Consider the following 57,671-nt stretch of genomic DNA (forward strand, 5'->3'; position numbering starts at 1 on the left):
TGAATCCTGATCAGTTGTATTATGATGTAAGAATTGGAGAGTTTTCTTCCAATGCCAAAACTATTTTCAATCTTGTTCCAAAAAATACAATCCCATCCAATATTGCTCTTCCATCCAATTTCAGTATAAAAGGAAATGCAAAGGGAACCACTAAAATGGTTACTACTGACCTCAACCTCTACTCTACCCTTGGAAATGCCGCAATCATTGCCAATGTTGATATGCGTAGAAAAAATCATGAACTGTATGATATAAAAGCTAATCTTCAGGGAGTTCAGGTTGGAAAAATTATTCAGAATAAAGATATAGGACCTGTTACTGCTCAAATTGCAGCAAAAGGAGAAAGCTTTGATTTTAAAAATGCCAATGCAGATTTAAAAGGACATGTTGCCTCTGCAGTGTATAAAGGCTATCGTTATCAAAATATGAACTTAACAGGTAAGATCAATAAAGGTGCTTATCATGTTATTTTAAATTCAAAAGATCCGAATGCAGACTTACAATTAACTGCCTCCGGAATTTATGATGAAAAAAATCCTACCGTAAAAATAAATGGTGAAGTCATCAAACTGGATGTGAATAAACTTGGCTTCTATGAAAAACCAATGATTCTGGCGGGAAAAATTGATGGAGACTTTACAAGCCTTGATCCTAATAATCTGAATGGTTATTTAAACCTTAAGGACTTTGCATTTTCTGACACCAAGGAGGTTTACCCTGTACAGGAAGTTTATCTGAAAGCATCTTCAACGGCTGACTCTACACATATTCTTTTCAATTCTCAGATTGCAGATGTTGAGCTGAAAGGAAAATATAAACTTACACAGATCTTTGGTTCTTTAACCCAAACGATTAATCAATACTATCAGTTCCAGAAACCGGATAAAACACAGAAAATAGATCCGGGACAGCATTTCACATTGAATGCAAAGGTGAAAAATGATGATTTGATTAGAAAATTCGTTCCGGATCTGAAAAGTTTTGAAACAATTAATCTAACCGGAAATTATGATGCCGATTCTCAAAAAATTGAAATCGACGGACAAATTCCACAGTTATTATATGGTGAAAATACTATTGAAAAAGGTGTTTTAAAAGTAACCAATGAAAATCAGGCTTTACAGTACAGTCTTAACGTTGCTGCTTTAAAAAGTTCAAGCTTTTCCATAAACAAGATTGATATCAATGGAGATGTTGCAGATAATACGATCAACTATAATGTCACAACAAAGGATGATAAGGACGCTACCCGCTTCCTCATTGCAGGAAGTGCAAAATCCATGAATGACATTACAGAGGTTTCCCTGAATCCTAATGGTTTAAAACTAAACTATACGGATTGGAATATTGCAGAAAACAATAAAATTCAAATCAGTAGCAAAGGAATACTGGCAGATAACTTCACACTAACGAATGGGGCCAGCCAAATCTCTATACAATCAGAAAGCGACCGCCCAAGTAGCCCTTTAAACATAGCATTGAAGGACTTTAAAATTGAAACTATCACAGAACTGATTAAAAAAGATACGATTCTGGCAAGGGGAACCATCAACGGAACGGCTCAGCTTAGAGATGTAACAAAGGATATGACTTTCACCTCAGACTTGAATATTTCTGATCTGATTGTCTATGGAAGTGCTATTGGAAATCTGGCCATTAAAGTGAACAATTCTTCACCGAAACTTTTAAATGCTGACATTACCCTTTCCGGAAACAATAATGATGTGAGAATTCTGGGCGACTATAATACTTCTTCAAGCACTTTTGACCTGAACATGGCCATCAACCAGCTTCAAATGAAAAGTATTCAAGGTTTTTCAATGAATGCTCTTACCAATACGGAAGGGTATCTTTCAGGAAATTTAAAAATTACAGGAACCACTGATAAACCCAATGTTTTAGGAAAAGTAAAGTTCAATGATGCTGGGCTGGAAATTGCCAAAACAGGAAGTGATTTCAGAAAGCTGAATGATGAAATAGATTTTACCAGCCGTGGAATTGAATTCAATAAATTTAAAATTAACGATAAAGACGGAAATGCTTTGGTTGTAGACGGGCAGGTGCTTACACAAACCTACAGGGATTTCGCGTTTAATCTTAATGTAAATGCCAAGGATTTCAAGGTTGTCAACTCTCAAAAATCAAATGACGCTATGATGTACGGTGTTCTTGCCATTGATGCAGGACTTCGTATCCGTGGAAATCTGGATTTACCAAAGGTAGACGGAAAATTAAGTATTGCTGACAATACAGACTTCACATTTGTTCTTCCACAGTCTACTCCATCTTTACAAGAGAGAGATGGTATTGTAGAATTTGTAGATCAGGATCAGGTCGTTTTAAATAAAACAGTGAAAGCGGATTCCCTTAATGCCCAAAGCCGTATTAAAGGAATGGATGTAAGCGTCAATATTGAGGTAAGCAAGGAAGCAAAACTTTCCATTGTTATCGACAAGGCGAATGGCGATTTTGTACAGTTACAAGGAGAGGCAGAACTTACAGGAGGAATTGATCCTTCAGGAAAAACCACATTGGTAGGAGTATACCAAGTAGAGAAAGGAAGTTATGATCTTTCTGTAAGCTTCCTGAAACGTAAATTTGATATTCAGAAAGGAAGTACCATCACCTGGACAGGTGAACCTACGATGGCTATCATGGACATTACGGCTGTTTATAAAACGGAAGCAGCCCCTATTGATCTTGTAGAACAGCAGATAGGTACTGAAGGCGGAGCATCCCTGATGAATCAGTTTAAGCAGAGAATACCATTCAATGCTTTATTGAAAATGAAAGGAGAGCTCTTGAAACCTCAACTTAGCTTTGACGTTACCACAGACGAAAAAAATAATTCTGTATCTACAAATGTAAAGGATGTTGTTGATCAAAAATTGGCCCAGCTCAGAACACAGGAGTCTGAATTGAATAAACAGGTATTTGCATTACTGCTTCTGAATCGCTTTATCGGAGAAAACCCGTTTGAAAGTGGTGCCGGAATGTCTGCAGAAACCATGGCAAGACAAAGTGTGAGTAAAATTTTATCTCAACAGCTTAATAATCTTGCTTCCGGTTTAATAAAAGGGGTAGACCTTAACTTTGGTCTGGATTCTTCGGAGGATTATTCTACGGGACAAAAAAATACAAGAACCGACCTTAATGTAGATATCAGTAAAAAACTATTAAATGACCGATTGAAAGTAACGGTAGGAAGTAACTTCGGACTGGAAGGCCAAGCCCGCCAGAATGAAAACATGACCAATATTGCAGGTAACGTTTCTGTAGATTACAGTCTTTCCAAAGATGGAAGATATATGCTGCGTGCTTACCGTAAGGATGAATATCAGGTAGCTCTTCAGGGGCAGATCATAGAAACCGGAGTTGGATTTATCATTACGTTAGATTATGACAAATTCCGGGAAATCTTCCAAAAAACAAGAGAAAAGAAGCCTAAAAAGAATCAAAACAATCAAGTGGTAGAATTTAAATAATGAGTAACACATTTCATACATATTGTAAATATCTGTTAGTTTCCGGGCTGGCATCGTCTGTGGTCTCCTGCAGCAACACAAGGTTTTTGAAAGAAAATCAGATGCTCTACACCGGGGCAACCGTAAAGATTGAAAACGATACCATTTCAAAAAAAGAAAAAAAAGAACTTCAGTCTGCACTGGAAGCAAATCTTACCCCAAAACCCAATTCTACTTTCTTAGGAATGCGTCCTAAACTCTATTTCTATAATATTGCCAAGGAACCTAAAAAAGATAAAGGGTTTAATTATTGGCTTAAATATAAAATGGGTGAGAAACCTGTATTATTAGGAGATGTAGACCGTGAGTTCAACAAGGATATTATTGAGAATTATTCTGAAAACAAGGGATATTTTAATGCAAAAGCAACCTATGATACAGTTTCCAAGAACAAAAAAGCACAGGTTATCTATACGGTAAGACCTGGTGCTAGATATCTTGTTGACGGAGTAAAGTTTCAGAAAGATTCTACCCTCATTAATCAGGAAATTCAGAATTTAGCCAATAAAACTATTCTTAAAAATGGAAGACCATTTGATCTTGATGTGATTAAAGCAGAAAGAGAAAGAATTGATAATAGCTTAAAGGAAAGAGGGTTTTATTATTTTCACCCCGATAATATCATTGTGCAAGCAGACAGCACTGTGAACAAAAATCACAAAGTAGAGCTGAATGTAAAGCTTAAAGAAAATACTCCCAATTTAGCAACCCAACAGTTTAGTATTGATAAGGTTGTTGTATTTCCCAACTATAATATTCAGGATGTAAAAGATGGGAAGTACTCTATTCCTATGGACAAGGATTCCCTTGGTAAATATGCATTTGATGATATTTATGTCATTGATCCGCAGCATAAGTTCAAACCAAAGATCTTTGACAGGGCTTTATACTTTAAGAAAGGGGATCTTTACAACCGATCAAACCATAACCTTACCCTGAATCGATTGATCAGTCTGGGAGTATTTAAGTTTGTAAAAAATGAATTTGTAACATCTGATTCTTTGAGTCATAAATTTGATGCTTATTATTTATTAACCCCAAGGCAAATCCAGTCATTACGTCTGGAAGCATTAGGAAGAACAAACTCGGCAAGCTACGCAGGTAGTGAACTTAACCTAAACTGGACTCACCGAAATTTCTTTCGTGGTGCAGAACAATTTAAAGCGTCCATATACGGAGCTTTTGATTTCCAGATGGGAGGTGCTCAGGATGCCAATAATATTTTCCGGGCGGGAACGAATGTACAGCTTTCCATCCCGAGAATTGTTGCACCATTCCGTTTTCATTCTTCCAGCGAATTTGTTCCTAGAACAAATATCACTTTGGGATATGAATTCCAAAACAGAACAAAATACTATACCCTTAATAATTTTACAGGTTCATTTGGATATTTATGGAAAGAAAATGCCAGAAAAGAACATGAGCTGAAAGTAATTGACATTACATTGGTTTCTCCAGCAAAGGTTACAGCAGCATATGAAACGATGTCCGAAGGCAACCCTGCAATGAAGCGAATTGTAGAAAGGCAACTTATTTTTGGGCCTACCTACTCTTATACGTATACCAATACTATGCAGCCAAAGACCAATACCATTTATTATAAAGGGACACTTGATCTGGCAGGAAATATCACAGGATTGGCTACAGGAGCCGATGTAAAAAAAGATAAGGAAAGAAAGATTTTTGGAATCCCTTTCAGTCAGTATGTAAAGATTGAAAACGATTTCAGGTTCTATCATAAGTTTACAGAGAAATCTTCATTGGCCACAAGATTCATTGGAGGAATTGCTTATCCTTATGGGAATTCAGAATTTGTTCCTTTTTCGAAACAGTTTTTCTCAGGGGGAAGTAATAGCATTAGGGCGTTCAGAGCAAGAACGCTGGGTCCCGGAAGTTTTGATCCAAGAACAATAGATCCAGGAACTTATTTTGACCAGTCCGGAGATATTAAACTGGAATTAAATGCAGAGTACCGAGCTAACCTTTATAAGTTTTTAAATGCCGCAGTCTTTGTAGATGCCGGAAATATCTGGTTGCTTAATGATGATAAAAATAGACCCGGAGCAAAATTTACGAAAGACTTTTTGAACGAAATTGCCGTAGGTGCCGGAGTTGGCCTAAGACTTGATTTTTCTATTCTAATTTTAAGATTAGACTTAGCAATGCCTTTGAGAGTACCTTACTATGAAAAAGGAAACAGATGGGCTTTCGATAAAATTAATTTCGGAGATTCAAACTGGAGAAAAGATAATCTTGTTTTCAATATTGCCATCGGATATCCTTTTTAATATGATCAATAACATTAAATTTTTCTGGGAAGTCCTCAAGGACACCTTTACAGAATGGAACAGCTCTTCCGCGTCAAAAGATTCGGCAAGTCTGGCTTATTATGCTATATTTTCCATCCCGGGATTATTAATCATTATCATATGGGTTCTTGGAAATTTCTTTGGTGAGGAGGCTATTCGAGGCCAAATCAGTACTCAGATTAGTGGTATTATGGGACCTGATGTAGCCAAAAGTATTGAAGGAATGCTTGCCGGTGCCCTGATCGACAAACAAAATATTTTTATGAAAGCTGTTGGAGTTGGAGCCTTAGTTTTTGGTTCTACTACTCTATTCTTTCAACTTCAACATACTTTGAATTCCCTTTGGGATGTAGAGTCTGCTCCTAAAAAAGCCTTAATTAAATTTTTACTGGATAGAGCCAATTCGCTTGGTATGATCCTTATTCTTGGTTTTCTACTGATGATTACCATGATCTTATCTTCACTCATCAGCCTTTTTAACACAATCATTACCCAATACTTTGGATTTGAAACCTATCTGCTTGTTGAGGTTGTCAATTTTTCCATTGGATTTGGTCTTGTAATGCTGTTATTTGCCTTAATGTTTAAAGTTCTTCCGGATATTCAGATCACCTGGAAATCTGTTTGGAGAGGAGCCTTTCTAACCACAGCCTTATTCACCTTAGGTAAGTTTTTATTGAGTCTTTATTTCAGTCAGGTAAAACCGACTTCAGCTTTTGGAGCTGCCGGAACAGTGATTCTGATCATGATGTGGATTAATTATTCATGTATGTTGATTTTTTTCGGAGCCAAATTCACCAAAGTGTATACCTACAAGAAAGGCTATAAGGTCACTCTTTCGAAACACGCCCGATGGAGCGCTGCCAAATTGTATGCAGATAGCCTGAAGCAGACGCAAAGTGAGAATAATTAATGATGAAAGAGTTAAAATTTTAAGATTATTAACACATCTTATATTAATAAAAAAAGCCTCCTGAAAATTCAAGAGGCTTTTTTATTACATTCTGTTTACTGTTCCGATTCCCAGTAGTTCCAACGATTTTTTGATCGTTTTCGCTGTAAGGTCAGATACATTCAAACGGAATTGCTTTATGTTTTCATCATCCTGATTCAGAATTGGATTATTCTGATAGAATGAATTATATGATTTTACAAGGTCATATACATAGTTTGCTACTAAAGCAGGGCTTAATGTTTCTGCTGATTTTGCTACTATCGTTTTAAAATTAGCTAACTGCATAATCAATTCTTTTTCAAACTGATTTAAAGTTACATCTGCTGTTTCTTTATATGCAAATTCAGCCTTAGATAATAATGACTGGATACGAGCAAAAGTGTATTGAATAAATGGTCCTGTATTTCCATTAAAGTCAATACTTTCTGCAGGGTTGAAAAGCATCTTTTTCTTCGGATCAACTTTTAGCATGAAGTATTTCAATGCACCAAGCCCTACCGTTTCATAGGATACTTCTTTATCTTCATCAGAAAGAGTTTCCAGCTTTCCTAGTTCCTGAGCTTTAGATTTTGCAGTCTCATACATTTCCTGCATCAGGTCATCAGCATCTACTACAGTACCTTCACGGGATTTCATTTTTCCTTCAGGAAGCTCTACCATTCCATAAGAAAGGTGATACAATTGATCTGCCCACTCATATCCTAATTTTTTCAGGATCTTAAACAATACCTGGAAGTGATAATCCTGCTCATTTCCTACAGTATAAATCAATTTTTGGATATTATTTTGTTTAAAACGTTCTACGGCAGTTCCTAAATCCTGTGTCATATAAACAGAAGTTCCGTCAGAACGTAATAAGAGTTTTTGATCAAGTCCCTCGTCAGTTAGATCACACCAAACGGAACCGTCTTCTTTCTGATATAGAACCCCGTTTTCTAAACCTGTCTGGATAAGATCTTTTCCTAAAATATAAGTATTACTTTCATATTGAACCTGATCGAAATCAACACCTAATCTTTTATATGTTTCATTAAAACCTTTATAAACCCAAGAGTTCATTTCTGCCCAAAGATTTCTTACTGTTTCATCTCCATTCTCCCAATCTAAAAGCATTTTTTGAGCCTCCTTAATCATTGGAGCATCTTTTTTAGCCTGTTCCTCAGTAATCCCTTTGCTTACAAGATCTGCAATTTCTATCTTGTAGTTTTTATCAAATTCTACATAGTAGTTTCCTACAAACTTATCTCCTTTTGTATTTGTAGTTTCAGGAGTTTCTCCCTTTCCGAATTTCTCCCAAGCTAACATTGACTTACAGATATGAATCCCTCTGTCATTGATAATCTGTGTTTTGATCACATCATATCCGGCTTCTTTTAAAATCTGTGCTACAGAGAATCCCAACAGGTTATTTCTAATATGTCCTAAGTGAAGCGGCTTATTGGTATTGGGTGAAGAATATTCCACCATTACAGTAGCATTTTTCTTTTCTATTGTTGAGAAACCACTGTGTACAGATCTGAAATTATCTACAAATAATTGATTTTTCACTTTAACATTAAGGAAGCCTTTTACCACGTTGAAGCTTTCGAAAATATCCGTCTGCTCTGTCAAAGCCTCTCCTAATTCAACCCCAATGCTTTCAGGGTTTTTCTTTAATTGTTTAACCAACGGGAAAGTAACAATGGTAAAGTCACCCTCAAACTCGGTTTTATTTTCCTGAATTTCCAGCTTGATGTCTTTTAATTGGTATACATTTAAAATAACCTCTGAAAGCTTTTGTTCTATAATATCTTTAATATTCATGTCTCTAAGTTCTCTTTTTAGTGGTCAAGATGATATACCTTTATAGAGGTGTTTCATCTTCAATTTTGAAGTACAAATATACGGAAATAAAAAAACCGCTTTCAGGCGGTTTTTTTATGAATTTTATTCTTTTCTAAAATTAATGTCCTTTCATCATTTCCAGGCACATTATTTAAAATTGTTTTAAGGACAATCTACTGCATAACATCTTTTTTTAACAGGATCCCAGCAGCCTCCATTAATTGTACACCATTCCGGTGCAGAACCACCTTGAATATTTTTCAAATTTTGGATTGATAATTTTTTCAAATTTTTCATATTATTATTTTTTTTGTGTGATATTAAATATAATAAATAATTATGAAATAGAGATAAATTTTTAGCTCGACATATACCTAATATCTTTTTTAATATTCTGGAATAAAAACCTTTGTAAACAAAAAAACCGCCCGAAGGCGGTTTTAATTTATTATAGATAAAATATTATTTAAAGTTTATCCCAGAACACTTTTGCTCCTTGTACATCTCCATTTACAGAACCCCATTGTTTTACACATGCATTTGCTCTGTTAACACCATTTACACTTCCTTCATTAATTGGATAATAAAGTCTTGTAGGTACATCTCTCGTTTCTGGTTTTACAAATACTCTGAAATCTAATCTTCTTGAGAATTCCCATGATTCAAACCCTCTATTATGAGTTGCAATCCAAGCTTCATTTCCGATTTTCTGCTTCCATGTTCCTGGCAATGTAGCATAACTATGAGCTAAAACATAAGCATCACGATCACTAGCTGATACTCCCCAGAAATCCATTGAAGCTTTAATACCATTGGTGAAATAAGTTGCTGCTGCACCTCCAACACTATAGCCTCTTTCAGCAGCTTCAGCTAACATAAAATTAACTTCTGCAGCATCAAATAGATAAGCATAATTATCTGGCTTCAAAATTTCAGGATTAACATGTGAAAATGTTCCATATACGTTTTCAGAACCATATACCCCACCTACATATTGCCCTGACGGAGCTTTTGTAAAATAGCTAGCACGTCTTGGGTCTGATTCTGCGTTCATCGCATCTAAGTATACATCAGATGGAATAAAGTCATTTCTACCACTAGATACCATTTCTATAAAAATAGGATTAACAAATGGACCTGCGGCTGCAAATTTTAATCCGATATTTTCACCATTTGTAAGTACTACACCACTAGATACGGCACTTTCAACGGTTGATTTTGCCAAAGCATTATCTACGTCTGCTAAATTTAAGCCCAATCTCAGTTTTGTACTGTTTATAAATGCTTTAATTTTATTCTTATCACCTCCAAAAATGGCATCACTTGTACCAAAACCTGCAGCAGAAGTACTTGCCAGTAAAGCAAGAGCTGCATCAGCTCTTTTGATTAGATCAACATAAATTGCTTTCCCATCATCATAAGCAGGGTTTGGATATTGATCAACTTTGATAGACTGAGAATATGGAATATCTCCATAAGAATCTACCAATATACTGTATGTATATATTTCTAAGGCTTCAATAGTTGCTATTCTACTTGCTTTTAAAGAGGCATCTGCAATGGTATTAGTTGCTGCTTTTACCTGCTCCAATTTTAATAATTGTGCATACAGAATATTCCAATGATTGTCTGGAACTCTTCTCTTTGGAAGGTTATATACTGATTCATCGGTATATTGAGTTTCAGACCATTGCTGTGTAAAGAATCTGAAGATGTTAATATTTACACTTGGGCTGGTCATCTGTGTTACTAATCCCAATTCTGCCGATGCAAATGTAAATTCCGGGTTTACAGTTGCCGGATTTTTAGTATCGTCATTTAATGTGGTAATGTCCCTTTCGCATGATATTAAAGCCATGCTCGCTATAAAAAGGCTTAATATTGTTTTTTTCATTTTGACTTCTTTTAAAAATTAACAGTAAAGTTAGCACCAATGGTTCTTGTTGTTGGCATTGCACCAATAGAGTAACCTCTTGAAAGGTTCGCTCCTTGTACACCTGTAGCTGAACCTCCTGTATATCCTGCTTCAGGATCTGCATAAGGTAAATTCTTGTGAATAATCCATAGGTTTCTACCAAAGACTCCAAACTTCATCCCTTTGATAAAGGTATTGGCATATAAGCTCTTTGGAACATCAAAATATATCGCAGCTTCTCTTAGCTTAATAAATGAAGCATCATATACAAATTCTTTTGCTGCATAATTTCCTGTACGTAGTAATGATCCAGACATCGTCTTAATTGGAACATTATTCTGAACATACTGCCCGTTTTGCATTACTACCCCTGGTAATATTGCTCCCGGTTCTCTGATAGCCAATGTTTCTGGATAAATACCTGTATCTGTTCCATACAACATATCTCCGGAGAATACGCTTCCTCCCTGTTGTCCATCAATAAGGAAAGTAAATGTAAATGCCTTATAAGTGATACTGTTTCTTACACTCCAAGTATATTGTGGCATGATATTCCCAAGTACATTAGTTTTTGAGGTTGTAATCATGTATTTCCCTGTATTTGGATCAATGATTCTTTCTCCTTCAGGAGAATATACATAATCAGTTCCCCAAATCTGTCCATAAGCTTCACCTGCAGGTGCATTGAAAGTTACATCATTAACCGCTCTTCCTAGCTGTAAGTTTGTCATCCCTTCATTAAGGCTTAGGACCTTATTCTTATTGATAGCCCAGTTCCAGTTCATATCCCATCTGAAGTTTTCATTCTTCACAGGAACTAAATTTAATTGAACTTCTATCCCTTTATTTTCCAACTCACCGGCATTATACCACTTAGCTGTATAACCAGAGGCTCCCGATATTGGTACTAATAGAATCTGATCTTTTGAATTTGTTTTGTATAAACTCACATCAAACCCTACTCTGTTGTTAAGGAATCTTGCTTCCATACCCACTTCCACCTCAGTAGACCTTTCAGGCTTTAGGGTAGGATTATTTTTAAAGCTGTTTGGGTCTACAATTGGGATACCATTGTATAGGTTTTTGATATTTTGAGTATCTATCAATCTGAAGTTATCCGCAGTTTTACCAACCTGAGCCCAGTTTCCTCTTACTTTTAAGAAAGAAAGCCAATCTTGATTGATAAGGTTAGATAATACTACAGATCCTGAGATAGATGGATAAAAATATATATTATTACCACTTGGTAAATTTGAAGACTTATCAACACTTCCGGTACCTTCCAAGAAATAAGTATCTTTATATCCTAGGGAAATCTGACCATAAGCTCTAGGTAGTGTAGAAGTGGCAGTATATTCCTGAGTAGGAACAACCTGTCCCGCAGAATTTCTAAGAGCATATAGCCCCGGAACAATTAATCCTGCTCCAGATGGGTCTGGTTGAGTAGAAGCATCTGTTGTTTCAATAGTATTTCGTCTCAGGGAAGTACCTAGTACACCTCCTAAGTTGATACCATTATCAAATTTCTTATTATAATTAGCAAATAAATCAAAATTGATTTCATTAGTATACATATTACCTAAGTAATATCCAGAAGATGCATTGGCCTGTGGATTTAACGTTGATGGTAAGCCAGGAACAATTCCAAAAGATTCCGGGTGACTACCTACCGCTTTTCTAACCTCTGTTTTTTGATATGCAAAATCAGATGATAACCTTCCTGTTATACTAACTGCATTGGAAACTTTATAATTTAACATCCCATACCCAAAGAACCTGGTTCTGTAATCACTTTGGTAATTTTGATAACGATCAAAATAAGGATTGTTCCAATAGGCTGGTGCCTGGAAATTATCTGGGTCATCATACCCATAAGGGTTCCATGTTATGTTTTGTCCACCTGTTCCAAAATAGGCATCCTTAAGTTGTAAAATATCAACATTGGTTTGCCACCATTGTCTGAAACCTGTAAGAATATTATCATTATACCCTGTACTATTTCTACCTACTGTATTCTGCATGGTTAAAGAGGAATAAACTGTTGCAGTAAGTTTATCCGTTACTTTATAATCAAATTTTGCAGAAATTGTATTCTTCTTTTGTTCAGAATTTGGAAGAACCCCTGTAGTGATAAAGTTATTATAGTTTAGTAAAATACCTCCGTTTTCATTTCCTTTTTCAATAGTAACTGAATTTGAAGTAGTTTGTGCACTTTCAAAGAAATCAACTGGTGTATGTTTTGCTGCTACCCAAGGAGTTGCTTTATGGTATCCTGATAACTGTGGATACAATGAATACCATTGATAAACCATCAGGTTCGGATCAAAAGCAGCACCTACAGAAGCATCATTACTTGTTCCTACTACCAGATCAAGAACTCCATCTCCATCAACATCTCTTTTCAAGAAAGTAGAAGCGGGTCCATATCCTGCCCCATATTTATTTTGATATTTTGCAAATGTTGATCTATCAATTTCTCCGTATTGATACTCTGTAGAAAGGGTAACTCCCCATTCGTCATTTTTTCGAGATTTTCCTTTTTTGGTTGTAATTACCACAACCCCTGAAGATGCTCTTTCTCCATATAGAGCAGAAGCGGCCGCACCTTTTAGTACGTTAACACTTTCAATATCATTGGGGTTTAAGTCAGAGATTGAGTTACCTCCGTCAAAAATAGTATAAGCGCCAGAAATAGTGCTGTTATTGTTATTGATTGGAACACCATCCACCACGAAAAGAGCCTGGTTATTTCCTCCAATGGACTTCATCCCTCTAATCACAACACTGGAAGCTCCACCGAAGTTTGTGCTTGTGACAACCTGAACACCTGCTGCCTTACCAGCCATTTGACTGGAAATGTTACCAGTATTCGCTCCTTCTCTCAAAACATCTCCTTTAATTTCCTGAGATGCATATCCAAGTGCTTTTTTCTCTCTTTTAATTCCGAGTGCAGTTACTACCACGCCCTCGATTTCTTTTGTTTTAAGTGTATCCTTCTTTTCTTGAGCATTGGCTACTGCAATAGAAGAAGACAATACTAAAACAAGAAGACCTGTTGTTAGTTTCTTCATATCAAATTAATTTTGTACCCTACAAATTTGTAAAACTTTCTTAACAACACAAAGGAATTTTTAAAAAAAATATAAACTATTCAATAATTATCAATAAAAACAGTAAATAAATTATTAAATTAAGTTAAAAAAACTCTTTTTAACAAAAACGGAAAAAGTTAATCGATATTTTTTTTCATAAACATCAACAACATCAATTATCGATATTATCTATAAAGATTCGTTCTAAATAATGCAATAACAATTTGGTTTACAGCAATATAAATCACATTTATTAGAATAAAATACAGCATTTACGAAAACATACGATGCAACACATAGCTTTCACCAACAACAAAAAGAGAAAGAAAAAGCTCTATAGACGGTGAGAAACAAATTATAATCGCAAGAAAAAAACAGAAAATATATGAATACCTTAATATAGTAAAACCATCAATATGACCTCTGCAAAAAAACCTATTTATATTTAATATTCTTAATAATTACTAATCATAAAAAGTAGAATTATTAATAAAATTCAACAATATGGCGATTCAATAATCTTTCTTATTTATAGATTTATAAAGCAAAAAAAGATAGGGTAATTGCATTTGTTTTTCTTTAATTTTACCCTTTTATATTACGCATAAACATGGAATTATTACAAAAGTGGACAGATACCTACATTGAAGCAGGGTGTGATGAAGTAGGAAGAGGCTGTTTAAGTGGACCAGTTGTAGCAGCAGCCGTTATTTTAGATGATAATTTTCAACAGAATCTGGTGAATGATTCAAAAAAATTAAACTTTAAAACCAGGATGGAACTGGATAGCTATATCAAGGATAATGTAAAATGCTATGCCATTGCTGAATTACCTCCGGCATTCATTGATGAACATAATATCCTTAATGCCAGCATTCACGCTATGCATCGTGCACTGGACCAGTTAACAATAATACCTGAACTTATCTTAGTAGACGGGAATAAATTCCATCCTTACAATTATATTCCTCATCAATGCATCATTAAAGGAGATTCAAAGGTTTTATCCATAGCTGCAGCATCCATTCTTGCAAAAAATTATAGGGATAAGCTCATGATTGAACTTCATGAAAAACACCCTGAATATGGATGGGATACCAATTTTGGTTATGCTACAAAAAAACATCAGGAAGCCCTTATTAAGCATGGTCCCACAATACATCACAGGCAGTCTTTCAGACTTAAATATGATTAAGAAATCAACAATACACTTAGAGTTTTTACGGTAATTCAAATAAAAAAAGAGAAGCAAAATTGCTTCTCTTTTTTGTATGATAGATTATTTCTTTCTATTTTTTTGTTGCTCTTGAGTCTGTTGTTGCTGTTGAGCTTTTTCCATCATTTCTCTCATTCGTTTCTGGAACTTACCCTCTGTCTTAGGTTTTTCCTTATTACTCTGAATCTGTGCATGGATTTTCTTTTCATCCAGAATCACATATTTAATAACAAGGATAATTAAGATGTTAATCGCGTTCGAAACAAAATAGTACCAAGAAAGACCAGATGCCGAAGTATTCAGGAAGAATAAGAATGTAATCGGGAAGATGTACATTAATACTTTCATGTTTGGCATTCCCTCTTGTTGTGGCTGCTGCATATTTCCTGAAGTCATTACTGTATAAATCAAGATAACAATGGTACATGCCAGAGCAAAAATACTCAAATGATCTCCAAGGAAAGGAACTTTAAACGGTAGTTTGATCAAATCGTCATAAGCTGTTAAGTCTTTTGCAAACCAGAATCCTTGCCCTCTTAAATCTATAAAGTTCGGGAAGAAACGGAACAATGCATAGAAGATCGGAATCTGAACCAATGCAGGGAAACATCCCGCCAACTGATTAACACCGGCCTTTCTGTAAACTTCCATGGTTGCCTGTTGCTTTTTCATTGGATCAGCATCCTTGAACTTAGCGTTTACCTCATCAATTTCCGGACGAATTACTTTCATCATAGCACTCAGCTTATGCTGCTTGTACATAATTGGTGAAAGAATCAATTTCACAATAATTGTCATTAGGAAAATTACCCAACCTGCAGTTAATCCCCAGTCAGCAATAAGGTTATACATTGGCATAAAGAAACCACGGTTCATCCACCCGATAAATGACCATCCTAATGGAAGAATCTCATCAAAGTTTTTATCGTAAGATTTCAATAGCTTCAAGTCTAGCGGCATAAAGTACCAAGTAAAGTCTTGATTCAGCTCACTTCCTGTCATCTGAACAAAACCTTCGTAGTTTAATTTTTTCAGATACTCACCCTCTTCAACATTTTCCTGATTTCCTTTACTTTGGGTAAATCCGTTCTTCGCTTCAATAACAGAAGTAAAGAACTGCTGTTTTACTCCAATCCAGTTCAATGTCTCTTTTTCTTCCTCCATTGTTGTTCTTCCATCATAATCATAATCTTTATAATTATTGAAAGCATAAGAGAATTCTGAGTGAGACTGCTCCTGGGCTCTACCTTTTTCTAGGTTTCTTACACTGTAATCCCAGATAAAATCTGCTTTGTTATCAGAAGTAATATTGGCTAAACCTTGCGTTCTTACTTTAAAATCTAATGTATATTTATCCAATAAAGTATAAATAAACTGGATAACAGCACCATTATAATTTGCTGTCATGGTTACAGCGTTTCCGTTAACAGCAGGTGAGAAAACTAAGTTTTTAGTATTGATAACCTTTCCTGTTTTGTCCTTAAATTGGAAACCGTAGTTTGAATTATTTTTATTGATTAGATAAAGCGGAAGATCTGCCTGATCTGTTTTGTGGTCATATGCTTTATATTCAGAAAGCTGAACTTTAGAAACCTGCCCTCCTAAACTAGAGAATTCAATATTCAATTCTTTATTTGACAGATTCGCTGTCTGAATGGCGCTAGGAGTTACATTTGGATTGATATTATTTGCCTGAGTTTGTTTTACGACATTTTTTACCTGTTCCGTTTTTTGCTGCTGAGCTTTCAACTCCTCTTCTTTTGCCTGCTTGTTCTGGAAATAGAACATAAAGCCAAAGAGAACCAGGCATAAAACCGCGAAACTAATCATCTGCTTCTTATCGATTCCGTTGTTTTGTTGCATTTTATTTTATATTAAAATTTTAAATTTAATTAAGTACTACAATGACGTACTTTTTGAGCTGACAAAAATACTGTTTTTTTATCAAAACTCTATGCTTTACTATGTTACTATATAACAAACTCAAGCTGAGAATAATCAGCCTGAGTTTATTAGTAGACGTTTATGATAAAAAATTACCTTATTTCTTTTCGCAAGCCTTAATGAAAGCTCTGAATAAAGGATGCGGCGTAGCTACCGTACTCTTATATTCCGGGTGATACTGAACACCTACATAGAACGGATGATCAGGTAGTTCTAAAGCCTCTACCAATCCTGTTTCAGGGTTTGTACCTGTAGCATGGAAACCATTCTTTTCAAATTCCTGAAGATAATCACTGTTGAATTCATAACGGTGACGGTGTCTTTCAGAAATATTTTTGCTTCCGTAGATATCAAATAATTTAGAACCGTTTTTCAAAGTACACTTCCAAGCACCAAGACGCATCGTTCCTCCTTTATCAACTACATTTTTCTGCTCTTCCATTAATGAAATTACAGGATCAGGAGTTGCTGTATCAAATTCTACTGAGTTTGCTTTTGTATGCCCTAAAACATTTCTGGCAAATTCAATGGTCATGATCTGCATTCCTAAACAGATTCCTAACATTGGAATTTTATTCTCTCTAGCATATTTTGCAGTAAGAACTTTTCCTTCAATACCTCTGTCTCCAAAACCAGGAGCTACAAGGATACCATTCACACCTTTCAGTACATCCTTAATGTTGTCTTCTGTAATATCTCCACTGTATACCCATCTTACCTTTACTTCAGTTTCAAGGTCTGCTCCAGCATGTTTAAATGCTTCAGCAATAGAAATATACGAATCCTGAAGAGAAATATATTTCCCAACCAATGCAATTTCAACGGTTTTCTTAGGGTTCTGGAATTTTTTAAGGAAACTCTTCCAGTCTTTAAGATCAGCAACTTTATCGCTTTTCAGATCCAGTTCTTTCAATACTACATCATCAAAGTTTTGCTTCTGAAGATACATTGGAACTTCATAGATCGTTTCAAGATCTTTACATTCAATAACGTTTTCTAAAGCAACGTTACAGAACTGAGCCAGTTTTGCTCTCTGATCTTTTGGAATTTTATGTTCTGTTCTACAAACCAATACATCAGCCATAATTCCGCTTTCCATCAATTGACGAACGGAATGCTGTGATGGTTTTGTTTTTAATTCTCCACTTGAAGCCAAATATGGCAATAATGTTAGATGAATAACCATAGAATTTTTCTCTCCTAACTCCCATTTCAACTGACGAACAGTTTCAATATAAGGTAAAGATTCAATATCTCCGACAGTTCCTCCGATCTCAGTAATAATGATATCGTAGTTCTGCTTGGAAAGCATTTTAATTCTACGTTTGATTTCGTTAGTAATATGAGGAATTACCTGAACTGTTTTTCCAAGGAAATCTCCTTTTCTTTCTTTTTCAATTACAGTCTGGTAGATTTTTCCTGTAGTAACGTTGTTGTTTTGGGATGTAGGAGCATCAAGATAACGCTCATAGTGGCCTAAATCCAGATCCGTCTCCGCACCATCTTCAGTTACATAGCACTCTCCGTGCTCATAAGGATTCAATGTTCCCGGGTCGATATTGATATAAGGATCAAGTTTTTGGATCGTTACGTTAAAACCGCGTGATTTTAGCAATAGTCCCAGAGAAGCAGACACGATTCCTTTTCCCAAAGATGAAGTTACACCTCCTGTCACAAAGATGTACTTTGTATTCTTTTTACTCATTAGATTAGGTTTGTGCAAAGTTATGGGAAAAAGAAACACAAAGCAATCTTTTAGGTTTTGAAAATGAGAAAACATGCTTCAAACAATTATAAAACCTGATTAAAATTTTTATCTATATTTGATACAAGCAAATGAAAAAAAGTAAAAACAACCATGATTTCGGTATATAAATTAAAACCAAAATTCCAGCAGCTGCTCACGCCTGTTTTATTATTTTTAAATAAAAATGCGATCACAGCTAATCAGATTACCATCAGCTCAATCCTACTATCTGTGGTAATTGGAGTATTATTTTGGAATGCAGATATTTCAAAATGGTTCTTCCTTAGCCTTCCCATCGGGCTTCTTTTGCGAATGGCCCTGAATGCACTGGATGGAATGATGGCCAGAAGATTTAATCAAACCAGTAAATTAGGGGAAGTTTTGAATGAAGTAGGTGATATCGTTTCAGATGTCATTATATTTTTTCCTTTGCTTAAGTTTCAGCCTGAAAGTTTATACCTAATTGTCATTTTCATTGTTTTAAGTATCATTAATGAATTTGCAGGGTTGATGGGAAAAATTGTAGGGAGAGAGCGTCGTTACGATGGACCTATGGGAAAAAGTGATCGTGCCCTTATGCTAGGATTGTATGGTTTATTGATATTTTTTGGAGTCAGTATCACAACTATTTCAAGCTATATTTTTGGTGCCATTATTCTTCTTCTCTTTATCAGTACTTACACTAGACTCAAGAAATCTCTGAATGAAGCCTGAAGAAAATAAATTTGCAGATGTTCCTTTAAGAGTAAAAACGTGGATCTACATCATCATTGTTTTTGCCCTCGGAATTTCGCATCCTCTTGCCACTACTATCTTTGTTTCATGGATAGGCGCGCAATCTTTCTTTGAGTTTTCAAGAATGTTTAAAGTTCATGAAAAACCTATTATTCCATCTTTGTTCATTGGAGTTTCACAGTTTTTCCTGCTCCAATTTTTAAGTATTGAAAATTACTTTTTGTACAGCTCTATCTTAGTAATTGTTGTGCTACTCTATTTTTTCATGTTAAAATCATCCACCCGGCAATTGATGGGTGTTTTCATTGCTTTAATGGTCTGTCTTTTTGCTTTTCCTCATCTGTTGTGGATAAGAAGTAGCTCCAATGGTCTTAACTCCATCATTTTCATTGTTGTAGTGACAGAATTGAATGACGTTTTTCAGTATTTAATGGGGAAATTCTTTGGAAAACATAAAATAGCCCCTAAAATCAGTCCTAATAAAACACTTGAAGGATTTATCGGCGGAGTTTTACTTACCATGATTCTAAGCAATATTTTAGGATTCTTTTTACTTAAAACAGATATTGTAACCAATAGCATTATAGGAATAGTACTTGGAGTTTCCGGATTTTGTGGAGATATCTTTATGTCCTATTTAAAACGAAAAACTGATGTAAAGGATACGGGTAATCTGCTTCCCGGACATGGAGGACTTTTGGACAGAATGGACAGCCTGATCTTTAATGCTCCTTTATTTTTCTGGATATTATCGTTTCTGATTAAGAATTAAAATCATGGATGAAAAATTTAAAAGAGCAGTAATTTTTTCAGGAGGTGGGACAAGGTTAATGATCTACCTTGGAATTTTTGCAGCCCTGGATGAATTGAATATGAAGCCTGATATTCTTATTGCATCATGTGGTGGATCATTTGCGGCAACTGTTATCAATGCTTTTCCGGATCATTTTTCAAGAAAAGAGTATCTAAAATCTGAGGAATATTTCCAGTTTGTATCGCAAACTACATTAACAAGGCACAAAAAACTTTCTGAAATAGGATTTTTTTCATTAAAAAAATGTTTTGACAAGAGGAAAGCTCCTTTTATTGAAGATATTTTCAACAGATATCTTGTTGAAATGCCTCAGGATCTGACTGAATGTTTTCCATCCATAAAAAACGCCTCATTTTCCAAAGAAATCTCAACCGTTATTATAGGTTCTGAACTTCTTTTCACTCCCCAGAATTCTCAGCAGTTAAGAAACGGAAAAAAACTATTTCAAAAAGTGATATTCACAGATGCTGAAACTGCTAAAAAAATTGGTAAGGAATATATTTCCACCCATCCCAAAAGCTTTAAGAATAGTGCCGTTGAAGAAACCTCAAAAATTATCACCAATTTTTCAATGCTTGAAAGTACCAGAGCTTCTGTTTCTGATATGTTTTATGTAAAACCGCTCGCTCTTCATAACAGATATTTCATGGGCGGGGTGATAGATCTGGTTCCCATTGAATTGGCAAGATATCTTTCCAGAGAAGTGATTACAGAAAAAAAGCAATCCTATACTTCAATAGAAGAAGCACTTATTCGTTCTGTTTTTGGCTTCAGCGCTAACGAGAGGTTAATGGAAACGCAAAATATTATCTCAGAATTTCAAATTGACACTACCAGTATAAAGAAAGATCTTCAAGGACATTATCTGGAAAAAAAGATCAACTGGAAAAAAATGGAGCTCGATTTTTCGTTCCCGAAAACCTATCCACAATTTGTGGAGGATATGGAAATGCAGTGGCAATATGGCTTTGATCAAACAATAAAGACGATAAAAAACAGATAACAAATATTTCAATGAAGACACGATAACTCTACTCATCCGGAGGGGTGACAAATTGAAAATTTGACGGTGTGGTTTGAATACTATTTTCAAGTTTTGGCTAAAGCCAGCGGCACCATATCTATTGTAATCACAGGCTTTAGCCCGTGTCTACTGATTAGTCAATCTTTATTTCTATTTAATATTACAAACATTAATCCAACTTTCACTTTTAAAATTTATTTTTACATACAATTGAAAATCACAGAATACCCATGAATGTTTTTATTGCAGGCGGAACCTCAGGAATTGGCTACTCACTAGCCAAGCATTATCTTTCAAAAGGATATTGTGTGGGAATCTGTGGAAGGAACCTTTCAAAAATACCTGAGAGCAGCTTTAAGAACTTACAGGCACTTCAGGCAGATGTTTCTGATATGAATTCGATTTCATCCGTATTAGAATCTTTTCTGGTGGATAAACAAGAACTGGATATTTTTATTAACTGCGCAGGAAGCTATGCTGAGGATGTGGCAGGAAATATTTCCTATGAAGAAGCAGAAGAAATGCTTCAAACCAATATTTTAGGAACTGTTAATTGCTTTGAGGCTGCCAGAAAAGCCATGAAAAATCAAAAAAAAGGAAGTATCGTGGTTGTAGCATCAGTTTCTGGAATATTAGAGTATGAAAACTCCAGTCTTTATACCAAGACAAAAAGATCTGTGATACAGATTGCACAAGCCTACCGTAGGGCATTGAAGCCTTTTGGAATTTCTGTGACCACTATTGCTCCCGGATATATAGATACCGAAAAATTAAGACAGCTAAATCAAAATGATTTAAGCAAAAAACCTTTCCTTACCAATCTGGAAACAGCGACTCATATTATTTCCGAAGCTATTGAAAATAAAGAGAAATTAATTATTTTTCCTACAAAAATGAAGTGGATGATGAGATCCTTATCGCTACTTCCCTCTTCTCTATTAAATATGATCATGTTCAGAAAAGCCAAATGGATGAAAAACAATTAAAAATAAAACAGAAGCTTTATGCCCTTATTCTTTGTTCCATTGTATTCATGATGGTTTACAATGGTGCAGCATGGTATATTTCAACATTAGCAGAGGTTCCCTCATTTATTTTTGATTTTGAAAAATATATACCGTTCATTTCATGGACGATTATTCCTTATATGACGAGTGGATTATTCTTCTGTCTGGTATTTTTTCTCTGCAATAGTAAGGAACAGCTTAAGGTTTTAGCCCAAAGAATGCTTTTTGTAACCATTGTTGCAGGAATTTGCTTTCTTTTATTTCCTTTACAATTTTCTTTTCCGAAACCTGAAACTGAAAATCTTTTTTTGGGATATTCTTTTCAGTTTTTAAAGACTTTTGATTCTCCTTTTAACCAGGCCCCGTCATTACATATTGCCTATGCATTTATTTTCTGGTCTGTTTTCAGAAATATAGAAAAAGGAAAGATCTTTATAATGCTTTGGCTCATTCTTTTGGGGATTTCTACATTAACGACTTATCAGCACCATTTCATTGATGTTATAACAGGAACTTTGGTTGCCCATATCAGTTTCATTCTCTTTCCTTATCGAAAAAGAGATTTCAGGTATAGAAATTTTCAAGTTGCCAATTATTATTTTTTACTGGGCTGGATACTTATTCTGATTGCCTTATTATTGAATCAATTTTCAGGGTATCCCGGATTACTTTTTCTGTGGCTGGCTTTAATGATGCTTTTCATTGGATATCATTATCAAAAGAATAATATTTACTTTTTAAAGGATAGAAACGGAAACATTCCGTGGATAAGGAAAATATTTTATTCTCCATATCTTTTAATGTATCAAGGGCTTTGGAAATTTTTAAGGAAAAATAAAACCCCGATTGAGCCTATTCCCCATCTTTATATTTCATCAAGACCGAATCATGATATTGTAGAACAGTTTACAATCAACAAAAGCACTTTCATCTATGATTTATCCCCTGAAATTGAGGAAATATCATTCTTAAAAGAACAATCTTCCTATCATTTCCATCCTATTCTGGATATTGGCAGTTTTGATATTGAGGACACCCAAAAACTTATTACTGAAATTTCTGACCAATATAAACATCTTCCGAAAGGCGGAAAGATTCTTATTCATTGTACTATGGGCTTTACCAGAAGTTCTGTAATTGGAATTTTAGTAATCAAAAATATTTTATCTTTACCTTTAGAGGAAGCAATAACCACAATGAAAATCAGCAACAAGAATATGATCATTCATTCTTATCTGCAGGATTTTTTGAAAAAAATTTAAACTATGAACAGCGGACATTTTACAAGTTTTGATAACCACGAGATTTTTTATCGTGAATGGAATTATCAGCCACAACAGAAGAGTATCATCATGATCCATCGTGGCCATGAGCATTCTGAAAGGCTTAATGATATTGCACAATCCGCACAGTTTTCAAAATACAATATTTTCGCATTTGATCTTCGCGGACATGGACTTACAAAAACCAAAACTTCATCTGTTTTTATGGATTATACTCGGGATCTTGATTCATTTTCTAAGTTTCTTTATTCAAAATATGATGTAAATATTTCGGATATTTTTGTAGTTGCCAACAGTATAGGCGGAGTCGTTGCTTCTGCCTGGGCCCATGATTTTGCTCCCAAAATTGCAGGAATGGCTCTTCTAGCTCCGGCATTCAGAATCAATCTTATTGTTCCTTTGGCCAATGAAATGATTACTCTGGGAACCAAGCTAAAAAAAGGATTGATTATCAAAAGCTATGTAAAATCTAAAATGCTTACCCATGATCCTGAACAGCAAAAAGCTTACGATACGGATCCATTGATCTCAAGATCCATTGATGCAGAGCTTCTGATTGACCTCGCCAAAGCCGGAAAGCGTTTAGTAGAAGATGCTGAGGCTGTAGATACTCCAACCTTGATCTTAGCTGCTGAAAAAGATCATGTTGTTTTCAACAAGGATCAGAAAATCTTCCATGATAAATTGGATACAGATTTAAAAAACTACGAAGTTCTGCCAGATTTTTTCCATGGAATTTTATTTGACTCCGGAAGAGAAAAGGTATATGATAAAATTGTAGATTTTGCAGAAAAATGCTTCAACAGGTCTCCCAAGCAGCCCAATCTTTCCCCGGACCCATTTTCTGTAAAAGAATATCAGGACCTTCAAAATAATATTGGAAATAATCTGAATTTTAAGCTTCAGAAACTTTCATTGGGAAACATCGGAAAAATAAGTGACGGGATGGCCATTGGATTAAAATATGGCTTTGACTCCGGTGCTTCATTAGATTATGTTTATCAGAATAAACCAAGTGGAAAATTTGGTTTTGGAAAAATGATGGATAAGAATTACCTCAACGCTATAGGTTGGAAAGGAATACGTATCAGAAAACAACACTTACTTCAACTTTTGGAGCAAAATATTCAAATTCTGAAACAGCAAGGCAGGCCGATTAAAATTCTGGATGTTGCAGGCGGCACAGGAAATTATTTATTTGACATTAAAAAGAAGTATCCGGAAGCTGATATTGTCATCAATGAATTTGTAAAATCCAATATTGAAATTGGAGAAAAAGTAATTAAGGAAAATAATTATCAACATATCAGATTTACCAATTTTGACTGCTTTGATCCTGAAACGTATAAAAAATTGGATTTTGAACCGAATATTACAATCGTATCAGGTATTCTTGAACTTTTTGGAGATAATGAAATGGCCAGTAAAGCTATTCTTGGGGTGACTTCCATCTCAGAAAAGAATTCCTACATTGTTTACACCGGCCAGCCTTGGCACCCACAATTAAAAATGATCGCCTATGTTCTGAATAATCATCAAAACAAAGATTGGATCATGAGAAGACGTTCACAAAAAGAACTGGATAGAGTTATGTCTTTCAACTCTGTTCAAAAGGACAACATGCTGATTGATGATTTTGGAATCTTCACTGTTTCCTCCGGAAAAATAAATGTTCTGAACTGATTTATTTATCCAAGATCATAAAAAGATTAAAAATAAAAGAGGCTTTTCAATTTGTTTGAAAAGCCTCTTTTATTATTTATATAGAAATTATTTCTTAACCAATTCAAGATAAACATTGATATCAACATCTTTGGCAATACCAGTTCCTGTTGGATCATAACTGATATCATAATCCAGACGATTGATCGTAAATTTTCCCTGAAGTCCCATTACCTCTTTTCCGTCTTTATTTTTCGCTACCCCGCCCATTGTTACAGGTATACTGATATCTTTCGTCGTTTCCTTAATGGTCAGCTTTCCATTTAATACATAAGAACCTTTATCCTTAGCAACAGAAGTACCTACAAATTTCATATCAGGATATTTTCCGGCTGCAAAAAAGTCTTTGCTTTTAAGATGATTATCCCTCATCTCTACTCCAGTATTAATGGTTTCTGTAGAAATATTTATATCAAATGCCGCATTGTCCAGATTAGCACTTTTCGATGCAACTGTTCCTCCAAATTTATCAAATCGGCCCTGCACAAAGCTGATTCCCATGTGTTTTATGGTAAAGTTGACGGAAGAATGCATAGGATCTATTTCCCAATTATTCTGGGCGAAAGAGAAAACACTTAAAAATGCGAATACAAAGGATAAGAATAGTTTTTTCATTGTAATTATATTTTACATTAATATTTTAATTTTAGCAAAGCTAAGATATGAAAGATATTCCTACCGTTGATCTATGTTATTTTTTTGACATTTAAATCCACTTAAATCTCGGAAGAAAAATGCTTTTTTTATAACTTCGCAGTATGGCAAAACTGAAAACGGCATATTTCTGTCAAAACTGCGGAACACAATATTCTCAATGGATGGGACAATGCAAAAATTGTGGAGAATGGAATACCTTGGTGGAAGAAGTCGTAGAAAAGACCTCTCATAAGGCTGTACCATTCTCAAAAACAAAGCAGCATGTCATCAATATCATTGAGGTAGAAACCAGTGAGGAACCGAGAATAAAAACTCCATCCGAAGAGCTAAACCGTGTTCTAGGAGGCGGAATTGTATTGGGTTCCGTGACCTTAATCGGTGGTGAACCCGGAATTGGAAAATCTACTCTTCTATTGCAGCTTGCCTTAAAAATGAAGAAAAAAGTTTTCTATGTTTCAGGGGAAGAAAGTGCTTCTCAGATTAAAATGAGAGCTGACAGGCTAACGGATATTCAAAACCCAAACTGTTTTCTTTTCACAGAAACTTCACTTGAAAAAATTCTTCACGAAGCCAAAAAACTGGAACCGGATTTCATGATTATCGACTCCATCCAGACGCTTCAGTCACAACTTATAGAAAGTTCTCCGGGAACTGTATCTCAAATTAGAGAATGTTCCAATGAGATTATTAAATATGCCAAAGAAAACAGTATTCCTGTATTTTTGGTAGGTCATATTACCAAAGACGGTCAAATTGCGGGACCAAAAGTATTGGAACACATGGTAGATGTAGTTTTGAACTTTGACGGAGACCGAAATCACCTTTTTAGATTGCTGAGAGCTAATAAAAACCGTTTTGGATCCACTTCTGAAATCGGAATCTACGAAATGATTTCCCAGGGATTAAAGGAAATTAAAAATCCATCTGAAATTCTTATCACAAAGAAATTTGAAGAACTTTCGGGAAATTCAGTGGCAGTAACTCTGGAGGGAAACAGACCTATGCTTTTGGAAATCCAGGCGCTGGTAAGTACGGCTGTTTATGGTACTCCACAAAGGAGTTCTACCGGATTTGATTCAAAAAGGCTGAATATGCTGTTGGCAGTACTGGAAAAAAGAGCAGGTTTTCAACTGGGAGCAAAGGATGTTTTCCTTAATATTACGGGAGGGATAAAAACAGATGATCCAGCTTTGGATTTAGCGGTCATTGCATCTGTTCTTTCGTCTAGTGAAGACATTGCCATTTCTGAACATTACTGTTTTGCAGGAGAAATTGGATTAAGTGGAGAAATTCGTCCGGTTGCCCAAGTTGAACAGAGAATTACCGAAGCTGAAAAATTAGGGTATGAAAAGATATTCGTTTCCAATCTTAATAAAATTCCGAAAAGAAAATTTGGGATTAAGATTGAAGAAGTAAGCAAAATTGAGGATTTCCATGAAAGACTTTTTTAGAAAAAAATAAAAGATGCCACTCGAAAATATTCAGAAGTTTGTGCTTGTACTGCTTTATGGAGGATTAACATTGCTTTCATTTGCCGTACTGATTAATCCAATGCGCGTTAATAGAAAGGCCAACTTCTTTTTCGGGATGTTTACTTTGTTGTGGTCTAGCTACTGGACTCTGGATGTTTTCCATTTTTGTGGACTTTCGCCCAACCCATTGTTTTCCTATTTTCTTTATTCTATACAGATTTTCACCCCAATTTTGTTATTTTTCAGTGTTGTGTTTTTTATCAATCCTGATTACAAATTTAAAAGGAGAGATTTGGTTTGTCTGATTACTCCTGTAATCTACTGGATATTACTTTTCAATATAGAAAATAATCCTGTCATCCGGAGTATTGTAATGCTTATTGATGTTTCTCACAATCTCCCTTATATTGCTCTTATTTATTTTAAAATCAGAAAACATCAAAAAAGAATAGAAACAATCTCAGCCAATACAGAAAATATCGACCTGCAATGGTTGATCAAGTTAAGTTTTCTTCTTTTTGTAACAATTGTTATAACGGTTGGATATGAGCTGTTCAATACCTTTGTATATAAAATGCATCAGCATCTGGTGATGGATTTGCTCTTTTTATTTATTGTTTACAGTACGCTATACTATGTTCTTCGGCAAAAGGAAATTTATCCGATAGATAAAAGCCAGCGTGAAGAACTTTTTTCCATCGAGCTGGAAAGTGAAACAGAGGAAGCATCAAGAAAAAAACTTATTTCTGATTCTGAGTTTGAGCCTTTAAAGCAAAGACTAATCACTTTAATGGAAACAGAAAAACCTTATCTGGACGGAGATCTCAATCTATTGAAGCTCTCTGATAGGGTTCAGATTAACGCGCATCAGCTTTCTTATCTTCTCAATAATGGCTTTCAGGAGAATTTCTTTTATTTTGTAAATAAATACAGGATAGAACATGCAAAGAAAATGCTTACTGATGGTTCTTTTCAAAGACTTTCTATATTAGGTATTGCGTTTGAATCCGGATTCAATTCAAAAACGGCTTTTAATACTATTTTTAAAAAGATGACGAACATGACGCCATCTGAATTTAGAAAAAATCAATGTAGCAGATCTGTTTAGGCTAAAAGATCAATAAACCTGAATAAAAATTGTAGAAGTCAGTAAAATTAAAGATCTTAACAGAAGATTTTTTTTAATGATGAAAACAAATATCCGGGAATATTACAGCAACCTCGCAGAATCCTACGATGACAATCGTTTCGGGAATTCCTATGGAAAATATATTGATCAACAGGAAAGATCCTTTTTAACCTCATTTTTTCAGAATAAAAAATATACAAAGATTCTGGATTTGGGGTGTGGAACAGGCCGACTGCTCAACTTTGCTACTCATGGAACAGATTTCAGTGAGAACATGCTGAACGTTGCACGACAAAAATATCCTGAAAAAATTCTGGCTGTGGGAGAAATTTCAGAAATTCCTTTTCACGGCGAGTTTGAGTGTATTTTTTGTTTTCATGTGATTATGCATCAAAATCAGGAAGAGACAAAAGCATTTTTTAATGAATGTCATCAGAAATTAAGTAAAAACGGAACTTTAATTTTCGATTATCCATTGAAAACCAGAAAGAAAGTTGTTTCTCCACAGGCAGACTGGCATGCAGGAAATAGTTTTTCACCCTCAGAAATTTCACAAATATCAAAAGACAGATGGGAAGTTAAAAACACAACAGGAATTCTCTTTTTTCCAATTCACAGATTTCCAAAAGCGGTAAGAAAATTCTTTCTGCCTCTGGATATTCTACTTTGCAGGACTTTCCTGAAAAACTGGGCGTCTTATCATATTATTGTTTTGGAAAAGATATGAAACAACAACTAAAAAACTGGATTCCTCATTCATGGAAACTACAGATAAAGCTTCTGCAACGCTATGTTGATGAAAGGAAAAATAACCATTCTTATCCTAAGAAATATCTTTCGGAAAATATTGGTGAACATTCCATTAAACTCCAGCAAATCATTAAAAAGGGAGCGTTTCATCATAACAAAATTCATAATTTAAAAGTTGTAGGAAATAAGATCAATAATCTGGTGATTTATCCCGGTGAAGTATTTTCTTTTTGGAAAATGATTGGAAAACCCAGTGAAAAAAATAATTTTAAAGAGGGAAGAAATTTAATCAAAAATAATATTTCAAGTGATGTTGGAGGTGGGATCTGCCAGTTTTCTTCAATTTTATATTTTCTGTCTCTTCAGTCAGGGTTGAAAATTTTGGAAAGATTTCCCCATTCTATGGATATTTATAAGGATGAAGAACGTTTTACTCCTTTAGGCTCAGACTGTACGGTTGTTTATGGCTACAAGGATCTGCAGATTCAAAATATTTTCCCATTTCCTGTTCAGCTTAAATGCATGATTAATGATGAAGAGCTTCACCTCAGCCTGGTTTCGCCCAAAGAATTAAGGGTACAGGAAATTCAATTTAAATATATGGAAACAGAAAAAGGGGTTTGGGTAGAAACCTTAAGCAATAGCAAAACTTTGTTTAAAAATTTCTATATTCGTTTATGAATTATTTGGCTCATTCCTTTCTCACTTTTACTGACGGACAAATTGTTGGTCAGTTTTTGGAAGACTTCATCCGAAACAAGGACCGATTTTCTTTCCCTAAGGATATTCAGGATGGAATTACCCTTCACAGAGCTATTGACACATTTACAGACTCCCACCCTGCTATTCATGAGGCTAAAAAGGTTTTTGCACCTTTGGTAAGACTCTATGCAGGAGCATTTGTAGATGTCTCTATGGATTATTTTGTAGCCAATGATCTTTCTCTTAATTCTCTTACTGAATGGAAAGCGCATTCTCTTCGCGTTTACAAAGTACTCAATACGAATGAGGAATGGCTGCCTGAGAATTTCAAGAAGATGCTTGTTAAAATGGAACATGATGACTGGTTATATAACTATCGTGAAGACTGGGGCATTAAGTTCAGTATTCAAAATGTTCTGAACAAAGCCAAATATCTGGATAAAGACATTCCTGTTTTTGAAGCGTTTTTAGAAAACAAAACATATCTTCAACAGTGCTATGATGATTTTTTTCCTGATCTTTTAGCCCATGCTAAAGGGATTAATTCCTTGATTCAACTGGAAAACTAAAACTGCTTATAAAGATAACGATTAGGATAAGATAATTTTTCACTTTTTCTCTCTCCGTTCACAATAATATGGACAATATTAATCTGATCATCAAATAGATTATACAGAAAACTTACTGCTGCTTCTACTTTTTTAGGATACGCAACAGGTTCAGACTCAAGAAAAACATTTACAGATTCCTGATCTTCTTCGTATCCGATATAATTTACTTTCAAAAATTTATTATCCGACTTTAGCTTAAAGTATTCCTGACAATATTTTTGCAGGGATTCATTGAGTTTGGCTTTATATTTTTCATCATTAAAGTGAAAAGATCCACCGTATTTTTTACTCAGCCCATTTTCCATATCATCCAGAAAAAAACGACCTGTAATTTCAAAAGTTTTGGACTTTGAATTATAGTTGATCTCCACAGACCCTACATGGTAGGGATGAACAGCTTCACTCTCTACAAAGCTTTGAAAGATAACCGTAAGGCATAAAAAAAATGAGAAAAAAACTTTATTAAGCATTCATTTTATTTTATGACAAATATAGAAAAAGCAGCAGTTATGGAAACTGCTGCCTTTATTTATTATTTAAGTGAATTGAAACTTATTCTTTAACTACCTTTTTAGTAATTGTAGTATTGTCATTCAACATAATTGTAAACAAGTATGTTCCTTTCACTAATTCTGAAACATTAATTCTGTTTGAGTTTGTATTAACACCCACAGTTTTAATCAATTTCCCTGAAGCATCATAAATGGTTACTGTACCTTTAGAATGTCTTCCTAACATAACATTTACAAAGTCTTTAGCTGGATTTGGAGTGATATTCACTTCTGAATTCAATTTTACTTCTGTTGTACCTAAAGTTGGACTTGTTTTCACAAAATACCCACCAAAACCAACTGACTGGAAGCTTACTTCCCAATATTGGTAAGTTTCATTCCAAACAATATCAGCAATATTAGGATTAATGGTTGCCGCAGGACTTCCATATGAAGCTACAGTACCTGTTACACTTGTTCCTGCATATTTTTCAATAATAAGATTGGCTTTATTGCCATTATCGCTAGCAGAAGTAGGAAGTTTTATTACACTTGTCTGGTTGTATGCATCAAAATCTGCCTGCTTAAAGTAAAGAGTTACTTTTCCTGTAGCTGTTGTAGCATTTGCTGCAGGGCTTATTTCATATCTTCTTGAAACATAATCCGGCTGTACATTATCAACCCATACTTTTGAAGTTACATTTCCAGTTATTGTACTTGCTGTCTCTTTTTCCACTCTTGAAATTAACTGACATGCATTCGTAAAATAATTATATCCGGCTGCTGCTGAAGCAGTTTTAGTCTGATTAGATGTTGCCATATTTTTTACCTCAGCTACATTTTCATACACTGTCGCTCTCATTTTAAGATCAAAAGTTCTTGTAATCCAGCTTGTACCATCTGTTGATGTTTTGCTACGACCACTTACGGCAGTAGTTTCATTTTTGATTGCTACTCTTCCTGCCAGACCGTTGATTACAATATAGAAATCTTTTCCCGTCACCATTTGAACGTTTAGGCTAGCCAAATCAACATAATTCCAGGTAAATCTTTGCACATCATTAACCCATGAAGAAACCGTTTTTGTAGCAATAATATCTCCCGGATCACCATTGGCATTTACTTTTCTTATTTGAATATCTACTGCCAAATCAGTAGGAATTGCACCAGATCCGGATGTAAATGAAAAGCCACCCAATTTACCGGTTAAGGTTGGTGTATATCGAACAGCTAGTGCCATATTATCAAAATTGCTGGCAGCACTGTTACTTTCTGTATTGGCAATAATATAAGGTTCGTCATAAGTAACCACTTCAAAATTGGATTTTACACATCCTAATTCATCGGTAACTGCTTTGTAGATGTCTAACTTTCCGTATCCCCATCTTGTATTGGGAATATTTCCTGTTGCACCATCTTTTCTTGCATTGGAAGTAAGACGCGCCTTAACCTGTGCGGCAGTTAATGTAGGATTTGCCTGAAGCAATAACCCCACAGCTCCGGCAACACCAGGAGACGACATACTAGTTCCCTGATTTTTCACATAATAATTGGTATTTGCAATAATATCAGTAGGGGCCGGTGCAGAATTACCGGATCTTGAAGAAATAACAACCTGCCCGGAACCTGTGATATCCGGTTTCTGAAAATTATCAACTCTTGGTCCCTGTGCACTAAATGGAGAGATGGATTCTTGTGGAGTTGTATACAAATATCCTCCTGCCGGCGCATACCAACTTGCTCTTCCCATATAAGACGCTACTGTGATTGCACTCGATGCATTTCCAGGAGTTCCTACAATATACTCGTTGTCACCATTTTGTAAGGTAGTTGCCACTCCTTGGCTGTAAAGCCAACCGTGTGTATTAATTGTTTGTGCTCCATTATTTGTGATTTCCAGCGTATAATTTCCCTGACAATTGGCAGTGGATCCTGTAACTCTGTTGACCACTAACTGAACATAGCGTTTGTTATTATCTGTACCCCAATAGTTATACATAGCAGCAGTAAATCCTCCTCCTAATATACTATGGGTGGTATTTGTACTTATATTTTGTACGTATTGCTGGCCATCAGGGGCTGTTAATTTTGCGGTAACAGCTGTATCATTATTAGCATACATGATAAAGCTAAATACGGTAGCTGCAGAAGTACTGCTTCCGACTGTAAAAACGTAAGATTGTGCACCACTTGGCTCTATATCTACTTTTCTATGAAGATTGGCACCATAGTCATTTCCTGCAGAGATCACCACTACTCTTCCTGGTCCTGAAGATGTAAAACTATCAACCGCTACTTCATGGGAGGAAGTTCCATCATGTGCACTTGCCTGTCCTCCAATACTCATATTGACAACAATTGGCTTATTTAAAGCTGTTGCTACATTTTGGAAGTACGTCAAAGCGTTAATGGTATTGGTTACAGGAAAAGATCCATTCCCACCTTTTACAAAAACAATATCTGCATCTGTTGAAAATCCTTTATGTCTTTTATCTGCAAAAGCAGCTCCATTTCCTGCTGCCGTTCCAGTTACATGGGTTCCATGTCCATTGGTATCATTTTCACGAACAAATCCTGGAGGAGTACCATCCAATTCATCTTCAATCTGAGCTCTTGTATACTCTACCCCTGTTGAAAATCCTGTAGGAGAAACCTCAGCACCCTGGGCTGTTAAAGTTTGATCCCAAATAGAAACAATTCTACTTTTTGTTTGATCGTCTGCTTTTCTAAAATCCGGATGTTTCCAGTCTATACCCGTATCATAGACTCCAACCAAGATACCAGTCCCATTATAAGCGGTATTATTAAAAGCTCCAGATTGCAAAAGACTAGCTCCTGACTGAGCTCTACTCACATCATTATGCAGCTCATCAAATGTTGGAGCCATCACCGATGTTACGTAAGGTAGATTCATCAGTCTTTCAATATCCTGGATAGTAACCAACGCTGTAGAGAAAGTTGGCAACTGGCTCTGAACTAAAAATCCATCAGACTTTAGTTTTTCAGGTTCTTTAGTATAAATAATACATGAGTACATTGTTTGTGCTCCTTTCGAAGTCACTACCAAGTGCTGATCCAATTTCATATCAGCAGATTCCAACCCTTTTATGGTTTTTCCATTGGCGAGGTTCTCTTTATTTTTTAACAAAATATCAAATCGAGAATCCAGTTTTTGTACCTGTCCGTAAAAACCATAGGAATATAACCCTAAAAAAGCAACTGTAGCATTCTTGAGAAGCTTCGCTCCACCATAGGAAATGCTTACTTTTGTAAAAAATAATTTCTTTAAATTCATGTTGTTTTTTTTAACAATACAATAATACAAATTTTATTTCATTGTTTATTTGATTAAATATTAACAAATATTACATATCAAAAACCATCAATTTTAAGAATTTAACACAATCAACAAAACTAACAATCTATTACTAAATGCAGGATTTTCTATTTTATTTAAACCTTGGATGGGAACATATTATTTCTTTGGATGCCTTGGATCATCAGCTGTTTGTATTGGCGCTCATTGCTGTTTATTCTTACAGTGACTGGAAAAAAATATTGATCCTTGTGACAGCATTCACCATCGGACATTCCATCACCCTAGCTCTAAGTATTCTGGATGTATTTAGGGTTCCCTCTGATTGGGTTGAATTTTTAATTCCGTTAACCATTGTTCTTACTTCTTTGGATAACATTATCATGAAAAATCAAAAACAGACCTTAATGCGGGCTAATTACTATCTTGCTTTAATCTTCGGGCTTGTTCATGGGATGGGTTTTGCCAATACAGCAAGGGTTATGATTGCAAAAAGCCAAGGTATAGCCATTCCTCTGCTGGGTTTCAATATCGGATTGGAACTTGGCCAGATCGTTATTGTTTTTGCTATTTTAGTGGTCTTATTTATTCTTCTCAATATTTTTAAAGTAAATAAAAAGGATTGGATTCTCTTTGTCTCATCCGGAGTACTCGCTTTATCTTTAAAAATGGCATTGGAAAGAATTCCTTTCTAAACGTGAAATATTTGCAATATTTCAACAGCTTATTACTATCTTTGATAATTATTAAATCTTTTCGGTTATGAAACTAAAAGTTGCTATACTTTCACTTTCTGTATTCTCATATACAGGTTTCACCGCACAAAATATTCAGAATAACCCGGGCAGCAATCATGGAAACAGGTTTGAGCAGCTGGGAACTATTCTACCAACACCCAATATTTACAGAACAGCTTCTGGTGCTCCGGGACATGGATACTGGCAAAACAGAGCTGATTACAACATTACTGCTTACCTTGATGAGGACAAAAGAAATCTGAAAGGTTCAGAAACTGTTACTTATTATAATAATTCTCCGGATGAACTGGATTATATTTGGCTTCAGCTTGATGAAAATGAACATTCAAGTATAAGAAATGCCGGATATGATACCCCCACAAAGCTCCCTGCTTCCACTAATGATACCCAATTAAAGGTAACGGAACTTCCTGTAAAGGATAATGGCTATGGGGTAAGTCTTGAAAAAGTAACGGATGCTTCAGGAAATCCTCTAAAGTTTACGGTCAACAAAACCATGATGCGTATTGATCTTCCAAAAGCTTTAAAAAAGGGAGAAAAGTTTGTTTTTAAGGTAGACTGGAACTACAATATCTCCAACAGAATGAAGATGGGCGGCCGTGGCGGTTATGAAAACTTCCCTGAAGATGGTAATGATCTTTACACTATGGCGCAATGGTATCCGAGAATGTGTGTGTATAGTGACTTTCAGGGCTGGCAAAACCATCAGTTTACCGGAAGAGGTGAATTTGCTTTGGTTTTCGGAGATTTTAAAGTTTCAATGAATGTACCCGCAGATCATATTGTAGGCGGAACAGGTGAATGTAAAAACTATGATCAGGTATTAACTTCTGATCAGCTGTCAAGATACAGAAAGGCTGAAAATGCTTCTGAACCTATTGAAATTGTAACATTGGATGAGGCTAAAAAAGCTGAGAAAAATCATTCAAAACAAAGAAAAACCTGGGTTTTTGAGGCTAAAGATGTCAGAGATTTTGCATGGACCTCTTCCAGAAAATTTGTTTGGGACGGAATGCGTGTAACAATTCCCGAAAACAATAATAAAGTAATGGCTATGAGCTTCTACCCTAAAGAATCTTACGGTCTTTACAGAAAGTTTTCCACAAAGGCAGTAGCGCATACTATTAAAACATATTCGGAATTTACTATTCCTTATCCATACCCTGTTGCACAGTCTGTAGAAGCTGCCAGTGGAATGGAATATCCTATGATTTGTTTCAACTTCGGAAGAACTGAAAAAGACGGAACCTATTCTGAAGGAACTAAAAATGGAATGATAGGAGTAGTTATCCATGAAGTGGGACACAACTTCTTCCCTATGATCATTAACTCAGATGAGAGACAGTGGGCATGGATGGATGAAGGGTTGAATACATTCACAGAATATCTTACGGAGGAAAAATGGGACAACAAGTTCCCTTCCAAAAGAGGTCCGGCATGGACGATCGTAGATTATATGAAACTTCCGAAAGACCAGTTGGAACCTATCATGAGTAATTCTGAAAACATTGTTCAGTATGGTCCAAATGCGTATTCAAAACCTGCTACAGGATTGAATATTCTTCGTGAAACAATTATGGGAAGAGAACTTTTTGATAAAGCTTTCAAAACCTATGCAAAAAGATGGGCTTTCAAACACCCTGAACCTGCAGATCTTTTCCGTACACTGGAGGATGCGAGTGGTGAAGATCTTGACTGGTTCTGGAGAGGATGGTTCTACGGAACAGATCCTGTAGATATTGCCATTGATAAGGTAACAATAGCAACTCCTAATCTGGATACTAATCCAAAGGCCGTTGAAGAAATAAAATATCAGGCTGAAAAACCATTGGTAAGCAGTTTTGAAGATATCTCAAAAATCAGAAATAGAGAAGACAAGAATATCAAATTCTATGTAGACGGAGATAAAGATGCTCAGGATTTCTATTATCGATATGACAGAGGTCAGGAAAAACCAAGTACAAAGGAATATACTTCTAAAACAGAGGCTACCCTGCCTTTGGATGCTAAGGATAAGGAGAAATTCAAAAATATTACAGCCTATCAAATTGACTTTGTGAATAAGGGCGGACTGGTAATGCCTATCATCCTTGAATTCACATTTGAAGATGGTACAAAATTGTATGATAAGTCATCTGCACAGATCTGGAGATTGAATGAGCAGAAAGTTTCCAAGACTTATTATTTTGATAAAAAACTAAAGTCGATTCAGCTTGATCCAATGAGAGAAACAGCTGATATTGATACTAATAATAATCTTTGGAGCAATAATGGTTCTGGTACAGAAACTTCAAAGTTCCAGCTCTTTAAACAAAAACAGGAAGGAGGCCCTGTGAGAGGAAGCTCAAATGGAAAAGTAAATCCAATGCAGGCTGCAGGAAAAAGCTAATACAATCATTAACAATAACCATGAAAAAACTTACGATCTTATTACTGTCCTTTGTGACAGCCTCTACCCTATGTGCCCAATCTCTGCAGTTCTATACAGGCAAAAGAGATTTTCTTCCGATCGAAATCCTTATGGAAGACGGAAGCACGAAAAAAGGAGTTGCTCAGGATTTTACACTGCCCGATGTTGCAACATTCCAGTTTATAGGAGGAAATAGTGAGAAAAGTGCTCATTTAGATAGGAAAGAAGTGAAGTTCAAATCTTCAAAAGAAGATAAAGACATACAACTGATTCCTGTATCTGATATCAAAAGTCTTATCTATACCAACGAGGACACCAATGAGGTTTTTCAACTGGATAAAAGAATTGTAAAGGAGATCAATAACGACTTGAAAATGGAATCAGAAGGAAGAGTATTGATGCTTCCTTTGATGGAAAAAGGGCCAATCAATCTGTACGGGTACAGAAGCATGATGTGCAAAGCAAACTATGGAAATAATTTTGCAACAGGATTTGACGGAAATGAAGACACCTGCCAGCTGACATATGTCATGATTTACCTCAGCAAGCCTGGTGAGACGGTTGCCGTTGCCCCGGTAGATTACAGTTCATTAACTCCTTTGGCATTATTCAATATGAAAGCGCTCTATAAGAAGTTTTATACAGCTTATGAAATCGTAGGTGCCGACTGTCCTGAATTTCTGAAAAAAGTAGATGAAGCCAGAAAGAATGATTATTTCTCCAATAAAACCTTTAAGGAAAATAAAAAAGAATCCGATGTGGAAAGAAAGGCAATGGTAAAGGGAAAAAAGGGAGCAGAAGCCGCAAGAATCAATATGCATTACAAAACTGAGTTATACACCAAAATGTACAAAAAACTCCTTGACGATTATAAGCAGTCATGCCCTTGAAATATATTACAAAAGCTCACTGATACAGTGAGCTTTTGTATTTTTCAATAAGATTATCTACAAAAAGTAAAACTATATTTTTCAGCTTTTTATCCAAAATATTCTTTCAAGTGTTTTTTATAGGTTCTTCCCAATGGAAGCTGCTCACCACCTTTCAGATAAATTGTATTAGAATCGTATGAACTGATATGTGAAAAGAGAACAATATATGATTTATGAACTCTGATAAATCCCAGATTTTGAAAATTCTCTTCAAAATTAGACATCCTTTCCAGAATCATATACTTTTTCAAATGAGTGATCAAAATAATATATTCTCCAAAGCCCTGTATCCATTTTATGTCCTGCAACAGGACTTTATTCATAATATAGTTAGACTTAAACATGATAAAATCTTCATGCTTTTTATCTTCGGCAGACTTCTTAAACTGTAAAAAATCTTTTGCTTTATAAACTGCCCTTTTAAATGTTTCAAAATCTACGGGCTTCACCAGATAATGCACAACATCCAATTCAAATGCTTTGACTGCATATTGAGTTTCTAACGTAAGAAATATACATAGTGGTTTATAGGGTAACTTTAGCAAAAGGTCAATTCCATTAATATAAGGCATATTAATATCCAGAATAACAAGATCCACTGTATTCTTCTGTAAATATTGAAGGGCTTCCTCAGGATTCTGAAATATCTCCAGCAAATCTACATCTTCTATCTGATCACAATAATGTCGGATAAGTTCCAATGCAGGATATTCATCATCCACTCCTACGATAGTAAGGTTTGCCATTATAATTTAATTTTTAACATAGTCTCGTATATATTATTTCCAATTTCTTCAGATATAAAAGTAAATCTTTCCGGGTAATATTTTTCCAAAATACTGATGACCGCTTCATTTCCTAACCCATTATCATTAAAGTTGCCGATAAGATTTCGGTTTTGTGCTACAGAATTTTTTATTTCGAATAAAAATTCCTGATTTTCTATTTTGTAGCATACCCTGATAAAACTATTATCCTCAATTCCTACCGCCGAATGCTTCAAAGCATTTTCAAATAAGGTAAGACAAACAGAGGGTGGAACCTCAATGAGTTCCAATGTTTCTTCATCTTCTATTTTAAAATTGATATCCAGCAAATTATTATACTTTAGCTGGTAGAGCCCAATCAGAGATTTAATAGAAGAAAACTCCTGCATGAGGGTAATCTTCTCCTTATTGGTATCATAAATAACATACTGCAGCAATCTACTGAGCTGCAAAATAGATTCAGAAGTACTCTCGGATGGATTAAAACTTTTAGAATAAATATTATTAAGGGTATTCAGGAGGAAATGAGGATTTAACTTCGATTTCAAAAGATTCAGATGCAGCTGATCTTTTTCCTCACCCAATTCCTTAAAATCCTGCTCAATCAAAAATTTATCTTTCGTGATTCCTAGAAATGAAGCCACAAGAATAACAATGCCTTGTGCGGTGTATACATTATATAAAAATTTTGTATTGGACAGAGTTTCATTAAACTTCATATGGAATACCGCAGGCTCCAGTAAAATCCTAAAAAGGCTTGAAACCAAAAAACAGATAAATGCATACAAAATAAATTCCGGATACTTATTAGAAAGATAAAACCTGGGGACAAGATAAAAATAGACCAGATAGTAAATTCCAATATTGAAAATTATAACAAATAATACGGACCAAATGAGTTGAGGGACATCTAAAAAGTAATTTTCGGTGAAAAAAATGATGATAAAAAAGAATAAAAAGAATAAAGCATGCTGAAATTTCAGCAAAAACCCCCAATGATATTCCATCAGTCTTTTCAAAACCTTACCATTAAGTAAGATTCTAAAAATCAACAATATAAATACAATATTTATAATAAAAAACATCTAAAATATCCAATTTTCAATCTTCCAAATATAACACCTTTTTCTCCCCGGATTGCAGTTCACTGATAAAAACTGCCATTGATTGAAAAATAAACTCACGGCTGTTTCTTATAAATATATTTGAAAAAGCAGGATATTAATTCAGTATTACATGAAAATTAAATTATCATTAATCACCTTTTTCCTATTGGTGATCAGTCAGTTTACCTACGCTCAAAGCCGGGACACTTATAATATGTGGTTTCAGTACCTGATGTCTGCAAAATTGACAGACAAAAGTACATTGACAGCCCTTTCCCAGTACAGGTCTTTTGATTTGGCTTATGACACCAGGCTTTTTCTGGTTTCCGCTTATGTGGATTATGAAGTCGCCAACGAGGTAAGGCCAGCTTTAGGAATGATGTTCCTTATTCTGGATTCCTACAAATCTGATAATTCTAAAAAAGAAAGGTATGAAAAAAGGCCTTTCCAACAGGTAAGTCTGGGCGGAAACATAGGAAGAACTTCTATCTCGCACCGGTTCCGTGTAGAAGAACGGTTTATCAGTAATCCGGATGAGTTCATTGTAAGACTACGTTACCTTATTTCTCTAAGAATTCCATTCAATAGAGCTGGAGAAAAAGAAAAATTCTATGGAATTCTAAAAAATGAAATCCGAATGAATGCCAGCAAAGAAGAGACATTCGACAGTAACCGTTTAACTGCCGGAATAGGAATAAAAACAGGAAAAAACTCGGCAATCGAAGTGGCATTCATCAACCAGCTGGAAACCGGATCTACCAGTAACTATGCCTATGTTGGTTTCCGAAACAATTTTGACTGGAGAAAAAATAAAAACAAATAACTAAAAATACATTCACTTATGCTTACACTCCTTGGATTTTTGATGATCATCATTTTCATGGTGCTTATCATGAATAAAAAGATGACACCTCTTACCGCCTTAGTCATTATTCCTGTAGCAATCGCATTTTTAGCAGGTTTTGGATCTCAATTGGGAGAAATGATGAAGAATGGAGTAAAGGAAATAGCCCTTACCGGGGTGATGCTCATTTTTGCTATTCTTTATTTCAGCTTAATGATAGATACCGGGCTTTTTGAACCCTTAGTCAATCTTATTTTAAAAGCCGTTGGAGACAACCCAGTAAAAACGACTATTGGAACAGCCATTCTTACCACATTGGTTTCTTTGGATGGTGACGGATCTTCTACTTATATCATTGTAGTTGCCGCTATGCTCCCATTATATAAAAAACAAGGAATGAATCCCCTTACGCTGACCTGTATTATTATGCTGGCCGGAGGAATTATGAATATTTTACCTTGGGGAGGTCCCACTGCAAGAGTGATGAGTTCTTTAAAACTAGGACATACAGAAATTTTTGTTCCTATGATTCCCATTATGGCTTTAGGAATTATTTGGGTAATATTTGTAGCTTATATTTTAGGAAAAAAAGAAAAAAAACGCATCGCACAATACGGAAAATATACGAAATATGCCGCTAGTGATATTGCCGGAGAATCTGACCCTAAGCTTCTCCGTCCGAAACTGATCTGGGTAAATCTACTGTTAACACTTATTTTATTAACAGTGATGATATTAGATATCGTTCCATTGGGAATCGCTTTTATGATTGCTTTTTGTATTGCCTCTGTCATCAATTATCCTAAGCTGAAAGATCAGCAGAAAATTATTTCAAAACATGCAGGCAATGCATTATCTGTAGCAGGGATGATTTTTGGAGCAGGAATTTTCACCGGTATTCTTAATGGAACCGGAATTATGCAGGCCATGGGTAACAGCATGATAGATATTGTTCCCAAAAGCTGGGGCGGCTACCTGAATATTATTACAGCCATCTTCAGTGTTCCCCTTACATTTTTCCTCACAAATGATGCTTATTATTTCGGGATATTACCTATTATTGAGGCAACAGGACATCAAATGGGTATTGCTTCAGAAGTATTAGGAAGAGCAAGTCTTGTAGGACAGGCTTCCCATTTACTAAGTCCGTTGGTTCCCTCCACTTACCTGTTGGTATCATTAGCAGGGGTAGAATACTCAGATCATTTGAAATATACTTTAAAGTGGGCCATCGGATCATCGATTATCATGCTAATAGGAGCCTTGCTTCTTGGAACCATATAATAAGAATTTGATGAATAATTGTTATCTTCAACTTCACAAAATAGTAATCAAAATTAAAAATTAGTTTTATAAAGACAGCTTATTTCTCCAGATGAATCCTCTAGAATCTCAAAAAACATTCACCGGCAAATACCTTAAAAACCTTACATTGTATGTCTTTACAGCAATGATGGGCGGAGTATTGGCGGGCCACTACGCTCCCGAGCAAAGCATCAAGCTGGGAGTGGTAAGCCGGTATTTTTTTATGATTCTTGAAACCCTCATTCTTCCCGTTATCTTTATGGCAGTCATGTATGGAATCAGTCAACTGTCCGAAATCAAAAATGCACGAAATGTGATAGGCCAAACAATTCTATACTTTTTGATCATGAGTTCCGTAGCCATCATGATCGGTTTCGTTTTTGGGTTAGTGATGCAGCCCGGATCTGATACAGGAATTGATGTCACCAGAATCAATACCTCTCTTCCCAAGACATTTGAAATCAAAGACGGCAGTTTATCTATCCTTTTATATCTTAACAGACATGGTATTTTTCTTCTGCTCTCTATTTTGATGGGAATTGCCATGAACCTTACTCCCAAAAAAGAAAAGTTTCTGAGTATACTGGATCGTGGCGGAAACATTTTCTATACAGTCATTAAATATCTTTACATCATTCTACCCCTTATTATTTTTTGTAATATCGCTTATGGTGTTGCTGTATATGGCATTAATACTCTTTTACCTTTGAGTAAAGTGGTTGCTACCGTATATATTGCAGATATTGTATTTATTTTTGGAGTTCTGGGGCTTGTTTCTTACCTCTTTAAATTTAATCTCTGGAAATTTTTATTAGACATTAAAGAAGAAATTATTCTGGTTGTCAGTACTTCTTCCTCAAAAACAGCATTCCCTTTAATTTTTGAGAAAATGGAATCTCAGGGATATAGTAGAAAAATTTTAAGGTTTATTATTCCTTTGGGATATAATTTCAACCTTGCCGGAGCCTGTATCTATCTTTCTGTAACCTGTTGTTTTCTTGTGCAGTTCTATAATATTTCATTGAACATTCAAGATTACATCTGGTTGTTTATTATTATTTCCATTACTTCAAAAACAGCCTCCGGAGTGCCGGGATCAGGATTTCTGGCTCTTATTTTCACGTTGAACCGATTCGGTAAAATTCCCTTGACAGATATTGCACTTCTTTACAGTGTAGATCGTTTTATGAATGAAGCCAGATCTGTCACCAATTTTATAGGAATTGCAGTTTCAGGTGCCATTATTTCAAAGATCAATCAACATCAGAAAAGCAAAACACTTTCTGCCTAGTTCCATTTTATAATTATTATCCTTACCTCATTTTATCATATAATTTTTTAAATATCAGCGTAACTAACTGTTAAAAAGCTCAGCAAAACCGATCTGCTCATTAAAACAACGGTTAAAATGAAACAGATGCCTGATGCCAGCTGGATAGATTCCGCCATTGTAAAAACTTCTGATTTTCAACCGGTACAACATTCATCTTTTAATATAATGAGAAATATGGCTCTTATCTATAATAAAAGCAAAGTAACCGGAGATTATCTTGATAAAAAGACCCAGCAAAAAGAAGATATAGAAATTCCTGCAGAAAATTATTTTGACAGCAGCAGCTACCCTATGTTGATCCGTTTTTCTCCGTTGAAAGAAAATACTACCGCTGAGCTTTCCATTTTCGATTATAATCCACGGCCTAAAAAAGGAGTAATCAAAGCCTATATTCTGGAGGTCAAGAAAACCGACCTGAACGGCAAAAAGGTCTGGGCTGTAAAAACGACCGATGACATCAGTGATAAGACAACAAATGCTACCTATTACATTGATCCCGAAACAAGAAAAATGATGAGACAAGACATCGATATGAATGAAAAAAAAATGCACATGGAAACCATAAAACAGAACCATTAAACTGATAACCAAATGTTTAATTAAAAAATAAATCAGAAAAATATATCACATATTAAGGAAAAAGTTTTATATTTGAATTAACACTTCAACACCAAATGTCAAAAGCCTGATTGACTTTAAATGTTCAGGAATAGTACAAATAAAACATTATTAACTATGAAAAATGCTAAATTATTAAGCAGAGACGCTCAGAAAACAATCAACGGCGGAGCGGTAGGACGCTTTTGCTGCGAGTACAATTACAAAGGACAATGTATCCTGTGGATAGGCCCAGGGCAGCACTGTCCATAGTATAATCAACTCATAACATACAAAAATAAAAGTCGGAAAATTCCGGCTTTTTTTATTTTTCTGCCAAATTTTCACATTAGGAAATAAAAGTCTGCCATTTCATCCACCAGCGCCTCATGGCATACATTTAGAGTCTTATTAGACAGGAATAATTAAAAAATAAATATATTATGTCAGTAAACTTTAAACCATTAGCAGACAGAGTATTGGTAGAACCAATTGCTGCAGAAACTAAAACAGCTTCAGGTATTATTATCCCGGACACTGCAAAGGAAAAGCCGCAAGAAGGTACTGTAGTGGCAGTAGGTCCTGGTAAAAAAGATGAGCCTACAACTGTTCAGGTAGGTGACAAAGTTCTTTATGGAAAATATTCAGGTGCTGAATTAAAGTTAGAAGGGAAAGACTATCTAATCGTAAGAGAAGCTGATCTATTAGGAATCATCGGTTAATTTGTAAAAAGTAAAATGTATTCTTGTAAAATGATATTTTTCGGGATACAACATCATTAATACATTGTACAAAGTACATTAATACAATAAAAAATTATGGCAAAAGAAATAAAATTCGATATTGAATCAAGAGACGCTTTAAAGAGAGGTGTAGATGCATTGGCTAATGCGGTAAAGGTAACTTTAGGTCCTAAAGGTAGAAACGTAGTAATCGAAAAATCTTTCGGTGCTCCTCACGTAACTAAGGACGGTGTTTCTGTTGCAAAAGAAATCGAACTTGAAGACAGAGTAGAAAATATGGGTGCGCAAATGGTAAAAGAAGTTGCGTCCAAAACTAATGATATTGCAGGAGATGGTACTACTACCGCTACTGTTTTAGCACAGGCTATCGTAAGAGAAGGTCTTAAGAATGTAGCTGCTGGTGCTAACCCAATGGATCTTAAAAGAGGAATCGACAAAGCAGTAACTGTAGTTGTTGAAAACTTAAAATCTCAATCTAAAACGGTTGGAGATTCTACAGAAATGGTGAAGCAAGTTGCTTCAGTTTCTGCTAACAACGACGAAACTATCGGTACTTTAATCGCTGAAGCTTTCGGAAAAGTTGGAAAAGAAGGGGTAATTACTGTAGAAGAAGCTAAAGGTATTGATACAACTGTTGACGTTGTAGAAGGAATGCAGTTTGACAGAGGTTACCAGTCACCTTACTTCGTGACTAACCCTGAGAAAATGTTAGCTGAACTAGAAAATCCATATATCCTTTTAGTAGAGAAGAAAATCTCTTCAATGAAAGAATTACTTCCAGTTCTTGAGCCAATTGCACAAGGTGGTAAGTCTCTATTAATTATCTCTGAAGAAGTAGAAGGAGAAGCTTTAGCTACTTTGGTAGTAAACAAACTAAGAGGTTCTCTTAAAATTGCTGCTGTAAAAGCTCCAGGATTCGGAGACAGAAGAAAAGCAATGTTAGAAGATATCGCTATCCTTACAGGAGGTCAGGTAATCTCTGAAGAGCAAGGTTTCACTATGGAAAACATCTCTTTAGATATGCTTGGAACTGCTGAGAAAGTAACGATTGATAAAGACAACACAACTGTTGTAAACGGTGGTGGTGACGAAGCTAAAATCAAAGGAAGAGTGGCTCAGATCAAAGCTCAGATGGAAACATCTACTTCTGATTATGATAAAGAAAAACTTCAGGAAAGATTAGCTAAGTTAGCTGGTGGTGTTGCTGTACTTTACGTAGGAGCAGCTTCTGAAGTTGAAATGAAAGAGAAAAAAGACAGAGTTGATGATGCACTTCACGCTACAAGAGCAGCTGTTGAAGAAGGTATCGTTGCTGGTGGAGGTGTTGCTTTAGTAAGAGCAATCAAATCTCTAGACAGCCTTTCTGGTGCTAACGCTGACGAAAACACGGGTATCAAAATCGTGAAAAGAGCAATCGAAGAGCCATTAAGACAAATCGTTGCTAACGCAGGTGGAGAAGGTTCTGTAATTGTTGCTAAAGTAGCAGAAGGAACAGGTGACTTCGGATACAACGCGAAAACTGACGAGTATGTTCACATGCTTGAAGCAGGAATCATTGACCCTACGAAAGTAACAAGAGTTGCCCTTGAAAATGCAGCTTCTGTATCTGGAATGCTTCTTACAACTGAATGTGTGATCACTGAAGTGAAGAGCGCTGAACCAGCTATGCCAATGGGTGGTGGAATGCCAGGAATGATGTAGTCTTAACTACTATATATAAACTAAAACCGTTCTATTTTATAGAGCGGTTTTTTATTATATTTGATAAATAACTATGACCCATGAAAAATAATCTAAAATGAAAAGAATTATACTTTTATTATTGACTCTCTTTAGTTTCACATTGAGTTATTCTCAAAATCTTTATCCTGAAAAATACAAAGACTGTAATTTAGCTTCTTTTTGTCTTGATTGTGGAGAAACAAAAGCTGAGCCTCAAAACTCAATAATAAATGAACTGCTGAGCAAATTTGATAAAAAGAGTTTGAGTCAAATAACCGGAAGTATTGAAGTACAAATTTTAATTGACGAATATGGAAAGCCTTGCCTACTAAGTTCATTAAACAAAACTAATATCTCCTCAAAAAAATTAGGATTACAAAATGCAATAAACTCAACATCAAATTGGGAACCTGCCATTTCAGAAAATAAAAAAACAAATAGCTCTGTCTCGCTAATTTTTGAATTTGAAAACAGCAATTTTTCCGCAAAACGTAGAGTCTTTGACTTTAAAAATCAATCAAATGCAAAATCTGTTGGAACCCCTGATATAAAAGGAACGGATAAAGAAAAACTTTCCAAAGATTGGACCGTATTTACTCAACAAAACTCTGAATTACCCTGGGATATGACAAGGGCTGTTGCCAATGATTTGGACAATAATATTTGGATTGGAACAGATAATGGAATTGTAAAAATAAGTAATGGGAAATGGCAACATTTTAACTCAAAAAATACATCAATATCCTCTCCTCCTTATAATAAAAATGAAACACAATCAATACGAGATTTAGAAGTTGACAAAAATAACAATAAGTGGTTTATTGCCGATTACGATGTTTACAGATATGACAATAAAAACTGGACAAAATACGACTCAATAAATTCTCCTATAAATTGGGCACGAAAAATATTTGTGGACCATTCCAATAATGTATGGTTTACGTCTTGGGATGGTGTAGCAAAGTTTGACGGAAAGAATTGGTCAGTAATTAACAAACAAAATTCAAATCTACCAACAGACAAAACCCTTGGTGTTTATGTAGACAAAAAAGATAGAATTTGGATTGGAACCTTTGACGGAAACGTAATTATTGAAAACGGGGTAACAAAACTGTTAAACGAGAAAAATTCACCTTTATCAAAAGCCTACATTTCAAAAATCTACGAAGATAAAAAAGGGAATCTATGGTTTGACTTATACAACGATACATCTGATGAAGCCGGAATCTATGTATTAGATTTACAACAAAAATGGACAAGAATAAGCCATTCAAATCCTAAAATGTTTCGCGAAAATGCCATCAATGATTTTTATTTAGATGAAGAGACCAACTTGCTATGGATCACATTAAACGGAGTTGGCCTTTTAAACTATGACACAAACTCAAAAAAATGGGAAACCTACACAAATGAAAATTCAAACGTTCCTAGTGTTCATTGTGAAAAAATAACGAAAGACAAAGATGGCTCAATTTGGATTGCAACTTATGCCGGAGTCATCAAACTTAATAAATAAAAGACATCTGTTAACAAAGTAACTCTACGAAAGTAGCAAGAGCTGTCTTTGATATACTAACCGCTCTATTTTTATAGGGCGGTTTTTTTATTATATTTGACCCGCAACGATGACCCATGAAAAATAACTTTTTTTCTACCCTATTTATTTGGCTGTTATTAATAGCTTTACCAGAAATGGTATTTTCACAATCCACTGACTTTACCATTCAGGATGTAAAGTTTGAAAGTCAGGATATCACTCTTGCAGGCTCTATTTTAGAGCCTAAAAAACCAGTTGCAGCAGTTGTGATTGTTCATGGATCCGATCCGGTAAAAAGAGAAATGGAATTTGCAAAACGTCTTGCCAAAGAAGGCATTGCTGTATTCACCTACGACAAACGCGGAGTTGGAGAATCTGGTGGCGTATATGTAGGTCCATCTGTGGGCACCAATAATATAGACCCTGCTAACCTTACTTTATTGGCTCAGGATGCCAATGAAGCCGTAGCAACATTTCGAAAATATTTGAAAGATAAAAAAATACCCATTGGATTAGTTGGCTTCAGTCAGGCAGGATGGATCATCCCGATGGCGGCAAACAAAAATCCGCAAATTGACTTTATGGTGTTATTTAGCGGCCCTACCATTACCACTCTGGAACAACTTCGATTTCAGTTTTATACCAATGGAAACAAAAAATTCTGGGAAAATCATACCGAAGCTGATGCCATTGAGCATACTAAAAATGATCCGGACAAATATCAATTTGTAGCCACCGACCCCAAAACCTATCTGAATACCCTTTCAATTCCCGGGCTTTGGCTTTTTGGTGAAAAAGACATACAGATTCCGGTAAAGTTGTGTATAGAACAATTGAACACCCTTAAAGCTCAGGGCAAACCTTTCGAATATACTTCTTTTCCTCAATTGGGACACAATACTTCTTCCAGCAATGATACAACCCCTGTTGATACTGCCATACAATGGATACAACAGAAAGCCTTGAGTATTAAAAAATCTAAAGCTTCAAAGTAAAACATATATAAACCTGTTTAAAGCAGATCCTTTCGTTACCGCGCGATTGTATATATTTTATATTATCGCAATGCGTAAATTTGGATGTTGTACGATATTTTGACCGAAAAAAAATAAAAATGAAAAATATATTAATTTTTGCTCTATTTTTTAATCTTTTATCTTGTAAAGCACAAGAATTTGAAAAACTATCTGTTTCAAAAACAGATGATTCTGACCTGTACATTAATGATGATGATTCTACAGAATTATTTTATTATAAATATGTACCAAAAACTAGTATTAAAGGTGTTTTAGTGATTATTCCTTCTGGTGGAGAACTCGTTGAAAATACATTAAAACAAATAACTCTGCCAAAAATAGCAGTTGAAAAAGGAATGATGGTCATTGTTCCATCAATCAATTGGGGAACAGATAATCGAGAAGCAGAATTTAAATTACTTGATAAAATTTTCAGTGAAATTGTCGCAAAGCATCAAGTATCGAAAGAGAAATTTATAATCGGCGGCCTTTCAAGTGGCGCAATGATTTCTTTAACTTACGCTGAAAAGGCAACTAAAAATCCGGAAAAGTTTTTTCTAATACCAAAAGGAGTTTTTGCATTAGATGCCCCTTTAGACCAAGCAAGATTTTATAAATATTGCGAAAGAGAAATCGAAAGAAATATTTATCAGCCTGCAGTAGATGAAGCAAAATGGATAAAGAATAATTGGGACAGTATTTATGGAGGATCTCCAGATCAATTTCCGGAAAAATATCTGGAAAATTCTATTTATTCTTATGGAGCAAAAGATGGCGGAAACGCCAAGTATTTAAAAAAAATACCTCTTTTAATGTTCACTGATTTGGATACAGATTGGTTAATTAATCAAAGACATCGTGACTTATATGATTGGAATGGAATTGATATCATCTCAATGATAAATCAATTAAAAATAATGGGAAATGAAAACGCTAGAGTAATCGTTAGCCAAGGAAAAGGAGTTCGATTAGACGGAACGAAAAATCCACATTCTTGGTCAATTATGGATTCCGAAGTTTGCCTGAATTGGCTAATAGAAACATTGGAAAAATAAAAACATCGCACAACAGGCGTTTGGCAAGATTGCGAATTTTGTAGTAAATCCACGTTTACAGTTCGCAAAAAATTTCATCTTTAATAGAAAACAATCGGTTGTGTAGTTCGCAACCTCTCCAAGCCCCGAAACGTTATTCCATTACCTAATCAATTAATAAAGAAAAAATCCCGGTTCTCGCTAGGATTTTTTCTTTATTTCTCTTAACAGTTCATATTTCTTCTCCAAGATTAGCTCCTCTGGCTAGAAGTCTTTTGGAGAGCACCCCCTATCATAACACCCTCTAGGGACTATGATAAGGGGTGACACCCTCTTCATAACGGCCTGAAGCCCGTTGGGTAAGTATCTCTAGCCCGTTATGCAACCGGTTCTACCCCCTTAGGTAAGGGGGTGTAGGCACTTCCTAAAGGGGGTAAAGGTAGTTAGGAAGACCCTCGAGGGGGTTAGGTAAGTGCCCAGAGGTGCTTTGGAACCGCCTATAGCCAGTTTGGTAAGTGTCCCTAGGCAGTTTATAACCGGCTCTACCTCATTGGGTAAGTGGATATTTGCAGTTCCCCAACTACGTGTGGGCTATTGGAAAGAACCTCGAGATAGTTGAGTAATTACCTAGTGGCACTTTGGAACGGTCTATAGCCTTTATAGTGATGTTTTTAATGAATTATAGAGTTCTTGTTTAAAATAAAATCTCCGAAGTTGAGAAAATTTGGAGAGCTCGGTAATACTAAAAACCACACTAAAAGATTCGTGTGGGAGCAGTAGTTAAATAAAAAAAATAAAGCATATATAAACATGCTTGAAACATATCTCTAAAGTGAAGAGCGCAGAGCCAGCTATGCCAATGGGTGGTGGAATGCCAGGAATGATGTAATAGCAAGTCGCTAAGACAAATTTAATATATAAACCGCTCTGCTTTTTGTAGAGCGTTTTTTTGTTTTTATGGTTTTCCGTAAGGAGGTATTATTTTTATATTTTAATTTAGTAAGAATATATTAAGGAAATTCTCATAAAAACGTTTACTATATGAAAAATACACATCTTTTACAAAATCTGAAACAGCTTAAAGAAGATATGGAAAACAAAGGCTGGGTTATTGAAGCCTTTACATTCAATTATAAAAGTGAAAGTTATATAGTTCTTGTTAAGTTGTATGTTGAAAATGAAAAAAGACCTGAATATGCACTTTTAAAACTTGAATTTATAAAAGCAGATGACTCTGGTCATACTTTAACTGCTCCTGCTAACTCAAATCAAATTATGATTTCCGCTCAAAAATTAAGAGAGTTTTTTAACATTAGCTATTCATCAAACTTAGGAGATATTTTAGAGCAGTTTTATCAGCATTTCTCAGGTTTTATTCCTACTCAAGTAAATCAAAACCATCCTGATAATATAAGGAGATTCATGGTTTATTCGCTGTCTAAAAGTGATAATAAAGATCCTAATAAAATATATTGTTATACAGTAGTGCGAAATCCTGATAATAAAAAAAGAACACCATTCAACGATAATAAAACTCAATTACTGAGACCCACACTATATGCAAAATTTAAAGAGGAACTTACTATAAGCTTTTGCTATTCTTTAGATCAAAAGGATGAAAATACGGATCAAGAAATACTCTTGAATTTTAGCCAAAGAACATAATGTATAAAGAATTACCTACAAGTGATGCGCTAAGAATAATATTAAAGCTACTCGCTAAGACCATTAATTATTCTGTTTTCAAGACTACTTTTATTGTAGTTAATTTTTTTCCTAATTTACAACCATAAAAAGTACTTGATAATTTTGGACTAGAATCAATCTTTAAATTAATTATTCTAGTCTAATTAGTACTTTTATTGCAAATAATAAAAACCTAAAACTAAGCAAAATACTATGAACATTTTATATCTTAATCATTTCAGAGGATTTGAAAATACATATATTCCATTAAAACAAGTAAATTTCTTTGTTGGTGAAAATAGTACAGGAAAATCTTCAATACTTTCAATTTTACGTCTGCTATCAAGTCCTCAATTTTGGAATGATGATGATTTTAATACTGCCGATGTTGAACTTGGTTTTTTTGATGAATTAGTAAGTAAAGATAAAAAATCAAATCACAACAATTTTCAAATTGGATATTTTTCAAATGATGATAGAAAAATAAATCGTGTATTTAACATCTTATTAGTGAATTATGTCAACATAAAAAGTGTTCCTACAGTAAGTGAATTAAGATTTTTCATTAATGGCTATAATATTAAAGTACTTATCAAAAAAAAACAATACAAAATATATATAAAACCTGTTGAGTATAATGTATCAAACTTAAATGAATTTCAAAATTGGGTTGAAGATATTAGTTTTGATAATATAAAATTTAAGATTTTGAAAAGAGAAGATGATTATACGTTCAGGAATCCCTATTATGATATAAGATATTTCTTGAAAGAGGAATTACCAAACCTAAAGGAAATGGGAACATTAACAAGACCTCATTTCTTGCCACTTTCAACATGGATAGCACCAATCAGATCTAAACCAAAAAGAATATATGAAAATTTTAAGTTAGTATTTTCACCTGAAGGTGATCATACTCCGCTTCTAATTAAATCAATTCTCGCAAATGAATTCAAGAAAAATATTACTAAAGAAAAATTCTCCAAAACTTTAGAAGAATTCGGTATTAACAGTGGATTATTTGATAAAATTGAAATAGAAAGCTTAGGCCAACAAAAAAACTCACCATTCCATTTAAACATCTATTTGAATAATATACCCTTAAAAATAACTAATGTTGGTTATGGTGTTGGTCAGGTATTGCCTTTATTAACTGAAATTTTGGTTACACACAAAGATCGATGGTTCACAATACAACAGCCGGAAGTCCATCTTCATCCACGAGCACAAGCAGCATTAGGAAATTTCATCTTCAATGCTGCATTTAATGATGATAAAAATTTTTTAATAGAAACTCACAGTGATTTTCTAATTGATAGATTTAGATATTCTATTAAAAAAAATCAAAATTATATAGATTCTCAAATCTTATTCTTTGAAAGAACTAAAACTGGAAATAAAGTTCATTCAATAGATATAGATGAATTTGGCCAATATCAAGAAGAGCAACCAGATAGCTTCCGTAGTTTTTTTATTAATGAAGAATTAAATTTATTGTCATTGTAAGATGTGTATAATAATCGATACTAATACGCTAGCTAGTGTATTTGATAGAGAATCTGAGAACCATGATTCTTTTGCTCCAGTATACAATTGGATATTTACGGATAAAGGGAAAATAGTGTTTGGTGGAACTAAATATAAAGCAGAATTAAAAAAAAGTTTTAGATATCTAAAGTTGTTTGGTCAATTATCAAGAATTCGAAAAACTATTGAAATTGATGATGATTTAGTTGATAATTATCAAAAAGAGTTAGAAAGAAAGGTAGTACATAGGGACTTTGATGATCCTCATTTAGTTGCAATTCTACATATTTCAAAATGCAAACTAATTTGTACAAATGAAAAAAGAGCAGTGCCATATATAACTAATAAAGATTTTTATGACAAAGGTTTTATGCCAAAAATATACTCAAGAAAGTCTAATAGTAGTTTATTGAATAATAATAACATTGCAAATATTTGTCAGCCTTGTATCAAATTAAATAAACAAACTGTTGAAACATTTGAAAAGATTATTAAAGAAACAATAAAAAAATAAGTTCGGAAAATCCCTGCTGCACAAAGTATTCTGACTTTGAACCAAATAGAATAAAAACAATCTATTTAAAACCAATCTCCTAGTCTTCAGACCTCGGAGATTGGTTTTATTCTATTTTGAAATCAAATAATTCTTGAGGATGAACTTCTAAGCCTTTAGCTAGCTCTTGTATCGTGGAAATTCTTAAATCAACTTCGCCTTTTTCAATTTTGCTGATATTACTATGATCTACATCACATTTTTGAGCTAACTCCCGATAGCTTAATCCCATCTTCTTCCTAAATTTTTCAACTCTTTTACCAAAAGCTATTCGAAATTCAATTTTATCCATTGCAATACCATTATCAGAGCAATTTGGAAAGTTTGTAATAAAAAACTGTAGTTGAATTAACCTACAATTCAAAAATTATATTATATTTGTACTATAAGCTACAAGAAATGTAGCTTTGCGATACTTCAACGAATAAAAGAAGCTATTGCTTAGAACCTTGCTTTTGAAAACTGGTAATTTTTATGCACGCAAGATGATAAGCAGGAAGCTCACGACCTAGGCGTGGGCTCTCTTATCTGTGTGCAGGGTATACCAGTACCTCAAAAGCGGATATTGTAGAGTCTCATGCCGTTTTTATTTTCATGCTGTTCTGCTTTTCTACAATTATCTTTTTCTAAGCCCGCTTTCCCACATAAAGTATCATGATATGTTACAATGGGGTGTACAATCCATTGCGGCCTTAGGGCTTTCAGAAAAACACAAATTCTATCATATTATTGTTGGTTTGTATGGGCAGGAAGCTCAACCATTGCCAGAGCTTCCTCCTTTACAGCCAGTAAAAAACAATTGGTATTTAGCTCAGAAGAATGACAATACAATTCTGCTTTCATTGGTCTCATGAAATTTTCATGATGCAACAAGAACTGTGCTCAATCCGATACAAACATGAATAATGAAAAAGAAATTGATTACAAAAATACAAACCCATGAAAAAGACCAGAACATACTTTGAGCCCCCATACAGGCCAGTAAGTAAAAAGCGCTCCGGATTACAGCTGATGGAGACCTATTTTCAGTTGAATGACCTTGCTGTATCTAAAGAACGGTTACACAATATTATGAGTTACGCGGTAAAGAAAAATAATAGGATCAATGAAGATCCGTTGATCATCTTTCAGTTTCATCAGTCGATGCAGTCGTTTGTGCAGGCTTGCTATCTCATCATGTTGAAAGAAAGGAAATGGGGCATCCATACTCAATTAGAAAATATTTCTCCATGGCGTCTTGGCCTGCTTTCGGAAAAAGAATACCAAAATCCTCTGCTGGTTTTCAAAAAAGCATTCAAGGAATACAGCATCAAGGAATTTGATTATTTCATGTCCGGAATGGTTTATTTCTCATTAGGTGTCTATGGCAACCTACCGGAAAGGAATATCATAAATCCGTACATCCATCTGATTAAAATGCTGGATGCAGCGCACCTTATTCTTGAAAGAAGAGAGAAAAAATAAAAAACTTTCTGTTACATAAGTCCACCTCCACAAAAGACTTGCTAAGAATATGCAATAGACTGTGCTGATAAAAAAGGACTTTAGATCATATTATTGCTAGAATATTTGATTTATTTATAAGACTTAAACCACACCAAAAGATTCGCACAATAGTGGGGAAAAACAAAATAATATTCATTCTATTTTAAAATCATCTATGTATATTTGAATACCATGAAAATTTTATAGCGTCATTAATATGATTGCCGTTGGAAACATGTTCATTGTACAGAACCGTTTGTTTTTTTCTAGTTATAATAAATTTTATCACAACTTCAATTCAATATAAGAAGCTAAAAAGAGAAATAATGAAATGATGCATAAAATTTTAGATGTCAACAAATAGTTAATTATAATTATCCAATTGCGTAGAGTTTCAAAAGAAAATCAAAAAAACAAACACTAAACCTTCACACCATTGAAAACAAAATTATTATTCCTTTCATTTTTGTACTCACTGCTCACCCATGCACAAACACTTCAATTTAAAAGTCTCGCTAATATGTCTGTGGGCAGAGGTGCCATAACCAGTGCCATCGTGGATGATAACATCTATGTGAGCAATGGATACCAGGAAAATGGAGGTAACGCCAATTTTATTGAAAAATATAATATTACTGACAATAAGTGGAGTATTCTCAATGCTACGCTGAGTCCCAAAAAATTTGCTAATTCGGAGACTTATGATAATAAAATTTATATTTTTAACGGTTGGGGAAACAGCCATCTTGAAATTGTAGACCTAACCACCCACAAGGTAACGAAAGGAGCTGTTAATCGTTCCTATACCGGAAATGCTGGTTCTGCTATCCATAACGGAAAAATATATGTGTTCGGTGGCAGTGGACTCAACGGCGCTGCAACTACTGTATTTTCCAATAGATTTCAATATTATGATATTGCTTCCAATACATGGCATGCATTACCGGATATGCCCACAGCCAGAGAAGCAAAAGGCAAAATTGTGAATGATAAGCTATATGTCATTGGCGGCTTTAACGGTACTTCATCACGCCTGATCAATGTTTATGACCTCAACACGAATCTCTGGACCAATCAATATACGATGCCTGCCGGGATATCCGGACACTCATTAGCGGTATCCGATGGTAAGATTTTTATTGCTGGTGGTTATAATAATCAAACTTTTCTGGCCTATTTTGATACGACAACCAATAAGTTCCATCAGTTATCATCCAATATGATTCCCAGAAGACACGCTGCAGCAGAAGTATATAACAATAAATTATACATCATCGGCGGAAGTACAACGTCTATAACCAAATCAGCGATTAAAAGCATACAGGTGGCAGATATTAGCGATAGCACACTTCAATGAAAACCGTGTATTGGAAACAAAAGTTTATAGATTATGGAAAGTAAATTCAGAATTTAAGAATGCTGAGCTTTAAAAAATTTCGTAAAATATACACTGAAATACAAAATAAAAAAACACCACTCTTTTTTCTGTTAGTGACTATACTATGAATACTCTTATAACATTTACATTTTTCATCTTTACTTTTGGGCCACTTTATGGACAAAAGAAACAATGTCATTGCAACAAAGACACATTGATGAACAATGCCACTGTAAGTTGTGAGACTCGAATGCTAAAAAATAAAGCCCAACTCTACTGGCAATATAACTGTGATAAAATTTGGTTGACGCTTGAAACAAGTAAAAGAAAGAAAATAACTATTGACAAAGTACCCGTTGAATATTATGGTTACATCTATAGACTTGGTTTTCATTTTGTGAAAGAGTTTAACAATTCAATTTTGTTCAGAAGTGGCTGCGCGGCAAATGGGCCTTGTATCTATACTTTAATCGACAAAACTAGAGGGAAGAAAATAGACGAATTTGGGCAACTTATTTGTATTGATACGGATATTAAAGACGAAAAAAAATATCCGTTTGAGTTTCTTGTGTATGCAGACAGCAACTACAAAAGAATTATTATCTACTATCCAGACACAAAGAAAGTGTTGAAAGTTCCGTTTGACTTTGAGAAAAACAATGTAACTGCTGTAATTCCTGAATATCAATTTGACAGGAT

General features: G+C 34.9%; 46 protein-coding genes (2 of these 46 running past the window's edge). 34 read left to right on the forward strand and 12 right to left on the reverse strand.

What is annotated here, in order from left to right; all coding sequences use genetic code 11:
* The 3 genes in view from C1638_RS14375 to C1638_RS14385 are tightly spaced (at most 1 nt apart) and all read left to right on the forward strand, a layout consistent with a single transcriptional unit that may run on beyond the window.
* Nucleotides 1–3,485, forward strand: the 3' portion of a protein-coding gene (locus tag C1638_RS14375) for a translocation/assembly module TamB domain-containing protein (RefSeq protein ID WP_109622063.1). It extends 1,546 nt beyond the left edge of the window; only the last 3,485 of its 5,031 coding nucleotides appear in the window; the start codon falls outside the window, past its left edge; the stop codon is at nt 3,483–3,485.
* A complete protein-coding gene (gene tamL, locus C1638_RS14380; protein ID WP_109622065.1) occupies nt 3,485–5,812 on the forward strand; it encodes a translocation and assembly module lipoprotein TamL in 2,328 nt (775 codons plus the stop codon). The genes C1638_RS14375 and tamL overlap by 1 nt, the downstream gene beginning before the upstream one ends.
* 1 nt (nt 5,813) lies before the next feature.
* Nucleotides 5,814–6,746: a YihY/virulence factor BrkB family protein gene (locus C1638_RS14385; protein ID WP_109622067.1), complete on the forward strand. Its 933-nt coding sequence runs from the start codon at nt 5,814–5,816 to the stop codon at nt 6,744–6,746.
* 84 nt (nt 6,747–6,830) lie between these two features.
* Here C1638_RS14385 and argS read toward each other — a convergent pair whose 3' ends face one another.
* The 4 genes from argS to C1638_RS14400 form a co-directional block, all read right to left on the reverse strand.
* Nucleotides 6,831–8,591 (reverse strand): arginine--tRNA ligase, encoded by a 1,761-nt coding sequence (gene argS / locus C1638_RS14390; protein ID WP_109622069.1) that lies wholly within the window; start codon nt 8,589–8,591, stop codon nt 6,831–6,833.
* A gap of 183 nt (nt 8,592–8,774) precedes the next feature.
* Complete coding sequence (locus C1638_RS22695; protein ID WP_262509807.1) at nt 8,775–8,909, reverse strand: bacteriocin-like protein; 135 nt, start codon at nt 8,907–8,909, stop codon at nt 8,775–8,777.
* A 169-nt stretch (nt 8,910–9,078) separates the two neighbouring features.
* Nucleotides 9,079–10,506 (reverse strand): SusD/RagB family nutrient-binding outer membrane lipoprotein, encoded by a 1,428-nt coding sequence (locus tag C1638_RS14395; protein ID WP_109622070.1) that lies wholly within the window; start codon nt 10,504–10,506, stop codon nt 9,079–9,081.
* An 11-nt stretch (nt 10,507–10,517) separates the two neighbouring features.
* Nucleotides 10,518–13,598, reverse strand: coding sequence for a SusC/RagA family TonB-linked outer membrane protein (locus C1638_RS14400; RefSeq protein ID WP_109622072.1), 3,081 nt, complete (start codon nt 13,596–13,598; stop codon nt 10,518–10,520).
* Between the two features lie 631 nt (nt 13,599–14,229).
* On the opposite strand from C1638_RS14400, the gene rnhB reads away from it, so the two are divergent.
* Entirely contained in the window at nt 14,230–14,814 is a 585-nt protein-coding gene (rnhB, locus tag C1638_RS14405; RefSeq protein WP_109622074.1) for a ribonuclease HII, read from the forward strand.
* An 84-nt stretch (nt 14,815–14,898) separates the two neighbouring features.
* Here the strand turns inward: rnhB and yidC are convergent, their stop codons facing one another.
* Both yidC and pyrG read right to left on the reverse strand, forming a co-directional pair.
* A complete protein-coding gene (yidC, locus tag C1638_RS14410) occupies nt 14,899–16,698 on the reverse strand; it encodes a membrane protein insertase YidC (protein ID WP_109622075.1) in 1,800 nt (599 codons plus the stop codon).
* 178 nt (nt 16,699–16,876) lie between these two features.
* Nucleotides 16,877–18,484, reverse strand: a complete 1,608-nt coding sequence (gene pyrG / locus C1638_RS14415) for a CTP synthase (protein WP_109622077.1) — start codon at nt 18,482–18,484, stop codon at nt 16,877–16,879.
* 153 nt (nt 18,485–18,637) lie between these two features.
* On the opposite strand from pyrG, the gene C1638_RS14420 reads away from it, so the two are divergent.
* From C1638_RS14420 to C1638_RS14445, 6 genes are all read left to right on the forward strand, one after another.
* Nucleotides 18,638–19,240 carry a CDP-alcohol phosphatidyltransferase family protein gene (locus C1638_RS14420; protein WP_109622079.1) on the forward strand — a complete coding sequence of 201 codons (603 nt, stop codon included), beginning with the start codon at nt 18,638–18,640 and terminating at the stop codon, nt 19,238–19,240.
* The gene (locus tag C1638_RS14425; protein ID WP_109622081.1) at nt 19,230–20,033 is read left to right on the forward strand and encodes a phosphatidate cytidylyltransferase; all 804 of its coding nucleotides are present in this window, start codon (nt 19,230–19,232) and stop codon (nt 20,031–20,033) included. Before C1638_RS14420 ends, C1638_RS14425 begins: the two co-directional genes overlap by 11 nt.
* A gap of 4 nt (nt 20,034–20,037) precedes the next feature.
* Nucleotides 20,038–21,078 carry a patatin-like phospholipase family protein gene (locus C1638_RS14430; protein ID WP_109622083.1) on the forward strand — a complete coding sequence of 347 codons (1,041 nt, stop codon included), beginning with the start codon at nt 20,038–20,040 and terminating at the stop codon, nt 21,076–21,078.
* 251 nt (nt 21,079–21,329) lie between these two features.
* Nucleotides 21,330–22,085: an SDR family NAD(P)-dependent oxidoreductase gene (locus C1638_RS14435; protein WP_109622084.1), complete on the forward strand. Its 756-nt coding sequence runs from the start codon at nt 21,330–21,332 to the stop codon at nt 22,083–22,085.
* Entirely contained in the window at nt 21,998–23,368 is a 1,371-nt protein-coding gene (locus C1638_RS14440) for a phosphatase PAP2 family protein (RefSeq protein WP_165826540.1), read from the forward strand. The genes C1638_RS14435 and C1638_RS14440 overlap by 88 nt, the downstream gene beginning before the upstream one ends.
* 3 nt (nt 23,369–23,371) lie before the next feature.
* Nucleotides 23,372–25,072 (forward strand): bifunctional alpha/beta hydrolase/class I SAM-dependent methyltransferase, encoded by a 1,701-nt coding sequence (locus C1638_RS14445; protein WP_109622087.1) that lies wholly within the window; start codon nt 23,372–23,374, stop codon nt 25,070–25,072.
* 87 nt (nt 25,073–25,159) lie between these two features.
* On the opposite strand, the gene C1638_RS14450 is transcribed toward C1638_RS14445, so the two are convergent.
* Nucleotides 25,160–25,726, reverse strand: coding sequence for a YceI family protein (locus tag C1638_RS14450; RefSeq protein WP_109622089.1), 567 nt, complete (start codon nt 25,724–25,726; stop codon nt 25,160–25,162).
* A 143-nt stretch (nt 25,727–25,869) separates the two neighbouring features.
* Between C1638_RS14450 and radA the strand changes: the two genes are divergently transcribed.
* From radA to C1638_RS14475, 5 genes are all read left to right on the forward strand, one after another.
* On the forward strand, nt 25,870–27,219 hold the full coding sequence (radA, locus tag C1638_RS14455) for a DNA repair protein RadA (protein ID WP_076354786.1): 1,350 nt from the start codon (nt 25,870–25,872) through the stop codon (nt 27,217–27,219).
* Between the two features lie 13 nt (nt 27,220–27,232).
* Nucleotides 27,233–28,348: a helix-turn-helix domain-containing protein gene (locus C1638_RS14460; RefSeq protein WP_109622091.1), complete on the forward strand. Its 1,116-nt coding sequence runs from the start codon at nt 27,233–27,235 to the stop codon at nt 28,346–28,348.
* 79 nt (nt 28,349–28,427) lie between these two features.
* Nucleotides 28,428–29,096, forward strand: coding sequence for a class I SAM-dependent DNA methyltransferase (locus tag C1638_RS14465; RefSeq protein WP_228428162.1), 669 nt, complete (start codon nt 28,428–28,430; stop codon nt 29,094–29,096).
* Nucleotides 29,093–29,800 carry a VanW family protein gene (locus C1638_RS14470; RefSeq protein ID WP_109622094.1) on the forward strand — a complete coding sequence of 236 codons (708 nt, stop codon included), beginning with the start codon at nt 29,093–29,095 and terminating at the stop codon, nt 29,798–29,800. The genes C1638_RS14465 and C1638_RS14470 overlap by 4 nt, the downstream gene beginning before the upstream one ends.
* A complete protein-coding gene (locus C1638_RS14475) occupies nt 29,797–30,390 on the forward strand; it encodes an acyl carrier protein phosphodiesterase (protein WP_109622096.1) in 594 nt (197 codons plus the stop codon). Before C1638_RS14470 ends, C1638_RS14475 begins: the two co-directional genes overlap by 4 nt.
* On the opposite strand, the gene C1638_RS14480 is transcribed toward C1638_RS14475, so the two are convergent.
* Together C1638_RS14480 and C1638_RS14485 are read right to left on the reverse strand one after the other, a co-directional pair.
* The gene (locus C1638_RS14480) at nt 30,387–30,902 is read right to left on the reverse strand and encodes a DUF6702 family protein (RefSeq protein WP_109622098.1); all 516 of its coding nucleotides are present in this window, start codon (nt 30,900–30,902) and stop codon (nt 30,387–30,389) included. The genes C1638_RS14475 and C1638_RS14480 overlap by 4 nt on opposite strands.
* A gap of 82 nt (nt 30,903–30,984) precedes the next feature.
* The gene (locus C1638_RS14485; RefSeq protein WP_109622100.1) at nt 30,985–34,218 is read right to left on the reverse strand and encodes a S8/S53 family peptidase; all 3,234 of its coding nucleotides are present in this window, start codon (nt 34,216–34,218) and stop codon (nt 30,985–30,987) included.
* 137 nt (nt 34,219–34,355) lie between these two features.
* Here C1638_RS14485 and C1638_RS14490 point away from each other — a divergent pair, with 137 nt between their 5' ends.
* The 3 genes from C1638_RS14490 to C1638_RS14500 all read left to right on the forward strand — a co-directional run bounded on the left by C1638_RS14490 (nt 34,356) and on the right by C1638_RS14500 (nt 38,297).
* Nucleotides 34,356–34,934, forward strand: a complete 579-nt coding sequence (locus C1638_RS14490) for a HupE/UreJ family protein (protein WP_109622102.1) — start codon at nt 34,356–34,358, stop codon at nt 34,932–34,934.
* A gap of 67 nt (nt 34,935–35,001) precedes the next feature.
* Nucleotides 35,002–37,386, forward strand: a complete 2,385-nt coding sequence (locus C1638_RS14495; RefSeq protein ID WP_109622104.1) for a M1 family metallopeptidase — start codon at nt 35,002–35,004, stop codon at nt 37,384–37,386.
* 20 nt (nt 37,387–37,406) lie between these two features.
* Complete coding sequence (locus C1638_RS14500) at nt 37,407–38,297, forward strand: hypothetical protein (RefSeq protein ID WP_109622106.1); 891 nt, start codon at nt 37,407–37,409, stop codon at nt 38,295–38,297.
* Between the two features lie 89 nt (nt 38,298–38,386).
* Here the strand turns inward: C1638_RS14500 and C1638_RS14505 are convergent, their stop codons facing one another.
* Together C1638_RS14505 and C1638_RS14510 are read right to left on the reverse strand one after the other, a co-directional pair.
* Nucleotides 38,387–39,085 (reverse strand): LytR/AlgR family response regulator transcription factor, encoded by a 699-nt coding sequence (locus C1638_RS14505; protein WP_109622108.1) that lies wholly within the window; start codon nt 39,083–39,085, stop codon nt 38,387–38,389.
* Nucleotides 39,085–39,825, reverse strand: a complete 741-nt coding sequence (locus C1638_RS14510; protein WP_228428164.1) for a sensor histidine kinase — start codon at nt 39,823–39,825, stop codon at nt 39,085–39,087. The genes C1638_RS14505 and C1638_RS14510 overlap by 1 nt, the downstream gene beginning before the upstream one ends.
* Before the next feature lie 517 nt (nt 39,826–40,342).
* Between C1638_RS14510 and C1638_RS14515 the strand changes: the two genes are divergently transcribed.
* From C1638_RS14515 to C1638_RS14570, 12 genes are all read left to right on the forward strand, one after another.
* Nucleotides 40,343–41,035 carry a DUF2490 domain-containing protein gene (locus C1638_RS14515; RefSeq protein WP_109622110.1) on the forward strand — a complete coding sequence of 231 codons (693 nt, stop codon included), beginning with the start codon at nt 40,343–40,345 and terminating at the stop codon, nt 41,033–41,035.
* Nucleotides 41,036–41,053: 18 nt separating this feature from the next.
* Entirely contained in the window at nt 41,054–42,340 is a 1,287-nt protein-coding gene (locus C1638_RS14520; protein WP_109622112.1) for a CitMHS family transporter, read from the forward strand.
* 91 nt (nt 42,341–42,431) lie between these two features.
* Nucleotides 42,432–43,652 (forward strand): cation:dicarboxylate symporter family transporter, encoded by a 1,221-nt coding sequence (locus C1638_RS14525; RefSeq protein ID WP_109622114.1) that lies wholly within the window; start codon nt 42,432–42,434, stop codon nt 43,650–43,652.
* A 93-nt stretch (nt 43,653–43,745) separates the two neighbouring features.
* A complete protein-coding gene (locus C1638_RS14530; RefSeq protein WP_438829982.1) occupies nt 43,746–44,273 on the forward strand; it encodes a DUF3108 domain-containing protein in 528 nt (175 codons plus the stop codon).
* Between the two features lie 461 nt (nt 44,274–44,734).
* A complete protein-coding gene (locus C1638_RS14535) occupies nt 44,735–45,013 on the forward strand; it encodes a co-chaperone GroES (protein ID WP_034696138.1) in 279 nt (92 codons plus the stop codon).
* Between the two features lie 96 nt (nt 45,014–45,109).
* Complete coding sequence (gene groL, locus C1638_RS14540) at nt 45,110–46,735, forward strand: chaperonin GroEL (RefSeq protein WP_109622116.1); 1,626 nt, start codon at nt 45,110–45,112, stop codon at nt 46,733–46,735.
* Nucleotides 46,736–46,832: 97 nt separating this feature from the next.
* Nucleotides 46,833–48,272: a ligand-binding sensor domain-containing protein gene (locus C1638_RS14545; RefSeq protein WP_109622118.1), complete on the forward strand. Its 1,440-nt coding sequence runs from the start codon at nt 46,833–46,835 to the stop codon at nt 48,270–48,272.
* Between the two features lie 116 nt (nt 48,273–48,388).
* Nucleotides 48,389–49,288, forward strand: a complete 900-nt coding sequence (locus tag C1638_RS14550) for an alpha/beta hydrolase family protein (RefSeq protein ID WP_109622120.1) — start codon at nt 48,389–48,391, stop codon at nt 49,286–49,288.
* A 119-nt stretch (nt 49,289–49,407) separates the two neighbouring features.
* Nucleotides 49,408–50,364 (forward strand): hypothetical protein, encoded by a 957-nt coding sequence (locus C1638_RS14555; protein ID WP_109622122.1) that lies wholly within the window; start codon nt 49,408–49,410, stop codon nt 50,362–50,364.
* 1,020 nt (nt 50,365–51,384) lie between these two features.
* Entirely contained in the window at nt 51,385–52,008 is a 624-nt protein-coding gene (locus tag C1638_RS14560) for a DUF6037 family protein (RefSeq protein WP_109622124.1), read from the forward strand.
* A 234-nt stretch (nt 52,009–52,242) separates the two neighbouring features.
* Entirely contained in the window at nt 52,243–53,535 is a 1,293-nt protein-coding gene (locus C1638_RS14565; protein WP_109622126.1) for an AAA family ATPase, read from the forward strand.
* A gap of 1 nt (nt 53,536) precedes the next feature.
* A complete protein-coding gene (locus C1638_RS14570; protein WP_109622128.1) occupies nt 53,537–54,070 on the forward strand; it encodes a hypothetical protein in 534 nt (177 codons plus the stop codon).
* Nucleotides 54,071–54,176: 106 nt separating this feature from the next.
* Here the strand turns inward: C1638_RS14570 and C1638_RS14575 are convergent, their stop codons facing one another.
* The gene (locus C1638_RS14575) at nt 54,177–54,401 is read right to left on the reverse strand and encodes a helix-turn-helix domain-containing protein (RefSeq protein WP_109622130.1); all 225 of its coding nucleotides are present in this window, start codon (nt 54,399–54,401) and stop codon (nt 54,177–54,179) included.
* 367 nt (nt 54,402–54,768) lie between these two features.
* Here C1638_RS14575 and C1638_RS14580 point away from each other — a divergent pair, with 367 nt between their 5' ends.
* The 4 genes from C1638_RS14580 to C1638_RS14595 all read left to right on the forward strand — a co-directional run.
* Nucleotides 54,769–54,963: a hypothetical protein gene (locus tag C1638_RS14580; RefSeq protein ID WP_109622132.1), complete on the forward strand. Its 195-nt coding sequence runs from the start codon at nt 54,769–54,771 to the stop codon at nt 54,961–54,963.
* An 85-nt stretch (nt 54,964–55,048) separates the two neighbouring features.
* Complete coding sequence (locus C1638_RS14585; RefSeq protein ID WP_109622134.1) at nt 55,049–55,573, forward strand: hypothetical protein; 525 nt, start codon at nt 55,049–55,051, stop codon at nt 55,571–55,573.
* A gap of 457 nt (nt 55,574–56,030) precedes the next feature.
* On the forward strand, nt 56,031–56,951 hold the full coding sequence (locus C1638_RS14590) for a Kelch repeat-containing protein (RefSeq protein ID WP_123838382.1): 921 nt from the start codon (nt 56,031–56,033) through the stop codon (nt 56,949–56,951).
* 145 nt (nt 56,952–57,096) lie between these two features.
* Nucleotides 57,097–57,671: the 5' portion of a hypothetical protein gene (locus C1638_RS14595; RefSeq protein ID WP_109622138.1), read on the forward strand. The gene runs 91 nt beyond the window's last position; the window shows 575 of its 666 coding nt (coding positions 1–575); the start codon lies at nt 57,097–57,099; the stop codon falls past the right edge of the window.

Origin of the sequence: Chryseobacterium oncorhynchi, assembly GCF_002899895.1 — a bacterium.
Taxonomy (GTDB): domain Bacteria; phylum Bacteroidota; class Bacteroidia; order Flavobacteriales; family Weeksellaceae; genus Chryseobacterium; species Chryseobacterium oncorhynchi.

What these genes read in the sequence shown, in the direction of transcription:
- tamL (WP_109622065.1), top strand. Translation starts at nt 3,485, where the DNA reads ATGAGTAACACATTTCATACATATTGTAAATATCTGTTAGTTTCCGGG.
- C1638_RS14385 (WP_109622067.1), top strand. Translation starts at nt 5,814, where the DNA reads ATGATCAATAACATTAAATTTTTCTGGGAAGTCCTCAAGGACACCTTT.
- argS (WP_109622069.1), bottom strand. Translation starts at nt 8,591, where the DNA reads ATGAATATTAAAGATATTATAGAACAAAAGCTTTCAGAGGTTATTTTA.
- C1638_RS22695 (WP_262509807.1), bottom strand. Translation starts at nt 8,909, where the DNA reads ATGAAAAATTTGAAAAAATTATCAATCCAAAATTTGAAAAATATTCAA.
- C1638_RS14395 (WP_109622070.1), bottom strand. Translation starts at nt 10,506, where the DNA reads ATGAAAAAAACAATATTAAGCCTTTTTATAGCGAGCATGGCTTTAATA.
- C1638_RS14400 (WP_109622072.1), bottom strand. Translation starts at nt 13,598, where the DNA reads ATGAAGAAACTAACAACAGGTCTTCTTGTTTTAGTATTGTCTTCTTCT.
- rnhB (WP_109622074.1), top strand. Translation starts at nt 14,230, where the DNA reads ATGGAATTATTACAAAAGTGGACAGATACCTACATTGAAGCAGGGTGT.
- yidC (WP_109622075.1), bottom strand. Translation starts at nt 16,698, where the DNA reads ATGCAACAAAACAACGGAATCGATAAGAAGCAGATGATTAGTTTCGCG.
- pyrG (WP_109622077.1), bottom strand. Translation starts at nt 18,484, where the DNA reads ATGAGTAAAAAGAATACAAAGTACATCTTTGTGACAGGAGGTGTAACT.
- C1638_RS14420 (WP_109622079.1), top strand. Translation starts at nt 18,638, where the DNA reads ATGATTTCGGTATATAAATTAAAACCAAAATTCCAGCAGCTGCTCACG.
- C1638_RS14425 (WP_109622081.1), top strand. Translation starts at nt 19,230, where the DNA reads ATGAAGCCTGAAGAAAATAAATTTGCAGATGTTCCTTTAAGAGTAAAA.
- C1638_RS14430 (WP_109622083.1), top strand. Translation starts at nt 20,038, where the DNA reads ATGGATGAAAAATTTAAAAGAGCAGTAATTTTTTCAGGAGGTGGGACA.
- C1638_RS14435 (WP_109622084.1), top strand. Translation starts at nt 21,330, where the DNA reads ATGAATGTTTTTATTGCAGGCGGAACCTCAGGAATTGGCTACTCACTA.
- C1638_RS14445 (WP_109622087.1), top strand. Translation starts at nt 23,372, where the DNA reads ATGAACAGCGGACATTTTACAAGTTTTGATAACCACGAGATTTTTTAT.
- C1638_RS14450 (WP_109622089.1), bottom strand. Translation starts at nt 25,726, where the DNA reads ATGAAAAAACTATTCTTATCCTTTGTATTCGCATTTTTAAGTGTTTTC.
- radA (WP_076354786.1), top strand. Translation starts at nt 25,870, where the DNA reads ATGGCAAAACTGAAAACGGCATATTTCTGTCAAAACTGCGGAACACAA.
- C1638_RS14460 (WP_109622091.1), top strand. Translation starts at nt 27,233, where the DNA reads ATGCCACTCGAAAATATTCAGAAGTTTGTGCTTGTACTGCTTTATGGA.
- C1638_RS14465 (WP_228428162.1), top strand. Translation starts at nt 28,428, where the DNA reads ATGAAAACAAATATCCGGGAATATTACAGCAACCTCGCAGAATCCTAC.
- C1638_RS14470 (WP_109622094.1), top strand. Translation starts at nt 29,093, where the DNA reads ATGAAACAACAACTAAAAAACTGGATTCCTCATTCATGGAAACTACAG.
- C1638_RS14475 (WP_109622096.1), top strand. Translation starts at nt 29,797, where the DNA reads ATGAATTATTTGGCTCATTCCTTTCTCACTTTTACTGACGGACAAATT.
- C1638_RS14480 (WP_109622098.1), bottom strand. Translation starts at nt 30,902, where the DNA reads ATGCTTAATAAAGTTTTTTTCTCATTTTTTTTATGCCTTACGGTTATC.
- C1638_RS14485 (WP_109622100.1), bottom strand. Translation starts at nt 34,218, where the DNA reads ATGAATTTAAAGAAATTATTTTTTACAAAAGTAAGCATTTCCTATGGT.
- C1638_RS14490 (WP_109622102.1), top strand. Translation starts at nt 34,356, where the DNA reads ATGCAGGATTTTCTATTTTATTTAAACCTTGGATGGGAACATATTATT.
- C1638_RS14495 (WP_109622104.1), top strand. Translation starts at nt 35,002, where the DNA reads ATGAAACTAAAAGTTGCTATACTTTCACTTTCTGTATTCTCATATACA.
- C1638_RS14500 (WP_109622106.1), top strand. Translation starts at nt 37,407, where the DNA reads ATGAAAAAACTTACGATCTTATTACTGTCCTTTGTGACAGCCTCTACC.
- C1638_RS14505 (WP_109622108.1), bottom strand. Translation starts at nt 39,085, where the DNA reads ATGGCAAACCTTACTATCGTAGGAGTGGATGATGAATATCCTGCATTG.
- C1638_RS14510 (WP_228428164.1), bottom strand. Translation starts at nt 39,825, where the DNA reads ATGAAGTTTAATGAAACTCTGTCCAATACAAAATTTTTATATAATGTA.
- C1638_RS14515 (WP_109622110.1), top strand. Translation starts at nt 40,343, where the DNA reads ATGAAAATTAAATTATCATTAATCACCTTTTTCCTATTGGTGATCAGT.
- C1638_RS14520 (WP_109622112.1), top strand. Translation starts at nt 41,054, where the DNA reads ATGCTTACACTCCTTGGATTTTTGATGATCATCATTTTCATGGTGCTT.
- C1638_RS14525 (WP_109622114.1), top strand. Translation starts at nt 42,432, where the DNA reads ATGAATCCTCTAGAATCTCAAAAAACATTCACCGGCAAATACCTTAAA.
- C1638_RS14535 (WP_034696138.1), top strand. Translation starts at nt 44,735, where the DNA reads ATGTCAGTAAACTTTAAACCATTAGCAGACAGAGTATTGGTAGAACCA.
- groL (WP_109622116.1), top strand. Translation starts at nt 45,110, where the DNA reads ATGGCAAAAGAAATAAAATTCGATATTGAATCAAGAGACGCTTTAAAG.
- C1638_RS14545 (WP_109622118.1), top strand. Translation starts at nt 46,833, where the DNA reads ATGAAAAGAATTATACTTTTATTATTGACTCTCTTTAGTTTCACATTG.
- C1638_RS14550 (WP_109622120.1), top strand. Translation starts at nt 48,389, where the DNA reads ATGAAAAATAACTTTTTTTCTACCCTATTTATTTGGCTGTTATTAATA.
- C1638_RS14555 (WP_109622122.1), top strand. Translation starts at nt 49,408, where the DNA reads ATGAAAAATATATTAATTTTTGCTCTATTTTTTAATCTTTTATCTTGT.
- C1638_RS14560 (WP_109622124.1), top strand. Translation starts at nt 51,385, where the DNA reads ATGAAAAATACACATCTTTTACAAAATCTGAAACAGCTTAAAGAAGAT.
- C1638_RS14565 (WP_109622126.1), top strand. Translation starts at nt 52,243, where the DNA reads ATGAACATTTTATATCTTAATCATTTCAGAGGATTTGAAAATACATAT.
- C1638_RS14570 (WP_109622128.1), top strand. Translation starts at nt 53,537, where the DNA reads ATGTGTATAATAATCGATACTAATACGCTAGCTAGTGTATTTGATAGA.
- C1638_RS14575 (WP_109622130.1), bottom strand. Translation starts at nt 54,401, where the DNA reads ATGGATAAAATTGAATTTCGAATAGCTTTTGGTAAAAGAGTTGAAAAA.
- C1638_RS14580 (WP_109622132.1), top strand. Translation starts at nt 54,769, where the DNA reads ATGTTACAATGGGGTGTACAATCCATTGCGGCCTTAGGGCTTTCAGAA.
- C1638_RS14585 (WP_109622134.1), top strand. Translation starts at nt 55,049, where the DNA reads ATGAAAAAGACCAGAACATACTTTGAGCCCCCATACAGGCCAGTAAGT.